General features: G+C 42.5%; 56 protein-coding genes, 1 other RNA gene, 1 pseudogene and 1 other annotated feature (2 of these 59 cut by a window edge). Of the genes and pseudogenes, 53 read left to right on the top strand and 5 right to left on the bottom strand.

Annotation, left to right across the window (positions count from 1 at the left end):
• The 14 genes and pseudogenes from nadC to yajC form a co-directional block, all read left to right on the top strand.
• A protein-coding gene (nadC, locus tag PBF_RS17110) for a carboxylating nicotinate-nucleotide diphosphorylase (protein WP_035331294.1) crosses the window boundary here: on the top strand, positions 1-752 show its 3' portion. 85 nt of this gene lie to the left of the window's left edge; only the last 752 of its 837 coding nucleotides appear in the window; its start codon lies beyond the left edge, outside the window; the stop codon is at positions 750-752.
• A gap of 26 nt (positions 753-778) precedes the next feature.
• Positions 779-1,885, top strand: coding sequence for a quinolinate synthase NadA (nadA, locus tag PBF_RS17105; RefSeq protein WP_035331292.1), 1,107 nt, complete (start codon positions 779-781; stop codon positions 1,883-1,885).
• A 424-nt stretch (positions 1,886-2,309) separates the two neighbouring features.
• A pseudogene (gene safA / locus PBF_RS27220) lies at positions 2,310-2,457 on the top strand (SafA/ExsA family spore coat assembly protein); the annotation flags it as partial.
• Positions 2,458-2,760: 303 nt separating this feature from the next.
• Positions 2,761-4,179, top strand: coding sequence for a hypothetical protein (locus PBF_RS26190; protein WP_160169267.1), 1,419 nt, complete (start codon positions 2,761-2,763; stop codon positions 4,177-4,179).
• Entirely contained in the window at positions 4,163-5,155 is a 993-nt protein-coding gene (locus PBF_RS17090) for a phosphotransferase (protein WP_035331288.1), read from the top strand. Before PBF_RS26190 ends, PBF_RS17090 begins: the two co-directional genes overlap by 17 nt.
• Before the next feature lie 113 nt (positions 5,156-5,268).
• Entirely contained in the window at positions 5,269-6,012 is a 744-nt protein-coding gene (locus PBF_RS17085) for a YhcN/YlaJ family sporulation lipoprotein (protein ID WP_035331286.1), read from the top strand.
• Positions 6,013-6,176: 164 nt separating this feature from the next.
• Entirely contained in the window at positions 6,177-6,725 is a 549-nt protein-coding gene (locus PBF_RS17080) for an intercompartmental signaling factor BofC (protein WP_035331284.1), read from the top strand.
• 498 nt (positions 6,726-7,223) lie between these two features.
• Positions 7,224-7,787: a tyrosine-type recombinase/integrase gene (locus tag PBF_RS17075; RefSeq protein WP_035331282.1), complete on the top strand. Its 564-nt coding sequence runs from the start codon at positions 7,224-7,226 to the stop codon at positions 7,785-7,787.
• A gap of 149 nt (positions 7,788-7,936) precedes the next feature.
• A complete protein-coding gene (gene ruvA, locus PBF_RS17070) occupies positions 7,937-8,548 on the top strand; it encodes a Holliday junction branch migration protein RuvA (RefSeq protein WP_035331280.1) in 612 nt (203 codons plus the stop codon).
• A 312-nt stretch (positions 8,549-8,860) separates the two neighbouring features.
• Positions 8,861-9,862 carry a Holliday junction branch migration DNA helicase RuvB gene (ruvB, locus tag PBF_RS17065; RefSeq protein ID WP_035331278.1) on the top strand — a complete coding sequence of 334 codons (1,002 nt, stop codon included), beginning with the start codon at positions 8,861-8,863 and terminating at the stop codon, positions 9,860-9,862.
• On the top strand, positions 9,859-10,065 hold the full coding sequence (locus PBF_RS17060; RefSeq protein ID WP_035331276.1) for a DUF2905 domain-containing protein: 207 nt from the start codon (positions 9,859-9,861) through the stop codon (positions 10,063-10,065). Before ruvB ends, PBF_RS17060 begins: the two co-directional genes overlap by 4 nt.
• A 32-nt stretch (positions 10,066-10,097) precedes the next feature.
• Positions 10,098-11,126 carry a tRNA preQ1(34) S-adenosylmethionine ribosyltransferase-isomerase QueA gene (gene queA, locus PBF_RS17055; RefSeq protein ID WP_035331274.1) on the top strand — a complete coding sequence of 343 codons (1,029 nt, stop codon included), beginning with the start codon at positions 10,098-10,100 and terminating at the stop codon, positions 11,124-11,126.
• 60 nt (positions 11,127-11,186) lie between these two features.
• Positions 11,187-12,326: a tRNA guanosine(34) transglycosylase Tgt gene (gene tgt, locus PBF_RS17050; protein ID WP_035331272.1), complete on the top strand. Its 1,140-nt coding sequence runs from the start codon at positions 11,187-11,189 to the stop codon at positions 12,324-12,326.
• A 74-nt stretch (positions 12,327-12,400) separates the two neighbouring features.
• On the top strand, positions 12,401-12,685 hold the full coding sequence (yajC, locus tag PBF_RS17045) for a preprotein translocase subunit YajC (protein ID WP_009333093.1): 285 nt from the start codon (positions 12,401-12,403) through the stop codon (positions 12,683-12,685).
• A gap of 38 nt (positions 12,686-12,723) precedes the next feature.
• Here yajC and PBF_RS17040 read toward each other — a convergent pair whose 3' ends face one another.
• Positions 12,724-13,191 carry a TIGR04086 family membrane protein gene (locus PBF_RS17040; RefSeq protein ID WP_081757309.1) on the bottom strand — a complete coding sequence of 156 codons (468 nt, stop codon included), beginning with the start codon at positions 13,189-13,191 and terminating at the stop codon, positions 12,724-12,726.
• Positions 13,192-13,307: 116 nt separating this feature from the next.
• On the opposite strand from PBF_RS17040, the gene PBF_RS17035 reads away from it, so the two are divergent.
• A complete protein-coding gene (locus PBF_RS17035; protein WP_035331271.1) occupies positions 13,308-13,958 on the top strand; it encodes a DUF421 domain-containing protein in 651 nt (216 codons plus the stop codon).
• Between the two features lie 28 nt (positions 13,959-13,986).
• Here the strand turns inward: PBF_RS17035 and spoVB are convergent, their stop codons facing one another.
• Positions 13,987-15,552 carry a stage V sporulation protein B gene (gene spoVB / locus PBF_RS17030; RefSeq protein ID WP_035331269.1) on the bottom strand — a complete coding sequence of 522 codons (1,566 nt, stop codon included), beginning with the start codon at positions 15,550-15,552 and terminating at the stop codon, positions 13,987-13,989.
• Between the two features lie 122 nt (positions 15,553-15,674).
• Here spoVB and PBF_RS17025 point away from each other — a divergent pair, with 122 nt between their 5' ends.
• From PBF_RS17025 to dtd, 8 genes are all read left to right on the top strand, one after another.
• On the top strand, positions 15,675-15,971 hold the full coding sequence (locus PBF_RS17025; RefSeq protein WP_035331267.1) for a post-transcriptional regulator: 297 nt from the start codon (positions 15,675-15,677) through the stop codon (positions 15,969-15,971).
• A 296-nt stretch (positions 15,972-16,267) separates the two neighbouring features.
• Positions 16,268-18,532, top strand: coding sequence for a protein translocase subunit SecDF (gene secDF, locus PBF_RS17020; RefSeq protein ID WP_035331265.1), 2,265 nt, complete (start codon positions 16,268-16,270; stop codon positions 18,530-18,532).
• A gap of 134 nt (positions 18,533-18,666) precedes the next feature.
• On the top strand, positions 18,667-19,569 hold the full coding sequence (locus tag PBF_RS17015) for a cation diffusion facilitator family transporter (protein WP_035331264.1): 903 nt from the start codon (positions 18,667-18,669) through the stop codon (positions 19,567-19,569).
• A gap of 24 nt (positions 19,570-19,593) precedes the next feature.
• A complete protein-coding gene (locus PBF_RS17010; protein WP_035331263.1) occupies positions 19,594-19,911 on the top strand; it encodes a LapA family protein in 318 nt (105 codons plus the stop codon).
• A 159-nt stretch (positions 19,912-20,070) separates the two neighbouring features.
• Entirely contained in the window at positions 20,071-22,440 is a 2,370-nt protein-coding gene (gene recJ, locus PBF_RS17005; protein ID WP_035331261.1) for a single-stranded-DNA-specific exonuclease RecJ, read from the top strand.
• Complete coding sequence (locus PBF_RS17000; protein ID WP_035331259.1) at positions 22,431-22,943, top strand: adenine phosphoribosyltransferase; 513 nt, start codon at positions 22,431-22,433, stop codon at positions 22,941-22,943. Before recJ ends, PBF_RS17000 begins: the two co-directional genes overlap by 10 nt.
• Before the next feature lie 492 nt (positions 22,944-23,435).
• Positions 23,436-25,631, top strand: a complete 2,196-nt coding sequence (locus tag PBF_RS16995) for a RelA/SpoT family protein (RefSeq protein WP_035331257.1) — start codon at positions 23,436-23,438, stop codon at positions 25,629-25,631.
• Positions 25,632-25,645: 14 nt separating this feature from the next.
• A complete protein-coding gene (dtd, locus tag PBF_RS16990; RefSeq protein ID WP_035331255.1) occupies positions 25,646-26,086 on the top strand; it encodes a D-aminoacyl-tRNA deacylase in 441 nt (146 codons plus the stop codon).
• Between the two features lie 48 nt (positions 26,087-26,134).
• Here dtd and PBF_RS16985 read toward each other — a convergent pair whose 3' ends face one another.
• The gene (locus PBF_RS16985; RefSeq protein WP_035331254.1) at positions 26,135-27,880 is read right to left on the bottom strand and encodes an SH3 domain-containing protein; all 1,746 of its coding nucleotides are present in this window, start codon (positions 27,878-27,880) and stop codon (positions 26,135-26,137) included.
• Between the two features lie 229 nt (positions 27,881-28,109).
• Between PBF_RS16985 and PBF_RS26565 the strand changes: the two genes are divergently transcribed.
• From PBF_RS26565 to PBF_RS16965, 5 genes are all read left to right on the top strand, one after another.
• The gene (locus PBF_RS26565) at positions 28,110-28,286 is read left to right on the top strand and encodes a hypothetical protein (protein ID WP_035331252.1); all 177 of its coding nucleotides are present in this window, start codon (positions 28,110-28,112) and stop codon (positions 28,284-28,286) included.
• Positions 28,287-28,397: 111 nt separating this feature from the next.
• Positions 28,398-28,637 (top strand) — a binding site (T-box leader).
• Between the two features lie 97 nt (positions 28,638-28,734).
• Positions 28,735-30,009, top strand: coding sequence for a histidine--tRNA ligase (gene hisS / locus PBF_RS16975; protein WP_035331250.1), 1,275 nt, complete (start codon positions 28,735-28,737; stop codon positions 30,007-30,009).
• Positions 30,010-30,034: 25 nt separating this feature from the next.
• A complete protein-coding gene (aspS, locus tag PBF_RS16970; protein WP_035331249.1) occupies positions 30,035-31,810 on the top strand; it encodes an aspartate--tRNA ligase in 1,776 nt (591 codons plus the stop codon).
• A gap of 187 nt (positions 31,811-31,997) precedes the next feature.
• A non-coding RNA gene (gene ssrS, locus PBF_RS25220) (6S RNA) lies at positions 31,998-32,185 on the top strand.
• A 261-nt stretch (positions 32,186-32,446) separates the two neighbouring features.
• A complete protein-coding gene (locus PBF_RS16965) occupies positions 32,447-33,208 on the top strand; it encodes a tRNA threonylcarbamoyladenosine dehydratase (RefSeq protein WP_035331248.1) in 762 nt (253 codons plus the stop codon).
• Between the two features lie 62 nt (positions 33,209-33,270).
• On the opposite strand, the gene PBF_RS16960 is transcribed toward PBF_RS16965, so the two are convergent.
• Positions 33,271-33,786, bottom strand: a complete 516-nt coding sequence (locus PBF_RS16960) for a hypothetical protein (RefSeq protein WP_035331246.1) — start codon at positions 33,784-33,786, stop codon at positions 33,271-33,273.
• A gap of 179 nt (positions 33,787-33,965) precedes the next feature.
• Between PBF_RS16960 and PBF_RS16955 the strand changes: the two genes are divergently transcribed.
• Both PBF_RS16955 and PBF_RS16950 read left to right on the top strand, forming a co-directional pair.
• Positions 33,966-34,907: an ABC transporter ATP-binding protein gene (locus PBF_RS16955; protein WP_035331326.1), complete on the top strand. Its 942-nt coding sequence runs from the start codon at positions 33,966-33,968 to the stop codon at positions 34,905-34,907.
• Entirely contained in the window at positions 34,885-35,844 is a 960-nt protein-coding gene (locus PBF_RS16950; protein ID WP_035331244.1) for an ABC transporter permease, read from the top strand. Before PBF_RS16955 ends, PBF_RS16950 begins: the two co-directional genes overlap by 23 nt.
• Positions 35,845-35,886: 42 nt before the next feature.
• Here the strand turns inward: PBF_RS16950 and PBF_RS16945 are convergent, their stop codons facing one another.
• Positions 35,887-37,152 (bottom strand): replication-associated recombination protein A, encoded by a 1,266-nt coding sequence (locus PBF_RS16945; protein WP_152539701.1) that lies wholly within the window; start codon positions 37,150-37,152, stop codon positions 35,887-35,889.
• Between the two features lie 253 nt (positions 37,153-37,405).
• Here PBF_RS16945 and PBF_RS16940 point away from each other — a divergent pair, with 253 nt between their 5' ends.
• From PBF_RS16940 to PBF_RS16845, 23 genes are all read left to right on the top strand, one after another.
• Positions 37,406-38,092, top strand: a complete 687-nt coding sequence (locus PBF_RS16940) for a YczE/YyaS/YitT family protein (protein ID WP_035331243.1) — start codon at positions 37,406-37,408, stop codon at positions 38,090-38,092.
• Positions 38,092-38,511 (top strand): cysteine metabolism transcriptional regulator CymR, encoded by a 420-nt coding sequence (gene cymR / locus PBF_RS16935; protein ID WP_009333072.1) that lies wholly within the window; start codon positions 38,092-38,094, stop codon positions 38,509-38,511. The genes PBF_RS16940 and cymR overlap by 1 nt, the downstream gene beginning before the upstream one ends.
• A gap of 66 nt (positions 38,512-38,577) precedes the next feature.
• The gene (locus PBF_RS16930; RefSeq protein WP_035331242.1) at positions 38,578-39,720 is read left to right on the top strand and encodes a cysteine desulfurase family protein; all 1,143 of its coding nucleotides are present in this window, start codon (positions 38,578-38,580) and stop codon (positions 39,718-39,720) included.
• Between the two features lie 59 nt (positions 39,721-39,779).
• Entirely contained in the window at positions 39,780-40,895 is a 1,116-nt protein-coding gene (gene mnmA / locus PBF_RS16925; protein WP_035331241.1) for a tRNA 2-thiouridine(34) synthase MnmA, read from the top strand.
• Positions 40,896-41,011: 116 nt separating this feature from the next.
• Positions 41,012-41,677 carry a tetratricopeptide repeat protein gene (locus PBF_RS16920; RefSeq protein WP_035331239.1) on the top strand — a complete coding sequence of 222 codons (666 nt, stop codon included), beginning with the start codon at positions 41,012-41,014 and terminating at the stop codon, positions 41,675-41,677.
• 26 nt (positions 41,678-41,703) lie between these two features.
• A complete protein-coding gene (gene recD2, locus PBF_RS16915; protein WP_035331238.1) occupies positions 41,704-44,130 on the top strand; it encodes an SF1B family DNA helicase RecD2 in 2,427 nt (808 codons plus the stop codon).
• Between the two features lie 98 nt (positions 44,131-44,228).
• Positions 44,229-44,378 carry a hypothetical protein gene (locus PBF_RS26560; protein WP_200870061.1) on the top strand — a complete coding sequence of 50 codons (150 nt, stop codon included), beginning with the start codon at positions 44,229-44,231 and terminating at the stop codon, positions 44,376-44,378.
• Positions 44,379-44,500: 122 nt separating this feature from the next.
• The gene (locus tag PBF_RS16910) at positions 44,501-44,971 is read left to right on the top strand and encodes a PRC-barrel domain-containing protein (protein WP_035331237.1); all 471 of its coding nucleotides are present in this window, start codon (positions 44,501-44,503) and stop codon (positions 44,969-44,971) included.
• Positions 44,972-44,986: 15 nt separating this feature from the next.
• A complete protein-coding gene (locus PBF_RS16905) occupies positions 44,987-45,178 on the top strand; it encodes a hypothetical protein (protein ID WP_035331236.1) in 192 nt (63 codons plus the stop codon).
• Between the two features lie 25 nt (positions 45,179-45,203).
• The gene (locus PBF_RS25530; protein ID WP_081757307.1) at positions 45,204-45,338 is read left to right on the top strand and encodes a YrzQ family protein; all 135 of its coding nucleotides are present in this window, start codon (positions 45,204-45,206) and stop codon (positions 45,336-45,338) included.
• Between the two features lie 122 nt (positions 45,339-45,460).
• Positions 45,461-46,549 carry an AI-2E family transporter gene (locus PBF_RS16900; protein ID WP_035331235.1) on the top strand — a complete coding sequence of 363 codons (1,089 nt, stop codon included), beginning with the start codon at positions 45,461-45,463 and terminating at the stop codon, positions 46,547-46,549.
• A 386-nt stretch (positions 46,550-46,935) separates the two neighbouring features.
• Positions 46,936-49,569, top strand: a complete 2,634-nt coding sequence (alaS, locus tag PBF_RS16895; protein ID WP_035331234.1) for an alanine--tRNA ligase — start codon at positions 46,936-46,938, stop codon at positions 49,567-49,569.
• 42 nt (positions 49,570-49,611) lie between these two features.
• The gene (locus PBF_RS26185) at positions 49,612-49,755 is read left to right on the top strand and encodes a hypothetical protein (protein ID WP_160169266.1); all 144 of its coding nucleotides are present in this window, start codon (positions 49,612-49,614) and stop codon (positions 49,753-49,755) included.
• Positions 49,756-49,808: 53 nt separating this feature from the next.
• Positions 49,809-50,075: an IreB family regulatory phosphoprotein gene (locus PBF_RS16890; protein WP_009333061.1), complete on the top strand. Its 267-nt coding sequence runs from the start codon at positions 49,809-49,811 to the stop codon at positions 50,073-50,075.
• Between the two features lie 2 nt (positions 50,076-50,077).
• On the top strand, positions 50,078-50,494 hold the full coding sequence (gene ruvX, locus PBF_RS16885) for a Holliday junction resolvase RuvX (RefSeq protein ID WP_035331233.1): 417 nt from the start codon (positions 50,078-50,080) through the stop codon (positions 50,492-50,494).
• 14 nt (positions 50,495-50,508) lie between these two features.
• The gene (locus PBF_RS16880; RefSeq protein WP_035331232.1) at positions 50,509-50,793 is read left to right on the top strand and encodes a DUF1292 domain-containing protein; all 285 of its coding nucleotides are present in this window, start codon (positions 50,509-50,511) and stop codon (positions 50,791-50,793) included.
• 484 nt (positions 50,794-51,277) lie between these two features.
• Positions 51,278-52,411, top strand: coding sequence for an endolytic transglycosylase MltG (mltG, locus tag PBF_RS16875; RefSeq protein ID WP_035331231.1), 1,134 nt, complete (start codon positions 51,278-51,280; stop codon positions 52,409-52,411).
• Positions 52,412-52,685: 274 nt separating this feature from the next.
• A complete protein-coding gene (locus PBF_RS16870; RefSeq protein WP_035331323.1) occupies positions 52,686-53,321 on the top strand; it encodes an O-methyltransferase in 636 nt (211 codons plus the stop codon).
• Positions 53,322-53,326: 5 nt separating this feature from the next.
• Positions 53,327-54,256 (top strand): peptidase U32 family protein, encoded by a 930-nt coding sequence (locus PBF_RS16865; protein ID WP_035331230.1) that lies wholly within the window; start codon positions 53,327-53,329, stop codon positions 54,254-54,256.
• Between the two features lie 35 nt (positions 54,257-54,291).
• Entirely contained in the window at positions 54,292-55,560 is a 1,269-nt protein-coding gene (locus tag PBF_RS16860) for a peptidase U32 family protein (protein ID WP_035331229.1), read from the top strand.
• Positions 55,561-55,563: 3 nt separating this feature from the next.
• Positions 55,564-56,199 carry a uridine kinase gene (gene udk / locus PBF_RS16855; protein ID WP_035331228.1) on the top strand — a complete coding sequence of 212 codons (636 nt, stop codon included), beginning with the start codon at positions 55,564-55,566 and terminating at the stop codon, positions 56,197-56,199.
• A 251-nt stretch (positions 56,200-56,450) separates the two neighbouring features.
• A complete protein-coding gene (greA, locus tag PBF_RS16850) occupies positions 56,451-56,927 on the top strand; it encodes a transcription elongation factor GreA (protein ID WP_009333053.1) in 477 nt (158 codons plus the stop codon).
• A gap of 56 nt (positions 56,928-56,983) precedes the next feature.
• On the top strand, positions 56,984-57,671 hold the 5' portion of the coding sequence (locus tag PBF_RS16845) for a peptidoglycan D,D-transpeptidase FtsI family protein (RefSeq protein WP_035331227.1). 1,106 nt of this gene lie beyond the right edge of the window; 688 of the gene's 1,794 nt are visible here — the first part of the coding sequence; it begins with the start codon at positions 56,984-56,986; its stop codon lies beyond the right edge, outside the window.

Here is a 57,671-nt window from a genome sequence, read left to right as displayed (position 1 = left end):
TTGGAGAGGGCCAGACAGGAAAAGTCATTTTCCTGGCAAAAGACAAAGGGATTTTTTGCGGTGAAGAAATAGTCAGATCAGGATTTAAGATTCTGAATCCGGCAGCTGAAGTCAATATAAAAGTAAAAGACGGAGATTGTATTGAGAAAGGTCAAATCCTTGCTGAAGCCGCAGGGCCGGTAGCGGATTTATTAAAAGGAGAAAGAGTTATTTTGAATCTGCTCCAGAGAATGAGCGGAATTGCAACAAAAACAAGTGAGGCTGTCGGGGTTCTTAACAGTTCACATACAAAAATTTGTGATACTAGAAAAACCACTCCAGGCCTGAGAATGCTTGAAAAATATGCAGTAAGGTCCGGAGGTGGATTTAATCATCGATATGGCCTCTATGATGCAGTCATGATTAAAGACAACCATATTTCTTTTGCCGGCTCAATTGCAAAAGCTGTGGAAGAAGTGCGTTCAAAAATTGGGCATATGGTAAAAGTCGAAGTCGAAACGGAAACAAAAGAACAAGTCCTGGAAGCAGTTGAAGCAGGTGCAGATGTAATTATGTTCGACAACAGGAGTCCGGAAGAGATAAAAGAGTGGATCAGAAGCGTGCCGAATGGGATAGTGACTGAAGCCTCCGGAGGAATAACCCTCGATAACCTGCAGGCTTACAGCGATACAGGAGTTGATTTCATTTCCCTCGGCTTTCTTACCCATTCTGTGAAATCTCTTGATATAAGCGTGAAGGTTATTGTGGAATAAATTGTTGACAAAGGGGTTTGGGGCAAATGAATATTTTTCAGACAGCAGAAAAACAAACAAATATCCTACCGGAAAAATATCGGATGATGACTGTAAAGGAACTGGAGGATCGGGCAAGAGAAATAAAAAATAGGTTTGGGAATAAGCTGTTCATTCCGGGTCATCATTATCAGAAGGATGAGGTCATCCAATTTGCGGACGCTACAGGTGATTCACTCAAGCTTGCACAGCTTTCACAGGAGAATACCGAGGCGGAATATATTGTATTTTGCGGAGTTCACTTTATGGCTGAAACGGCGGATATATTAACATCTTCACGTCAAAAGGTGCTTTTGCCTGATATGCGTGCAGGCTGTTCCATGGCTGATATGGCTGATATAAGTCAAACAGAAAGAGCCTGGACGAGGCTGCAGAATATGTTTGGCGATACTATGCTTCCTCTAACGTATGTAAACTCTACTGCGGCCATAAAGGCTTTTGTTGGCCGTTACGGGGGAGCGACAGTTACTTCTTCGAATGCTGAAAAAATGGTGAGCTGGGCCTTTGAGCAGAAGCCGAGAATTCTTTTTCTGCCTGACCAGCATCTTGGAAGAAATACAGCTTATAACCTGGGAATAGCTCTTGAAGAAATGGCTGTATGGAACCCTATTACAGACCAGTTGGAATATGAAGGGGAGCTTGAGGAAATAAAAGTGATTCTTTGGAAAGGCCATTGTTCTGTTCATGAAAACTTTACTATTGAAAATGTCCAGGAAGTTCGGAAGCAATATCCCGATATGAAAATCATTGTTCATCCCGAATGCAGGAGAGAAGTGGTAGAGTTATCCGATATGGCAGGGTCAACCAATTTTATAATCGATGCAATTGAACACTCAAAGCCTGGATCTTCCTGGGCAATCGGTACAGAGATGAATTTAGTTAAAAGGATTATCGCCCGGCATCAGGATAAGAAAATTATCTCACTTAACCCTCATATGTGTCCTTGCCTGACCATGAACCGAATTGATTTGCCGCACCTGGTTTGGTCTCTTGAAGCAATCGGGGAGGGTAAGAGCCAAAATCTGATTCAGGTTGAAGAGCCAACTGCGGCATATGCTAAACTGGCACTTGACAGGATGCTTGAACGTCCATAAATGTGGCACAAGGCTTTTCAGGCTGTTAAAATTGAAAAATAGCCCGCAGGGTAAAATATACTTAGCGGAAGCTATGCCTAAAAAAAAATTCTCCACTGCTGGAGGATTTTTTTATTGCCTTACTGCCCATTGCTGTGATTGGTATATGAATGAAACGATGAATCATAATTCCCGGAAAAAAAGCATATCTTTTTGTGTAGATTGTTAGCAATTTGCCCAATCCTTCATACACTATATGGACTCATCGAGATTAACGGGCACTAATCTGCACCTTCACATAAATGGATGAAATGCCCGTAAATGCTGATTAGGGCACAAGAAAGCCGCATCTGCGGCAAATTCTGTGTGACCACCCACATCATGTGGACCTAAAGCCAGCCATCACAGATGGAAGCATCACCTTAAGCATAGGAGGGAATTCAGAGTGAAAATCCATATCGTACAGAAAGGGGATACTCTTTGGAAGATTGCCAAAAAGTACGGCGTGAATTTTGAAGAGCTGAAAAAGATGAATACACAGCTCAGCAACCCTGATATGATTATGCCCGGTATGAAAATAAAAGTTCCTGCAAGTGGAGGCTCTATAAAAAAAGAAGCTCCTATTGGAGGAACACCGGCAAAAATAAATTTGGGTGCCAAAAAGGAAATGCCAAAAGCAGAACAGCCTTTTGCCAAAGAGAAACCTATTACCATGCCGAAAGCTGAAGCACCTAAAAAGGAAATGCCAAAAGTAACGGCACCGAAGGTTGAAATTCCGAAAGAGGTGCCTAAGACTGCACCAAAAGCAGAGGCCCCGAAGGAAGTTCCAAAAAAACCTTATAAGCCCAAAATGCCAACACCTATTATGCCGGAAATTGATATAAATATATTATTACATGATGAATATTCAGCAGCCGGCACAGCAGCAAAAGCCGCTGCCGGCAAAAGAGGTTAAACCGCAGCAGCAGAAACCTCTGCCTGCTAAAGAGGTTAAAGCAAAGGAAAAACCAGTGAAGCCTGCAGAAACAAAACCACAGCAAAAACCATTGCCAATTTCCGAATCTAAGCCGCAGCCCCAGCTCCCGCCTAAACCAGTTAATATCCTTCCGCAGGTAAAGCCGTCTTCAAATCAAGAAAGCCCTGAATCGCCGGAAAGCGAATCATCTCTTTATACACATCAAGGAGGTCAATATCAGCCGATGTTTCCTTATAATCCATGTTACCCTCAAATGCCATTCCCTCAAGTGCAGGGAGCAATGATGCCGCAGATGCCGCACCAGATGCCACAGGTGCAGGGAGCAATGATGCCGCAGATGCCGCACCAGATGCCACAGGTGCAGGGAGCAATGATGCCGCAGATGCCGCACCAGATGCCACAGGTGCAGGGAGCGATGATGCCGCAGATGCCGCACCAAATGCCACCGGGTGTGATGGGAGCAGAAGACATGGGAATGCAAATGCCGCATCAGATGCCGCAGGTGCAGGGAGCAACGATGCCTGAGCATCAAATGCCTCATATGGGTATGATGGCCGGAGTGGAAAGTCCGGATTATGATGAATCTTCTCCGTTTATGCCAATGGCTCAAATGCCATCGGATGTGATGGGGGCAGAAGATATGGGACAGCAGATGCCACATCAGGTACAGGGAGCAATGATGCCGCAGATGCCGCACCAGATGCCACAGGTACAGGGAGCAATGATGCCGCAGATGCCGCACCAGATGCCACATCAGGTACAGGGAGCGATGATGCCGCAGATGCCGCACCAGATGCCGCAGGTACAGGGAGCAATGATGCCGCAGATGCCGCACCAGATGCCGCAGGTACAGGGAGCGATGATGCCGCAGATGCCGCACCAGATGCCACATCAGGTACAGGGAGCGATGATGCCGCAGATGCCGCACCAGATGCCGCAGGTACAGGGAGCAATGATGCCGCACCAGATGCCGCAGGTACAGGGAGCAATGATGCCGCAGATGCCGCACCAAATGCCATCGGGTGTAATGGGAGCAGAAGACATGGGAATGCAAATGCCGCATCAGATGCCGCAGGTGCAGGGAATGGAAGAATCCCCAGGCATGTCTCAAAAGCCATTGATGCCTGGATCGGTGATGGGAGCTTCCAATGATTGCGGCTGTGGAGGACCGCAATTTGCTCCTGGAGGATACGGACCAGGATATGGCCCAGGACAGGGGTATGGTCCAGGGTTCGGCTATGGTCCGGGACCAGGTTTTGGTCAGGGTTTTGGCCCAATGGGCGGAGCGCCTTTCGGAATGCCAAGAAACATAGACGAAAGCAGTGAATACGACGGTTAATAATGGAGGAGACGATTTAGTTCAAAATCGTCTCCTCTCCTATTTGCAGGATCAGCTGCCATTTAAAATTGAAGAATTAAAGCAAGTCCGAAAGAAGGTTTATTTACTGAGGACACAGGAAAGGTCCTTTATATTAAAAGGGTTCTCATCCTACCACCGTCTAAAGCTTCAGGAAGCATTCACCTCTTCATTAATGAAGGAAGGATTTTCAAAAACATATATTTTTTACGAAGTTGCCAAGGAACCGCCTTTGTTTTTTGACAGGACTTATTACGGCTGTATGGAGTATTTACCGCCTTCGAAAGAAGTTTTTACTTATTACCTGAAGACAGATCGGTTAGAAGGGCTGGAGCTGCTGAAGAAATTCCACGATACTACAGAGAAGCTGGTCAGCCGTTATCAAAGGGTTGTGCCAGCATATAGGCAGGCGGACAAGTGGAGAGAAAGAGCAACCCTTTTCCTTAATAATCTCCCTGTAGTAAGATATTTTGTCCAAAAAGAAATTATTAATGAGTTATTAGCCTGGGCAGATTGGTCCTTAAAAGGCATTGAAGACGAAGCCTGGCTTTTTCAATCGGGGAAGCAGGTTATTCTGCACGGTGATGTAGCGCATCATAATTTTCTCAGAGCAAAAGATCAATCTTTATACCTGCTTGATTTTGATCTGGTAGCAATAGGGGCTCCTCATTCCGATTATCTGCAGTATGCAAATCGCATCCTTCCTTTTATGAATTGGTCCTTTGAAGATTTGAGAAAATATCCAATCTTAAAATCCAATCTTGAAGAAAAGGGCTTTCTTTATGCATTGGCATTTCCAACTGATATTTTCAGGGAATGGAATCGTGTAATAAGGGATAGATCGTATCTTGATTCTGTAAAAATTCGCCCTGTTTTGGATTTAACTGTAGGCCAGTTTGCTGAAAGACAGCGTTTTATTAAAGCACTTAAATATGCTGCCAATGAGAAAAACAAATAATGCTAATAAAAAAATTGGACGTAAATGGACTGAATGAAAGCCTCTTTTCGCTCACAAGCTAACTAAGAGCAGAAATGCTCATGCTTGTAATATTAGCGAGGGGGGTTTTTCGCTTGCACAAGAAACTGCTTGCAGTGCCGATGGCTGCCATCTTATCAATGGGATTGACAGCATGCGGAACGAATGAAGATGCAACTGGTGAACGGAACAATGAAATGGGTCAGCCCATGGGCTATTACTCCAATGAAAATCACGGAAACCGCGGTGGAAATGTCCGGGTGGAAGATGGTACCGATAATGATGGGCCACTGACAGAAATGATGGATCATACGCTTGGAGGCGAGGGGAAAAATACCCGCTATAACCAAGTTGACAATAATGCCGGGAGAGTCCGGAACGAAAATACCGGAAACCCTACTATTCCTATTGCAGACAGAGATCGCGGCTTTTTCAGGAAAGATAATCGTTTTAGCCATAGCGATGCAAATTATCATGGCCATCTCGATGACAATACACGACAAGCCAAAAATTCTTATTATCAGGCTTATGAAGGTGAGCTTGCTGAAAAAATCGGCGATGTTGCAGCATCTGTTCCAAATGTTGAAGACGTCAGGTCGGTTACCTATGGCAGCAATGTTTTGATTGCTGTAGATCTGACTGATTACGATAAGGAAGAACAGACGAAAGAAGCGATTCATGAAGCTGTGGAGCCATATCTGCGGGGAAGATCTGCAAAGGTGGTAACAGACGAAGGAACATTCAGCCGTTTAAGAAACATTGATAATAATCTTCGTGATGGAGGCCCAAGAGAGCAAATTGACTGGGATTTAAAAAACTTATTCCGCAGGGAAAAATAACGAATTAGCATTAGGGGTAAAGCAGCTGAGCTTTGCCCCTTTTTTACATATAAAATTATTTCAGGATAAACATGAAAATATTGGCCACACTAATCATAAAGATCTGGGAAAAACAGGCTCAGGCAGATAGTGAAGAAGTTACTATTTAATCGAGGTGATCGATCATGAGAACCATATGGGGCTTACTAATAGCAGGAGCTGCTTCCTTTTATCTCTTCTTCCATACGGACACATTCAATTTTTTATCCAACAGCACATCGCTATATGCTATGGCAGCAGAGGAACAAATTGAAGGCCCGCTTAAGATGGAGGTCATTTTGGAAAGGGAGTATCTGGATGGGGAAGTGAGCCAGGAAACGATAGAGGAAACCATATGGACTCTTGAAGATTTCTGGGCTAAATATGATCAATGGCAGCTTGTTGATATGGATATAGATTATATAGTGTTCCGCCGGAAAATGGATGATATATCGCCATTATTAAAAGCAAATGGGTACTTTGGGATAACTGAGGACGGCACTTTAACCATTTTTAATGGCAGACCGCAAAAAACAAATATCATTCAGTCTTTCTTTCAAATCGATTTAGGAAAATTAGAAAGCACAAAATGTGAAGAATTAAAAAAAGGAATACCTATTGTTTCAAAAGATCGATATGTGGAAGTTCTGGAAACCTTTAAAAGCTATACTGCCGGTGAAAAGCAGGCGAATTGAAGAAGCAGTGAAACATGCAAGGGAATGAACTCCCCTTGCATGTTTCTGTTTTTAAAAACAGTGAGATATTTTTATTTTAAACGTTGAAAACTGTCTGGCTCCTGCCCCTTCCTCCTCAAGGTATCAAGGATGAACAAGGCGCTTTTTGTTTTCTTAAAAAGATAAGAAAGTATAAAATTTTGAACGTCGATAACTGTCTAGCGCAAGCAGCCTACCCCCTCGAGGTCACAAGCTTGTCTTGTTTCGGCTCTTAGGGACTCGGGATCATAAGCCGTTTCCTTCTAGAAGGAAATGCGCCTTCTACAGGAACCGTTTTATGCCTGAGGCCCGCAGGATGCGGGTCATGCAGACGTTGCCACAGGACGTGGCGCTTTTAGTCTGCGTTCCTTCGTGGGCAAGGCGCTTGCGCTTTTCTTATAAACAGCATCCAATCATTGTAATGTTACTTATTTTTTGATAGCTTATACTTATGTAACATTAGTTGCAGGAGGGAATCTTGTGGAATATGTTGATCCTATTAAGGACATCAAAAGCATAAATAAAATTAAAGAGATATTAAGGCAGCAGTCACAGCGCGATCTATTACTTTTTGTATTAGGTATTAATACGGGCATAAGAGTCAGTGATTTGCTATCTCTGAAAATCAGTGATGTTTGGGATGGGAAGGAGATCAAAGAGTTTATTTATTTAAACAATATCAATAGCGATGAAAATAAAGCATTTTACCTAAATAACAGCGTGAAAAAAGAACTGAAAAAGTATTTTACTCAGCATGATTTCTCTGAATGTGATTATCTCTTCAAATCGAAAAAGAATAACCAGCCAATTACCCGCCAGCAAGCCTATCGGATCATTAATAATGCTGCAAAGGAAGCTGGAATTCCAGGGAAGATCGGTACGCATACACTTCGAAAAACATTTGGCTATCATGCATATAGAAAAGGGATTGCCATTTCAATCATTATGTCCATCTATAACCATCATTCTTCCGCTGAAACTTTGCGTTATCTCGGTATTGAAAGAGGCGGGAAGCAATTGATAAAAGTTGATGTTAATCTATAGGATGAGTTTAAAGCATTGGCTGTAATAGTTCATAAGGATTTTCGTCAACAGGCAATGTATCTATTCCCAGCCTGTTCAGCATTTTATTCTTCGTGCCAAAATAGTTTATGGTACAATGAGGTACAGTTGAATCAGAGGAGAGAAAGGCATTGTTTGAATTTGTAAGAGGCAGGCTGGATTTTATTGGACCTGAATATGTAGTTGTCGAAAACAATGGAATTGGATACCAGATATTAACGCCTAATCCATTTAGTTATACACCGGAGTTTGGGCAGGAAGTCAGGATATTCACGTATCATTATGTACGGGAAGATATCATGGCTTTGTATGGTTTTCAGACTCGTGAGGAGAAGACCCTGTTTACCAGGCTGCTCAATGTTACCGGCATTGGGCCGAAGGGAGCTCTTGCGATTCTTGCTTCAGGTGAACCGGAACAGGTGGTGCAGGCGATTGAAAATGAAGATGAAGCATTCCTCGTTAAGTTTCCTGGAGTCGGAAAGAAAACAGCCAGACAAATGATTCTTGATCTGAAAGGGAAGCTTCCGGATATTGTACCCGACTTTTTCCCTAATCTGTTTTCAGCGGATAAACTTCAGGCTGAAAGCGGGCCAGCGGGAGACTTGGAGGAAGCCTTGCTTGCATTAAAAGCGCTGGGCTATTCAGATAAGGAACTTAAAAAGATTACGCCGGAACTGAAGAAGGAAAAGCTTACAACGGACCAATACATAAAGAAGGCACTGCAAATGCTTTTAAAACTATAATTTGTCGCAGTCTAACGGGCAGTAAGACCCCCGCTTAAAGACTCAGAGGAATCAAACGAGGATAAGTGGGGGTCAAACTGCCCGTAAAGGCCCGATTGGTGAGATACAGTGAAACTTGCCGACGCGCAGGCAGAGGCTTAGTTGAACCAATCGGGTTCGTAGTGTCGATTGATTGAAGCGCTAGCGGAGATCTTAGGTACACTAGAACGCGACTAACAATCAGTGGGGGATAAGAAACCCCCCACTGATTGAAGTTTCACTTTATTGGAAAAGGCCGTTTCGTTTTATGCTGAATTAAGAAGGTGATTAAGTATGGAAGAGCGGATAATATCCGGTGAAGCTGATCTTCAGGATCTTTCATTTGAACAGAGTCTGCGCCCGCAGACATTAAAGCAGTATATTGGTCAGGATAAAGTAAAGGAGAACCTCGGGATCTTTATCAAAGCCGCCAGAATACGCGAGGAGACCTTGGATCATGTCCTTCTATATGGGCCGCCGGGTTTGGGAAAAACCACTCTGGCTGCTATTATTGCCAATGAAATGGGCGTAAATATAAGAACCACTGCAGGCCCTGCAATTGAAAGGCCAGGTGATTTGGCGGCGATCCTGACTGCATTGGAACCGGGTGACGTCCTGTTTATTGATGAAATTCATCGCTTGCCGCGGTCTATAGAAGAAGTCCTTTATCCTGCAATGGAAGACTTCTGTCTGGATATTGTTATCGGAAAAGGGCCAAGTGCCAGATCAGTAAGGCTGGATTTGCCGCCTTTTACACTTGTTGGCGCGACTACAAGGGCAGGATCGTTATCGGCTCCGTTAAGAGACCGTTTTGGCGTGCTCAGCAGGCTTGAATATTACTCAGAAGAGCAGCTGACGGATATTGTTGTCCGTACAGCTGAGGTGCTAGATACAAGCATAGATCAAAAAGCAGCCATTGAAGTGGCCAGAAGGTCAAGAGGCACGCCTAGAATTGCAAACAGGCTCCTCCGGAGAGTCAGGGATTTTGCGCAGGTCAAAGCAGATGGCCAAATTGATGAAACACTGGCCAGGGAAGCCCTGGAGCTTTTGCAGGTTGACCGTTTAGGCCTTGATCATATTGACCATAAATTATTAAGAGGGATAATAGAAAAATTCCGCGGCGGACCTGTTGGCCTTGAAACCATTGCAGCGACCATAGGGGAAGAATCGCATACGATTGAAGATGTTTATGAACCCTATTTATTGCAGATTGGGTTTCTTCAGCGGACACCAAGAGGAAGAATAGTAACAGACCTGGTGTACCGCCATTTTCAAATGGAGGTGCCTGCTGATTGAGCGGCATATCAAAGTGGCTGATGGTCATTGGTGCGATCATTTTTGCCGCAGGATTTATAAGCCAGTTTATTAATATTGGCAAGCTGCCAGGGGATATAGTGATCAGGAAAGGCAATACGACTTTTTATTTTCCAGTCGTTACGTCGATTTTGCTGAGCATTATCCTATCTGCCATCTTTTATTTTATTGGCAGGTTCCGGTAGTCTATCTATATGAATAACAGAAGGGTGACATCATGAAAGTAGATTGGTTTGATTTTCATTTGCCTGAAGAATTAATTGCACAAACGCCTTTGGCTGATCGGACAAGCAGCAGGCTAATGGTCCTTGATAAAAAAACCGGGGATATTCAGCACAGTGTTTTTAAAGATATTAAGAATTATCTTAAAGCAGGAGATTGCCTTGTATTAAATGACACAAAGGTCCTTCCTGCGAGGCTGTTTGGAGAAAAGACAGGCACTGGTGCGAAAATAGAGGTGCTTCTTCTCAAACAGATTGAAGGGGATTCCTGGGAAACACTTGTTAAACCAGCCAAAAGAGTAAAAGAAGGAACTGAGATAACATTTGGAGACGGCAAATTGACTGCTGTCTGCACTGGAACTTCAGATCATGGCGGCAGGGTACTTGAGTTCAGGTACCAAGGGATATTCTATGAGGTGCTTGAGCAATTGGGAGAAATGCCTTTGCCTCCTTATATTAAAGAGCAGCTTGATGATCGAGATCGTTATCAGACTGTGTTTGCCCGTGAACGCGGTTCTGCTGCAGCTCCGACAGCAGGCCTTCATTTTACTGAACAGCTTCTTGAAGAAATAAAAAAAATGGGTGTGCATATTGCTTTTATTACCCTGCACGTTGGTCTTGGAACTTTCAGGCCTGTTAGTGTAGATGATATAAATGAGCATGAAATGCATGCTGAATTTTACCAGGTAACTGAAGGAACTGCTCGGCTTTTAAATGATGTGCGTGAGCAGGGAGGAAGAATCATCAGTGTGGGGACTACTTCCACGAGGACTTTAGAAACCATTGCTTCTGCGCATAATGGCCATTTTGCGGAAGCAAGCGGCTGGACTGATATTTTCATTTATCCAGGCTATGATTTTAAAGCGATTGATGGCATGATTACAAATTTCCACCTGCCTAAATCAACTTTAATTATGCTTGTTAGTGCACTGGCAGGCCGTGAGAACGTTCTGAATGCCTATAATCAGGCAGTTGAGGAGCGGTACCGGTTCTTCAGCTTTGGAGATGCTATGCTCATTTTGTAATATTATTCTGCCTATCCCGGGCAGGACTAATGTGCTTTTAAATGGAAGGAGAACTGCAACTTGACTGCAATTCGTTATGAATTAATTAAAACATGTAAGCAAACAGGTGCCCGTCTGGGACGGGTCCATACGCCGCATGGTTCTTTTGAAACCCCTGTGTTTATGCCCGTAGGAACACTCGCTACAGTAAAAACCATGTCCCCGGAAGAATTGGTGGAAATGGGAGCGGGCATCATTCTGAGCAATACTTATCATCTCTGGCTTCGGCCGGGTCAGGAAATCGTGGAAGAAGCAGGCGGCTTGCATAAGTTTATGAATTGGGACCGGGCCATTCTGACAGATTCCGGCGGATTTCAGGTGTTCAGCCTGAGTGAATTCCGCAAAATTGAAGAAGAAGGCGTTCATTTCAGGAACCATTTGAATGGTGACAAGCTGTTTTTATCACCTGAAAAAGCAATGGATATTCAAAATTCGCTTGGATCTGACATTATGATGGCATTTGATGAGTGCCCGCCGTATCCAGCTTCTTTTGAGTATATGAAGAAGTCAGTAGAGCGGACTTCCCGATGGGCTGAGCGCTGCTTAAAAGCTCACAAGCGCCCGAATGACCAGGGACTCTTTGGTATAATACAGGGCGGAGAATATGAGGAGCTGCGCAAACAGAGCGCGAGAGACTTAACATCTCTTGATTTCCCTGGGTATGCTGTGGGCGGATTATCGGTAGGCGAGCCGAAGGATGTAATGAACCGTGTGCTAGAATTTACAACTCCGCTAATGCCGTCTAATAAGCCAAGATACCTTATGGGAGTGGGATCCCCGGATTCTTTGATTGATGGTTCGATCAGAGGAATCGATATGTTCGACTGTGTTCTTCCTACCAGGATTGCGAGGAACGGAACATTGATGACAAGTAATGGCCGGCTGGTTGTTAAGAATGCAAAATTTGCAAGAGATTTCGGCCCTATAGATGAGAATTGCGATTGCTACACATGCCGAAACTACAGCCGTGCTTACATCAGGCATTTGATCCGCTGTGATGAAACATTCGGAATCAGGCTTACAACTTACCATAATCTTTATTTTCTGTTAAAATTAATGGAGCAGGTAAGACAGGCAATTAGGGAAGATCGCCTGGGTGATTTTAGAGAAGAGTTTTTCGAAAGGTATGGATTTAATAAGCCTAACGCGAAGAACTTTTAATAATAAAAATTGAGAGTTCATTTAAGGAGCAGCTTTTCCTTGAATCGTGCCGATCTTTGAAAGGGGGGAAAACAATGGAGCTTTTAGGAACATTAGGACCATTATTGCTGATGTTTGTGTTATTCTATTTCCTGTTAATTCGTCCGCAGCAGAAACGCCAAAAGGCAGTTCAGCAAATGCAGAGTGATTTGAAAAAGGGAGATAAGGTTGTTACAATCGGCGGCCTTCATGGATTCGTTGATGCCATCGACGAAGACAAAGTGGTTATTAAATGTGGTGACGGAAGCCGTCTTACATACGATCGTGCAGCGATCCGCGAAGTAACGCAGGCAACTGGCGATGCATTAGCAAAATCTTAATATCAAAAGAAGGTCCCGGAAACTCAGGACCTTCTTTTTTATGCGGTTCTTTTGGTGTTGAGATTCACTCCCAATATACCGCCCATCATGGCCGTAAGTGTGAAACAGGTGTGGTAAATCATTTGCTCCATATTAAATAAACTGTCATGTCCCAAATATTGAAAAAGAAAAATAACGATTGAATAAATAAGGCCGGTTAAGCCTCCGAGCAGCCAGCCTTTTTGCTTACCTTTTCCTCCGGAAATGAACCCGCCTGCGAAAAGAGAAATGAATGAAACACCAGTAATAATATACTGCAAGGAAGACTCCTGCAGTGATGTAAATCTCAATAGCAGTGAAAAAATGAGACTGCCGGCAACGGCAATGGCAAAAATCGCAATAATACCATAAAGTACAGCGCTTCCAACGTTCTTTGATTCTTCTATATGGACCCTCTCCCTTCTTAATAGTGAACAGGAACAGGTTTCGACCCTTGAGGTAACCAGCCTTTTCCTTAGTACAAGCATATTCAGACAATGAAAAAATAGAATCTAAATTGTTCAAAGAAAAAACCTCATATACTCATAAAAGTTCAATAAAGCGGAAGAATATAAAGGATTGCATCAAAAGGAGTGCTGTAGAAGTGGAAGAATATCTAATCATCATTGTAAGAACCTTATTTCTATATGCAGTCATTCTTCTCATCTTTAGACTAATGGGCAAAAGGGAAATTGGTGAGCTAAGCATCCTGGACCTCGTCGTCTATATCATGATTGCAGAACTTGCAGTTGTCGCGATTGAAACTCCGGATTCAAATATTTTGAAAAATGTGCTCCCCATGCTCCTTTTGATGGTTGTACAAATTGTATTAGCCATATTCTCCCTGAAGAGCAAAACATTCAGGGACGTAGTTGATGGAAAGCCGACCATAATTATTAATAAAGGAAAAATAGATGAAAATGCCATGAGGAAGCAGAGGTATAACTTTGATGACCTGCTACTGCAATTAAGAGAAAAAGATATTGCCAAAATCTCCGATGTGGAATTTGCTATCCTTGAATCCTCCGGCACGTTGTCAGTGTTTGAAAGAAATGACAGTAATGAGGGAGGGATAACGATCCCTTTAATTATAGATGGAACGATTCAGAAAACTAATCTTGAAACGATAAATAAAAGTGACTTTTGGCTGCGTCAGGAACTTCGAAAAGAAGGGTATAAAGAAATATCCAATATTTCATTCTGCAGTTATGAAAATGGCCAATTTTATGTGGACCTGCTTGATGAAAGAAAATAAACAAGGACAGTTCAGCAGCCCTTGTTTATTATTTAAATGCAAGCCTGGATATCATTTTGCCGATTCCCGGTATACGAACTAAGTCATTCTTTCTAATCAGCTTTAAGATTAATAAAAGGATAGTATAGACCATTGTGATGACTGTGGATATCAAAATAACCCTTAAGGCTGTATTCATGTCTGAGGCAAGGGTGTTTTTTAGCATCCAGAACCCTAAGCCTCCTGACATTACCATTGCAATAATCGTTTTTATATAATCCCTTACGAAAAAAGTAAACGAAATAGCTTTCAGAACGGTTGCAAAGTGAAGCATTGTCACCAGAACTGTGCCTGTCAAAATCCCCATTGCAACTCCGTTTATCCCGAATGCAGGCTGGCTGGCAAGGAGAAAGATAACGGCCGTCTTTACTACAGCTCCAATCAAACTGTTGATCATGGCAGCACGGGCGAGATTCAATGCCTGCAAAGTTGCCTGAAGAGGTCCCTGATAATAATAAAACAGGAAAAAGGGCGCCATCAGTTTAATAAAATGTGAACCGCTTGAGGAGCCATACATCACTTCCATTAGCTGATCGGAAAGGACGTAAAGAACCACCACTGCAAGGCCCCCGGTAATAAATGCAAATCGAAGCGCCTGCTGAAGCCGATATTCGATCAGACGCATATTATTTTGGGAATTTGCCTCGCTTATAGCCGGAACAAGAGAGGTTGACAGCGAATAAGTAATAAAAGATGGCAGCATCAGAAGAGGCATGGCAAAGCCCGTAAGAGCACCATACTGCTTCGTAGCCGCAGCTGCCGCCACACCTGCAAGTGCCAGACTCTGCGCCACCACAATCGGTTCAAAAAACCACGCTACAGAACCGATCATTCTGCTGCCTGTCGTTGGAAGGGCAACGGTCATCAATTCGTTAAATGTACTTTTCCCGGAAGACACATATTTAAAAAATTGCTTCCTGACTCTGAATTTCTTTTTAAGCTTAAATGTGGTCATTAAATAAAGCAATGATGCAAACTCCCCGATGACTGCTGCCAGCATGGCACCAGCAGCTGCATACTCAATTCCATATGGCAGGAATGCCTTAGTCATTAAAGCGATCAGACTGATTCGGACTACCTGCTCAATCATCTGGGAATAGGCAGCAGGCTTCATGTTCTGCCTGCCCTGGAAATAACCCCGAATGACAGAGGAAACTGCAATGATCGGCACAATTGGAGCGATTGCCATCAAAGGCAAATGGGTCCGGTTATCAGTAAAGAGTGTCTCTGATAATAATGGAGCGAGCAAAATTAAAGCGGGAGTGAAAACAATGGAAAGCGAGATGGTAGTTGCCAAGGAAACAATTAATATTTTCTTGATTTTTGCTGTATCGCCTCTTGCCTCTGCCTCGGCCACATTTTTAGAAATAGCAACCGGCAGCCCAAGCTGTGTAATCGTGACAACAAGAATCATGGTGGGAAAGGCCATCATATAAAGGCCAACACCTTCTTCTCCAATAAATCGGGCAATGACAATTCTGTTAATAAAGCCAAGGACCCGGGTCACCAGCCCTGCAGCGAGCAGGATCATGGTACCTTTCAGAAATTTGGACATTCAACTCCCTGCCTTCTCAAAATGGGTAATATCATATACAATTATCTATATGCAAGATAGAGGACAAAGCATGACAAGCTATCATAATTTCCATGTGATTAATGGCGGGGAGGCGGCTGAAAATGAAAATCGGCCATGAATATGATTATTTTCGCACTACGGTAAAACCTGCATTGGAAAGCAAACTGGATGAATTTCGGCTTCTGGGATATAAAAAAGTAACTGAACAGGATCTCTGGGTATATCTGACAAAGAAAAAATGGAAAAAACCAAAAGAAAATGTCAGGCTATTTGAAATTGTGGAAGAAGTAATGAAGGTAAAGGTGAGTGAATACATTCACTATGCTACCATCGAGTCTTTTAAGGAAGATGAATTTGATTTAAATAATGAAGAAGAAAGAAGAAAACTATTAAGGTAGCCAGTTGTTTCCAATTTTTTCAAGGGTTGACATGAAATAAGACAAATTGACAGGTTTTACAATCTGTTTCATAATGAAAAGCGGAGTAATCGGTCTTTTTCATAGCATTGTTCTACATAGAATGAAATTTAAGAGCGAATGGTAAAAACGGCAATGATTTAATTAACGGTCAGGCTGCATTTAATAGATATGTGGACTGGCCATGCAAGCCTGTAAGGTAAATAATGCATCACACTCGCTGATGCGGTGCCTGTTATATTTAGTAGCGGGCGATAGCTAAGGAGGATTTATTCAGAATGGTAAAGCGCAGCCGTATCGTTGCTTTTTTCCTGATTGTTTTATTATTGGGAAGTCTGGCAGGGGCAACGACAAATAACATTTTAAAAAATATTAAGCTTGGCCTTGATTTGCAGGGCGGATTCGAAGTGCTCTATGATGTGACACCAAAAGATGGGCAGAAGGTAAATAAAGATGTCCTTGCAAGTACTGCTGAAGCACTTGACAGGCGAATCAATGTTCTCGGTGTAAGCGAGCCGAATATCCAAATTGAGGGAGATAAGCGGATCCGTGTTCAGCTTGCTGGTGTAACAGATCAGAATAAGGCAAGGGAAATTCTGTCTACCGAAGCAAATCTTTCATTCAGAGATGTTAATGATCAAATAATGATGGATGGTTCAGACCTTGCAGAAAATGGGGCAAAGCAGACATTTGATGAAAATGGAAAGCCAAGCGTTTCATTGAAACTGAAAAGTGCCGGAAAATTCAAAGATGTAACCGAAAAAATTGTCAACATGGGAACGCCAAATAACCTGCTTGTCATCTGGCTTGATTTTGAAGAAGGCAAGGATTCTTTCAAGGCTGAATCGGCTAAAGAAGATCCCAAATATCTGTCTGCTCCTCAGGTAAGCCAGATCTTTAATCAGGATACCGTGTCCATTGTAGGGAACTTTACGGTTGAAGAAGCACAGACACTGTCAGATTTATTGAATGCAGGATCCCTTCCTGTACAGCTCGATGAAGTTTATTCAACATCAGTAGGTGCTAAATTTGGTGAGCAGGCAATGGAAACGACCATTCTTGCCGGTATTATTGGCATTGCAATTATATTTATTTACATGATTGCCGTATATCGTTTCCCTGGGTTTATAGCGACACTTACATTATCTTTCTATATTTATCTGATTTTACTCGTTTTTGACTGGATGAATGGCGTATTGACGCTGCCTGGTATAGCTGCGCTCATTCTGGGGGTTGGTATGGCTGTTGATGCGAATATCATTACCTATGAGAGAATTCGTGAAGAGATGAAAGTGGGCAGGACAATCAAATCTGCTTTCCAGGCTGGAGAGAAAAACTCACTTTCTACAATCTTTGATGCGAATATCACAACTATTCTAGCGGCAGCCGTATTATTCATGTATGGGACAAGTTCTGTAAAGGGATTTGCAACCATGCTTATAATAAGCATCCTGGCAAGCTTTATTACTGCCGTATACGGTACAAGGCTGCTTATGGGGCTTTGGGTCCATAGTAAAGCTCTTGATAAAAAACCAGGCTGGTTTGGTGTTAAGAAAAGTGAGATCAAAAATATTGCTGAAAATTACGATACCCTTGATTTGCCGACCAAATTCGATAAGTTTGATTTTGTAGGAAACCGCAAGAAGTTTTTCATCCTTTCTGCTGTTCTAATTTCAGCAGGAATCATTGTTGTTTCTATATTCCGCTTAAATCTAGGAATCGATTTTGTCAGTGGTACCCGGATCGAGCAGCGGGCAAGTGAATCTATGACAAAAGAAAATTTCCAAGCTGAATTATCAGCTCTTGGAATCGAGACAGATGATATTGTCATCTCAGGAGATAATAAAGATATTGGAGTTGCTAGATTTAAAGATGTTTTAACTAAAGGCGAAATAGCAGAAGTTAAGACTCATTTTCATGAAAAATTCGGTCAAGATCCGAATGTCAGCACAGTTTCACCAACTGTAGGAAAAGAACTCGCTAAAAATGCACTGAAAGCTCTTGCGATAGCCTCTGTAGGCATTATCATTTATGTATCCATTCGTTTTGAGATCAAGATGGCGATTCCGGCAGTTCTTGCGCTCCTGCATGATGCCTTCTTTATAATCGCTGTATTTAGCTTTACGCGTTTTGAAGTGGATATTACCTTCATTGCGGCAGTCCTGACGGTAGTCGGTTATTCGATCAATGATACCATCGTAACCTTCGACCGGATGCGTGAGAATATGCAGAAAAAGAAAAAGCTCAAGTCATTTGAAGATATAGCGGATGTTGTAAATAAGAGTCTTCGCCAAACGCTTGGCCGCTCTGTGAATACTGTTTTAACGGTTGTATTTACAGTCGTTGCGCTGCTCGTGTTTGGAAGTGAATCAATCAGAAACTTCTCATTTGCACTTCTGATCGGTTTAATCGCAGGTACTTATTCATCCATTTTCCTTGCTGCACAGATATGGGCAGTATGGAAAGGCAAAGAACTGAAAGAAAAAGGCGTTATTCACACTGTTAAAGAAAAACGCAAAGTCAGTGACGAACCTCAAGTGTAATAATTAAAAAAAACTCAGGCGATTGCCTGGGTTTTTTTTAAAAGTCAGGATGCTGTCTATTTTACGAATTTGGTTAATGATTCCGGGAAATAGGATAAACTAATAGCAAGATCAGGGAGGAAGGAAGTATCGCTTTGGAAAATAACGATCGTTTTAAGAAAGCTGAATTTGCAGCTATAATTGGCATCGTGGGCAATATTATTCTAGCCGCCCTCAAATGGGGAATTGGGGTTTATTCAGGAAGTAAAGCGCTGGTGGCGGATGCGGTTCATTCAGCTTCAGATGTTGCCGGATCCTTTGCTGTATATTTGGGTCTGAGGGCTGCGAAACAGCCGCCGGATGATGATCACCCGTATGGCCATGGAAAAGCAGAATTGATAGCAGCCATAATTGTTGCCGTCCTGCTGTTCCTTGTGGGAATTGAAATTGGTAAATCATCATTTGAATCATTCTTTTCGCCAATTGAACCACCAAAAGCAATTGCAATAGCTGCAGTGCTGGTTTCTATTATTGTGAAAGAATCAATGTTTCGGTATAAGTATAATTTGGGAAAGAAACTAAACAGTGATGCTTTAATTGTAAATGCTTATGAACACCGTTCAGATGTTTATTCATCAATTGCAGCTTTAATAGGTATTGGCTGTGCAATTATTGGCGGAAGAATGGGGATTGAATGGCTTGAGTATGCAGATCCGGTGGCTGGCCTCATTGTATCCCTTATGATTCTCAAGATGGCATGGCGGCTTGGGAAAGAATCCATTCATAGCACACTTGATCATGTGCTTCATGAGGAAGATACACTTGAAATGCGCAAAACGGCTGAATCCGTCAACCAGGTTAAAAGGATTGATGAACTGCATGCCAGGGAACACGGACATTATGTAATTGTTGATATTAAAGTCTCGGTGGATCCGAATATGACTGTTGAGGATGGCCACCGGGTCGGCAAAGAAGTAAAACGCAAGCTGCTCCAATTGGAAAATGTGCAAAATGTCTTTGTGCACATTAATCCTTACAGCGAAGAACATATAAATTAGAGAATATATCAGGGAGAGGATAGAATGAAATTTCAATGGACTTTATTATTGGGTTTTTTATTTGCGCTGATCGTGGCTGTTTTTGCAGTGATCAATGTCGATAATGTAACGGTTAACTACTTGTTTGGGGAAAGCCGGTGGCCGCTGATTCTAGTGATTTTAGGATCTGTTCTTATGGGTGGGCTAATTGTAGGTTCTGTCGGCATTGTCCGCATTTACTCACTTCAGAGGCAAGTGAAATTACTAAAAAGGGAAAATGAAAAGCTTAAAGCAGGAAATTCTGTAAAAGATAATGCTGATAAGGAAGAACTTGAAAAAGAGCTGGATAGGGATATACATTGAGTGAACAGGCTTGAGCTTTTGCTCAAGTTTTTCTTTTGGTCTCAAAAAGTAACCTGCAGCACCTGTTTTTCTTTCCAAAATTGTATGGATTAACCCGATTTTAACTTATTGAAACGCACCTTCCCCTCTTGTATAATGAATAAGCTGAGGGGTGAACGTATGTTACATTCAAGAACGCGATGGATTGTTCGGCAAACAGAAGAGGATAAAGTACAGCGGCTTTCACAGGAACTGAATATTTCTCCTCTTGCAGCATCGCTGTTAATTAATCGCGGAATGGATACCGTTGATTCAGCACGGTATTTTCTGATGGATAATGAGCAGGAATTTCATGATCCTTTTTTAATGACAGATATGGCAATTGCTGTTTCCAGAATAAAAGAAGCCATTGAAAAACAGGAACCTATTTTAATTTTTGGTGATTATGATGCGGATGGTGTGACCAGTACTTCTGTCATGATGATGGCGCTTAGAGATCTCGGTGCTGATGTCCAATTCTACATACCGAATCGTTTTACGGAAGGCTATGGGCCAAATATCCCGGCTTTTGAGCATGCAGCCGAAACTGGCATCCGTTTAATTATTACTGTAGATACCGGAATCTCTGCTGTAAATGAAGCAAAAACTGCAAAAGAGCTTGGAATGGATTTGATCATTACAGATCACCATGAGCCCGGCCCTGTGCTTCCTGAAGCATTGGCCATTGTGCATCCTAAGCATCCGGAAAGCAGATACCCATTTCGGGAACTTGCCGGTGTTGGAGTAGCCTTTAAGCTTGCACATGCACTGTATGGTGAAATGCCTGATCACCTTTTGGAAATAGCTGCGATCGGCACAATTGCTGACCTTGTTTCTTTAACAGGAGAAAACAGACTTATTGCCAAGCGCGGGATTCAAAAACTGAAATCAACTAAAAATACAGGTTTGAATGCTTTGTTTAAAGCGGCACGAATCGAGCTTCCATCCATTAGTGAGGAAACGATCGGTTTTACAATCGGCCCTCGTCTCAATGCAGCCGGAAGGCTTGAAAGCGCGAATCCTGCTGTGGATTTGCTTCTGACAAATGATCCTTATGAAGCACAGGCCATTGCCGAAGAAATTGAAATGCTGAATAAAGAGAGGCAAGCTATTGTCAATGACATTGCAGCACAAGCGGTTCATGAGGTTGAAACAAATTTCCCAATCAGTGAGCATTCAGTTATTGTTGTTGGGAAAGAAGGCTGGAACGCCGGGGTAATCGGAATAGTAGCTTCGAAGCTTGTTGAAAAGTTTTACCGCCCGGCCATTGTCCTTAGTTATGACAGTGAAAAAGGGCTGGCGAAGGGTTCAGCAAGAAGTATAGAAGGTTTTGATCTGTTCAAAAATCTATCTGAATGCCGGGACATTCTGCCCCACTTTGGAGGGCACCCGATGGCAGCGGGTATGACTTTATCCATTGATTCGGTTGATGATCTGAGAAGCAGACTAAAAGCTCTTGCAAATGAACAGCTGACTGAGGAAGATTTTATTCCTGTAACCTCCATTGACGGGGTTTTCCATATAAAAGATATCAATCTTTCTTCTATTGCAGAGATGCAGCTGCTTGCCCCATTTGGGATGGGGAATGCAAAACCGAAAGTAATGATAAAAGATGCTAATATTGCAGCTATGAGAAAGATCGGATCTGAACAGAACCATATTAAAGTCACAATCGAGAATGATGGATCTTCACTTGATGGGATCGGTTTTGGGCTTGGGCATTTGCATGAGCATATTTCACCATACTCCAAGCTGTCCGTTATTGGTGAATTATCCATTAATGAATGGAATAATATTAAAAAACCGCAAATTTTCCTGCAGGATATGGCAGTAAACTCCTGGCAGCTGTTTGATATCCGGAGTTTAAAACGGCTTGAAAGGCTTCAAGGTGTCATTCCTGAGGCAAACACAACCTGGATATTTTTTAATGAGGAATATATTTCTAAATATAAGACATTTGCAGGTGAAAACATGGTGAAAATAACATCTGCAGAAGATGCAGAAGCCTTAAAACTAGAAGGCTCAAACGTTGTACTGGCTGATTTGCCGCCTTCAAAGGAAATCCTTGCACATGTTTTCTCCGGCAAAAAACCTGCCAGAATCTATGCTCATTTCTATAAAGAAGACAGTGACTATTTCAGCACACTGCCCACAAGAGACCATTTTAAATGGTATTTTGCCCTGATTGCTAAAAAAGGTTCAATTGATATCAGGCGTCATGGGAATGATATAGCCAAGCATAAGGGTTGGAGCAGGGAGACGGTAGATTTTATGTCTCAAGTGTTTTTTGAATTGGAATTTGTTAAAATAAATAATGGTGTCATTTCGTTAAACAATACATCCACTAAACGGGATTTAGCTGATTCACGAACTTATCAGCTTAAACAGGCACAATACACTCTTGAGAGCGATTTGCTCTATTCATCCTTTCAGCAGCTCAAAGACTGGTTTGATGAAGTTATGCAAGGGGCTGTAAAACATGAGGAGGCAAAGGAAGAAAAATGGACTTAAAACAGTATATAACAATTGTAGAAGATTGGCCGAAGCCAGGCATTAAATTTAAAGATATTACAACACTTATGGACAATGGTGAAGCGTATAAATATGCTACTGATCAAATTGTTGAATATGCACGCGAAAAGAAGATTGACCTGGTAGTTGGCCCTGAAGCCCGCGGATTCATCATTGGCTGCCCTGTAGCTTATTCTCTAGGTGTAGGCTTTGCACCAGTCCGCAAAGAAGGGAAACTTCCACGTGAAACAGTCAAGGTTAATTATGGCCTTGAATATGGCAAAGATGTATTAACTATTCATAAAGATGCCATCAAACCAGGGCAAAGAGTCCTGATCACTGATGACCTCCTTGCAACAGGCGGAACAATCGATGCAACCATCCAGCTGGTTGAAGAACTTGGCGGAGTAGTGGCAGGCATTGCATTCCTTATCGAGTTAACATACCTTGATGGGCGTAAAAAGCTGGATAACTATGACATTCTGACATTGATGCAGTATTAATTTTTTATACAAAGAGAGCGCCAGAAGAAATGGCGCTCTTTTTAATTGGCTGTTTTCTCAAGGTTTGGTGCATTCTGTATTATATATACTGAGCTGATTGTAGCGGAACAGGTGAGACCCCGCATACGAGGATCGTCGTGGAGACTCAACGCCTGCCCCGCGGAAGGGGAGCAGCCTGGAGCGTAAATCACGGACAATATGGATAAGCGAAAAACAATAATTTATACGAAAAAAGCCCTTTAATTTATATTTTAAAATAGTCTATAAAGTGCTTCCAAATCCATTTATGGAAAAACAATAAAGGAATTCGGACAAAATACGACAAAATTTTTGTTATTCCCATAAAAATAACAGACTATCCCTTTACATCTTCACTTTTTTTTTCGATAATAGTAGCAATATCAATTTTTTTAATAACTTGTTATTCATTATCAATTTTAAAATTATTACATTATGCAACTGCATAAAATTCAGGGAGATAAAGGTGATTCCATGGCGAACGATCAAGTTCTGACCGCCGAGCAAGTCATCAACAGGGCAAAAGAATATTTAAACGATGAGCATGCAGAGCTTGTTAAAAAAGCATACGAGTTTGCCAAGCATGCCCACCGTGAACAATATAGAAAATCCGGTGAACCATACATCATCCATCCGATCCAGGTAGCAGGCATCCTTGCTGATCTGGAGATGGATCCGTCTACGGTTGCAGCCGGCTTTCTTCACGATGTGGTTGAAGACACCGAAGTCTCATTGGAGAATATCGAAGAAGCCTTCAATTCTGAAGTGGCCATGCTTGTCGATGGTGTAACGAAGCTGGGGAAAATAAAATATAAATCACAGGAAGAGCAGCAGGCTGAAAACCACCGGAAAATGTTTGTGGCTATGGCCCAGGACATCCGTGTGATTTTGATTAAGCTTGCTGACCGCCTTCATAATATGCGGACACTTAAGCATCTGCCGGCTGAAAAGCAGCGCCGCATTTCAAATGAAACACTTGAAATTTTTGCACCTCTTGCCCATAGGCTTGGAATTTCCAAAATTAAGTGGGAGCTTGAAGATACAGCCTTAAGGTACCTAAATCCGCAACAGTATTACCGGATTGTAAACCTGATGAAGAAAAAAAGGGCAGAGCGGGAAGAGTATCTAGATGATGTAATAAATGTTATGAGAAGCAGAATGTCAGAGGTCTCAATTAAATCAGAAATCTCCGGGCGCCCTAAGCATATTTACAGCATCTACCGTAAAATGGCGCTGCAAAATAAGCAATTCAATGAGATATATGACTTGCTGGCTGTACGCATTGTGGTTAACAGCATTAAGGATTGCTATGCGGTTCTCGGGATTATTCATACATGCTGGAAGCCAATGCCCGGCCGCTTCAAAGATTATATTGCCATGCCTAAACAGAATATGTATCAGTCACTTCATACTACGGTGATCGGACCAAAGGGCGACCCTCTGGAAGTCCAGATCCGCACCATGGATATGCACAGAATTGCAGAGTTTGGTATTGCTGCCCATTGGGCTTATAAAGAAGGAAAAAGAGTGAATGAAGGCTCTTCTTTTGAGGAGAAGCTGACCTGGTTCCGTGAAATCCTGGAATTCCAGGATGATGCGGCAAATGCCGAAGAATTCATGGAATCATTGAAAATTGATTTGTTTTCCGATATGGTGTTTGTTTTTACTCCTAAAGGGGACGTCATCGAGCTTCCTTCCGGATCAGTCCCAATTGACTTTGCTTACCGGATACACTCGGAAATAGGAAACAAGACAATCGGCGCCAAAGTGAATGGGAAAATGGTGACCCTGGATTATAAGCTGAAAACCGGAGATATCATTGAAATTCTGACATCCAAGCATTCCTATGGGCCAAGTAAAGACTGGCTGAAGCTGGCCCAGACTTCACAGGCTAAAAATAGAATTCGGACTTTCTTCAAAAAGCAGAGAAAAGAAGAAAATGTGGAAAAAGGGAAAGAGCTTGTTGAGCGGGAGATCCGCAATATGGATTTCGAGTTGAAGGAAATCCTGACCCCTGATAATGTCAAAAGAATTGCAGAGAAATTCAATTTCGCCACCGAGGAAGATATGTATGCAGCTGTTGGCTATAATGGGGTAACAGCCCTTCAGGTTGCCAACAGGCTTACTGAAAAATGGCGCAAGAAGCGCGACCTTGAACAAACCTCGGATATTACAAATGCTGTTTCGGAACTGAAGACATTTACTTCAGCTAAAAAACGCGAATCAGGTGTCCGGGTGTCCGGCATTGATAACCTGCTCATTCGCCTTTCCCGCTGCTGTAATCCTGTCCCCGGTGATGAAATCGTCGGTTTTATTACAAAGGGCAGAGGTGTCTCTGTACACCGGGATGATTGCCCTAATATCGACACGGATGATGCAAAACAGAGGCTCATCCCTGTAGAGTGGGAAACAGCATTAAATGACCGGAAAGAATACAATGTTGAAATTGAAATTACCGGATATGATCGCAGAGGTTTATTGAACGAGGTTCTTCAGGCTGTTAATGAAACGAAAACCAACATCTCAGCCGTATCAGGCCGTTCGGACCGAAACAAATCAGCAACGATTAATATGTCCATTGCTATACACAATGTAAGCCACCTGCAAAGGGTTGTGGAGCGGATAAAGCAAATCCCAGATATATATGCAGTAAGAAGGATCATGAACTAAAGGGAGCAGATAGAATGCGTGTTGTAGTGCAGCGAAGCAAAGAAGCCAGCGTAACGGTGGACGGAGAAACCGTCGGAAGCATCAATAAGGGGTTTGTTTTGCTCGTTGGAGTCACCCACGAAGATAATGAAGAGGACGCAGCTTTTCTGGCTGATAAGATTGCCAATCTTCGCGTCTTTGAAGATGACACAGGCAAAATGAATTTATCACTGCTCGACCAGGAAGGTGAAATTCTTTCGGTCTCTCAATTTACATTATATGGAGATTGTCGAAAAGGCAGACGTCCCAATTTCATGGAAGCGGCAAAGCCTGCACATGCCGTTAAAATATATGATGCTTTCAACCGGTTTCTGGAAGCAAAAGGCCTTAAAGTGGAAACAGGTGAATTCGGCGCCATGATGGATGTTCAGTTAACTAACGATGGGCCTGTTACCTTAATATTAGAAAGCAAATAATGAATGCAAAAAGCCCCGGCATCTCAATGTGAGTGCCGGGGCTTTCTGCTAATTCTTAAAATATCGTGCAAGCCCCTGATAAATTCCTGCTGCTGCAGATTGCTGATACTGTGCAGAAGCTATCAGGGCTTCTTCTGCCGGATTGCTCAGGTATCCGAGTTCGATCAGAACTGCATTTCGTTTGTTCTCTCTGATTACATGATAATCACCGACTCTATAGCCCCGATCTCTCAGGTTTGTCATTGCTGTTATATTGGAGTGGATATTGGCTGCAATTTCCTTTTGGAAAGGATGGTAGTAATAGGTAGTCGCTCCTCTTGCAGTCCGGTCCGAAGTGCTGTCATAATGAATGCTGATAAAAGCATCTGCATTATGATGATGTGAGATCCCTACTCTCGAAGGAAGCGGCAAGTAGGTATCCCCGCTCCTGGTCAGAATGACATTAGCCCCGGCAGCCCTTAATTTTTCGGCGAGCAATTGAGCAGTCCTGATTGTAATATCCTTTTCACGTGTTCCTCTTGCGCCTGTTGTACCGTTATCACGGCCGCCATGACCTGGATCAAGGACAATTGTTTTATTTTTTAAATGTTTTTCTGCTCCCGGCTTTGTTACTGCAGGTGCAGATCCTTCAACCGTGACGATCCAGCCGGCTACAAAACCCTTTCCGCCGTTTGGCAGGCGAATTTCATACCAATCATTATTTAGACTGATAATTTCAAAGTTGTCTCCTTTGTTTGCCCTGTGAACGACATCTGACTGGGTACTCGCTTTTTTTCTAATATTTGATCCGTTATGTAAGATAATTGCAGAACTGCCGTTTACATTTTGCTGAGAAGATCCGGAATTTTTTTCTGCTGTTATGTCTATGAACCAGCTTGCCGCCCAGCCATAAAAACCAGGCCGAAATTCAATCTTTACCCAATTATCAGCTTCTTCAAGAATGGAGAAAGTTTGGCCTTTGGCAACTGAACCAATTGGTTTCCCATTTAACGATGCGTTGTTTCTTACGGTTAAAGAGGTTGCAGTTACAGTGCCGGTTTTCCCGGATGATGACTGTTTTGGTTTGCTTTCTGATTGTGAGGATTGAACCGTAATATATTGGCTGCTGATCCATCCTTTATTTCCCGAGAAAGAGATTTCTGTCCAGCTGTCATTTTGAGAAAGAACGGCAACTGTTTCCCCCGAATTAAGTTTGCCTATGATGTCACTTTGAAGAGAAGGCTTGTTTCTCACATTTAGAGAGTTTGCTGTGATCTTCCCGGTTTGGCTGCTGCTGGATGAACTTTTCTTTTGTGTGCCGCTGAATTTGACAAATTCATTTGCCACCCATCCATCTCCATAAGGAGTTTGAATTTTAACCCAGCTTCCTTCTGTGCTCTTGACCTTATAGGCTGTTCCTTTTTGGATAGTCCCCAGAACTCCGTAACTTGTCCCAGGTCCCTTTCTCACCCTAAGGCCATCTGTTGTGATAACCGCCTGGGAATTTTTCCCCGCAGTTTTTTCACCTGTCTGATTTGAAGTCGAATTGAAAACAAGCCAGCTTGCAACATATCCAGTTTCCCCCTGGAAATTAATTTTTATCCATTCCCCTTCACGGGAAAGGGTGTTAAATTGATCTCCTTTCTGGGCTTGTCCCAGAATGGGGTAGCTTAAACCTGGCCCTTGTCGGACGTTAAGATTATTGGTGGTGATTGTTACAGAACTGTTTTCAGCTTTAACCTGTGTTTCCGTCTGTGTTATGCCAGCTAAAAGCATAAGGCATATGACGAGAATAATCGGCTTTCTTTTCTTCAACAGGCAGCCTCCTTTCATAATAGAAATCCTTATTAAAAGAAAAACAAACAAGGTGCACGCAGTCAAGATAACTTTGGTCCTAAAATAATTCTCCATCTTGTGCAATATCCCTTCTAATATCGGATTAGCAGCCATCAATTTTAGCTGGGGAATTTAATTTGTCCGTTATGAAACATTTCATCTGAAAATGGCAAGAATAGTACAGACTACATAAAAAAGGGTGAGCACAATGAGATTTGGAGAAAATGGGATGTCTGCACAATCTGGTGAAAATCAGCTGTTCGGGGTAGATTTTCATGATTTTATACAAAAAGAACAGAACTCAAACATGATTGAACTCGCGTCAGAGTTTGGACTATCTCTCAGGGATGTAAGAAAACTGAAAAAAAGACTGGAACGATCATAACGTTTTTAGTCTTGACATTGACGGAAATGCTCCGTATTATAATATAAATAAAATGACAAAACAATTTAATGTCTAGCTGCAGCGCTGACCTAGGCGTTTCTGCTTTTCGATAATAAACCATTGATGGAGAAGAGTAGTTAAACCCCACATGAAAAGAGAGAGAATGCCGCCCGGCTGAAAGCATTCTCACATGATGATTTAACGAAAGAACACTTCGTAGGTTTCTCTCTGAAAAAGGCCTGATCTTTAGTAGGAGCTGAACGTTAACAGGCGTTAACTGTAAAAGAGGAAGTCTATTTATAGGCTTCAACTAGGGTGGCACCACGGGAAAAACAGACTCTCGTCCCTTGTATTTAATATACAAGGAGGCGGGGGTTTTTTTATTTTTCCGATTGCAAATCCAAAATTTCATACATACTTATCATTTTGTATTAGGAGGTAATTTTCCATGTCAATTCGAATACCCAGGGGAACGCAGGACATTCTGCCGGGAGAAGTTGAGAAATGGCAATTGATTGAAGAAAAAGCAAGGGAGCTTTGTGAGAAGTTTCAATATCGTGAGATCAGAACACCTATATTTGAACATACTGAATTATTCCTGCGCAGTGTAGGAGACACAACGGATATTGTTCAAAAAGAAATGTATACGTTTGAAGACCGTGGCGGCCGCAGTCTGACCCTTCGCCCTGAAGGAACAGCTTCAACTGTAAGATCATTTGTTGAGCATAAAATGCATGGCGATGCAAGCCAGCCTGTAAAGCTTTATTATATGGGGCCTATGTTCCGTTATGAACGCCCACAAGCTGGTCGCTTCCGCCAGTTTGTCCAGTTCGGCGTCGAAGCAATCGGCAGTGCTGATCCTGCAATTGATGCAGAAGTAATTGCACTGGCAATGTCACTTTATAAAAGCATGGGCCTGCAAAAGCTTAAATTGATTGTGAACAGCCTGGGAGATAAAGAAAGCCGAACTGCTCACAGAGAGGCCCTGGTCAACCACTTTAAGCCGCGGATCGGTGAGTTTTGCCAGGATTGCCAGAACCGTCTTGAGAAAAATCCAATGCGCATCCTGGACTGTAAACAAGACCGTGAACATGAACTGATGAAATCTGCTCCATCCATTATTGATTACTTAAATGATTATTCAAAAGCATACTTCGAGAAGGTTCAAAAGTATTTAAAGAACCTGGATATTGACTTTACGGTCGATCCAAATCTTGTTCGCGGCCTGGATTATTATAATCATACGGCTTTTGAAATTATGAGTGATTCCGAAGGTTTTGGAGCTATAACTACTCTATGCGGCGGCGGACGATACAATGGCCTCACTGAGGAAATTGGCGGTCCTGAAGCGCCGGGAATTGGGTTTGCTTTAAGTATCGAGCGATTCATTGCTGCTCTTGAAGCAGAAAAGGTCGATCTGCCTCTTGCTAAGAGCATTGATTGCTACCTTGTATCCCTTGGAGAGGAAGCAAAGGATTATACAGTGGGACTTCTTCAAAAACTGCGGATGGCAGGATATTCTGCTGAAAGAGATTATCTTGACAGAAAAATTAAAGCACAGTTTAAAGCAGCAGACCGTTCAAATGCGAAATTTGTTGCTGTCCTGGGCGAAGATGAGCTTAAAGCGAATAAAATTAATGTTAAATCGATGGAATCAGGGGAGCAAACAGAGGTTGAACTTGATTCGTTTATAGAGAAATTCACAGCACTTTATCAATCATAAACTTGTGTTTACAGGAGGAATTAGTATGTTTGGGCGAACGTATTTTTGCGGGGAAGTAACCGAAAAAGCTATAGGAGAAAAAGTAAGGTTAAAAGGCTGGGTGCAAAAGCGCCGGGATTTGGGCGGCCTGATCTTTGTAGATCTTCGTGACCGCACTGGCATAGTTCAGGTTGTATTCAATCCGGAAGTTTCCCCGGAAGCTCTTGCAGCGGCTGAAAAAATCCGCAATGAATTTGTGCTTGATATAGAGGGAGAAGTAATTGCGCGCGAAGAAGGCACTATCAATGAGAACTTGAAAACAGGGCGGATTGAGATTAAAGCAGAGAAAGTGAAGATCATCAATGAAGCAAAAACACCTCCTTTTGTCATTGATGATAAAACGGATGTTTCCGAAGATGTCCGCTTAAAATACCGTTATCTGGATTTGAGACGTCCAGTTATGTTTGATACCTTTAAAATGCGTCATCAAGTAACAAAAGCTATGAGGGATTTTCTTGACAGCGAAGGGTTTCTTGATGTAGAAACACCGATCTTAACGAAGAGCACCCCTGAAGGAGCCCGTGATTATTTAGTTCCAAGCCGCGTGCATCCAGGTGAGTTCTATGCTCTTCCGCAATCCCCTCAAATCTTTAAGCAGCTATTAATGGTCGGCGGATTTGAACGCTATTACCAAATTGCCCGATGCTTCCGTGATGAAGACCTGCGGGCAGACCGCCAGCCTGAATTTACTCAGGTCGACATCGAAATGAGTTTTATGAGCCAGGAAGAAATCATCGGCCTGATGGAAAACATGATGGAAAAGGTCATGAATGAAGTGAAAGGCCATGATGTCCAGCTTCCATTCCCGCGCATGACCTATCAGGAGGCGATGGACCGCTTTGGTTCTGATAAGCCGGATACACGCTTTGGGATGGAATTAACGGATCTGTCGGAAATAGTGAAAGAGTCAAGCTTCAAAGTGTTTGCCGGAGCAGTAGCTTCCGGGGGGCAGGTTAAGGCCATTAATGTGAAAAATGGCGCCGGAAAGTATTCCCGAAAAGATATTGATGCTCTAACAGAGTTTGCAGCTGTATATGGTGCAAAAGGACTTGCGTGGTTAAAAGCTGAAGAGGACGGATTAAAAGGCCCGATTGCCAAGTTTGTGACTGAGGAAGAGCAAAAATCATTCTATTCCGCTTTAGCGGCAGAACCAGGAGACTTGCTCCTCTTTGTTGCTGATAAGAAGAATGTTGTCGCTGATGCACTGGGCGCTCTGCGATTAAAGCTTGGAAAAGAGCTAGAGCTGATTGATCAAAGCAAATTTAATTTCCTTTGGGTTACAGACTGGCCGCTTTTGGAGTACGATGAAGAAGAAGGCCGATATTATGCAGCCCATCATCCATTTACAATGCCTGCCAGAGAAGATTTAGATCTTCTTGATAAAGATCCTGCCGGGGTCCGTGCACAAGCATATGACCTTGTATTAAATGGCTACGAGCTTGGCGGCGGATCATTGCGTATTTTCGAAAGAGATGTTCAGGAGAAAATGTTCAGTGTGCTTGGCTTCTCAAAAGAGGAAGCCGTAGAACAGTTTGGTTTCCTTCTTGAAGCATTTGAATATGGCACTCCTCCGCATGGCGGTATTGCCCTTGGGTTGGACAGACTCGTGATGCTATTGGCCGGCAGAACAAACCTGAGGGATACAATTGCTTTTCCTAAAACAGCCAGTGCGAGCTGTGTGCTTACAGAAGCTCCAGGGGAAGTCAGCCAGTCACAGCTTAATGATTTGCATTTAGCGCTTAATTTGAAAAAAAGTGAGTAATTTCCTATTTAATGGTTAATCGGGAGAAAAAATTCATTTTTCAGAAATATAAACCGGGAAGTTACTCCTGATTTTTAGGCATACTTTCTAATTTCAAGGAATAAAATGGATATATTTGTCCCTGTTATCTCCACTTTATCAGCTTGAAAAAGACGAAATCGTGTGATATGATCATATCAATAAATAAAGAGTCCTGATGTGTTCGTTGTAAAACCTGAAATTTTGACCAACATTATTCCTTCGGGAGTCCGGAGTTTTCCAGCAGCGTAAATGCCTCATGGATGAGGACTTACAAACGCAGGAAACAGGACACCCACCTGCTGAGTGCGGGTTCAAAACGAGGGCATCAACAGCGACGGCACGATTGGGACTCTTTAGTACATACGATATTTATAATCCATGCCAGCGGGCATGGGTTTTTTATTTGTCCTGTTTAGTATGATCACTGATAAGAAGATAAGTTTAAATAAGATAATGCTGTGAACACTATTGGAGAGAAGTTTGAATTTAAGCTTAAATGTTAATATCATTAATCCCATAGAACTACTTGCTTTAAAATTCAAGTATGATATATTCATTATCGGGTATAAGAAAATACATGCTTATTAAATAACATCTGATGGAGTTGATATAAATATGCTTCACCAATTTTCCAGGAATGAATTGGCTATTGGCAAAGAAGGCCTCGAAAAAATGAAAAATAGCACCGTTGCAGTACTAGGCATCGGCGGAGTTGGTTCTTTTGCAGCGGAAGCATTGGCGCGTTCCGGCGTTGGCCGGCTTGTGCTGGTTGATAAAGACGATGTAGATATTACAAATGTGAACAGACAGGTCATCGCTTTATTATCCACTGTCGGGAAACCAAAGGTGGATTTAATGAAAGAAAGAATTAAGGATATCAATCCTGACTGTGAAGTGATTGCTTTGAAAATGTTTTATACAGAAGAAACCTATGAGCAATTCTTTGATTACGGTCTCGACTTTGTAGTTGATGCTTCCGATACAATTGCCTATAAAATTCATCTAATAAAAGAATGCTTGAATAGAGGGATTCCAATGATCTCAAGCATGGGTGCTGCAAATAAGATGGATCCAACCAGGTTCCAGATTGCTGATATCTTCAAAACTCATACTGACCCGATTGCTAAGGTTATCCGCACACGCCTGAGAAAAGAAGGCATCAGAAAAGGTGTTCCCGTTGTATTTTCCGATGAAAGCCCGATTGTTATCCGGGAAGATGTCAGAAAAACAGTTGGAAAAGATGATGCAGAAATCAGAAAGGCCAAAATGCCGCCATCTTCTAACGCTTTTGTTCCTTCTGTTGCAGGTTTAATTATGGCCAGCTATGTGACCAGAGAACTTTTAAGCGATATAAAAATTGCCCGTGTAAATGACTGAAAAGAGACCGGCTTTCTGAAGGCCGGTCTTTGCGCATGTTAATTTTCTTCAATCGGCTGCAATTAATGAACAGCTCTTTTCTCTTCTATGCTGTCATTCTTGAGCAGCTGGTCTGCTTCTTTTAGGATGCTTGCCATTTCCTCATATTGCAAAAGCTGATTTTTATATTCCGCTTCTTTTTCCTTCAACCTTTTAATTAACTGCTCATTTTGAAGTTTTAATTGCATTTGTTCTTCGTGCAGACATTTATTTTCTTTCATTTGATCAGGATCAGGCTGTGTTTTGGCGAAATTTCTTAAGAAGTGTATGATTTGAGCCAAATTGGAGGGCGGAACATTGTCAGGAGTTTCATGTGTTAGAGAGCCTGCAGTATTCCTTAACTCTTCGGATCCATAATCTTTCCTTTTGGTTATGACCATGTTCCAGCGATATTGGCAGGCTGAAACTGTACGGCCAAGCTCGGTACTTGCCTTCTTAAAGGCTGATGCTTTTGAATCGCCATTTGCTGTGTATTCAAGTACTGTCTCTTCGAGTAATTGATCCTCTTCCGGCTTCCATATGTCTTTCCGTTCCTTCATTTCTTTGATCACCTCGAGAATACGATTGTTAGGCTTATCGTCACCTTAATAGATGAAAATATTCCATTCTCAGCCCGTGAAAGGTAAAATAGCAAGGAGCAAATCTAATTTTGATCCCTGCATTAAAGACGTCTGCAAAAAATGGACAAAGCATTACCAGCTGGGAGGAGGATGAATACATGGACACTCTTGTAGAAATACAGGATGTTACAAAAGTGATTAAAGGAAGAACGATTATTGATTCTGTCAGCTTTGACGTGAAAAAGGGTGAGGTATTCGGTTTCCTTGGCCCAAACGGTGCAGGTAAAACCACCACTATTCGAATGCTGGTGGGCTTGATAGGCATTACTTCCGGGGACATAAAAATTCTCGGCAGCAGCATTAAAACAGATTTTGAAAAAGCGGTTTCCCATATTGGAGCCATTGTAGAAAATCCTGAGATGTATAAGTTTTTGTCAGGTTATCAAAATCTAATCCATTATGCACGAATGTCAAAAGGTGTGACAAAGGAGAAAATTGATGAGACTGTCGAGCTGATAGGCCTGACAGATCGGATACATGATAAAGTGAGGACATACTCACTTGGAATGAGGCAGAGACTTGGTCTGGCGCAGTGTCTTTTGCATGATCCCCAAATCCTGGTTCTGGATGAGCCTACGAATGGGCTAGATCCGGCGGGTATCAGAGAGATTCGGGATCACCTGAGGATGCTTGCGAGAGACAGAGATATGGCTGTTATTGTATCCAGCCACTTATTATCTGAAATGGAAATGATGTGCGACAGAATCGGCATTATTCAAAACGGGAAGTTGATTGATGTTCAGCACATCAATGATTTTGTACAGGGAAATGAAAAGGTTTATGAAGTGGAAGTGGATGACCCTGATAAAGCACAAAGAATGTTAAAGAGTATATACCCTGAATTGCCGATACAGGTCACTGAAAACAGCGTGTTTCTTCCACTTGTCCGTGATGGAATACCTGAGATGATAAAGGAGTTTGTACGTACAGATGTTAAAATATTTGCTGTCCGTGAAGTAACCAAAACCTTGGAAGATCGCTTCCTGGAAGTTACTGAATTCAAAGGAGGTGCCGGACATGCCCGGACTGATTCAAAATGAATGGATGAAGATTTTTAGGCGTCCGGGGACTTATGTCATGATTGGACTGCTTTTAATCATGACGACTGTTGCAGGCGCCTTTATAAAATATCAGGAAAGCGGGGGAACAGTCCCTGATAATACAGAATGGAAAAGGGGTTTGCAGACTCAAAACGAAAGCTATCAAAAACAGCTTGAAGAAATGGGGGAAATGGTTCCCAGAGACATGAAGGAACAGTATCAGAGAGAGATTGCCCTTAATAAATACCGAATTCAACATGATATTTCACCTAATGAGGAATACTCTATCTGGGGATTTGTGTCCGATACCTCTCAGCTGATTGAATTTGCCGGCCTGTTTACCATCATCATTGCCGGGGGGATCGTGGCGAGTGAGTTTACATGGGGAACCATCAAACTTCTTTTGATTAGGCCTATCAAAAGAGTAAAAATCCTGGGAGCAAAGTATATTACCGTGATTTTGTTCGGTCTGATGCTGCTGGCCGTCCTCTTCGGATATTCAGCACTTCTTGGCGGTCTCCTCTTTGGATTCCCTGAAAAAGCAATTCCTTATTTATATTATTACAATGGGACAGTGCAAGAACAAAGCATGGGACTTCATCTGATAGCTTATTATGGCCTTAAATCCATTAATATGCTTATGCTTGCAACCATGGCTTTTATGATTTCAGCGGTTTTCAGGAATAGCTCTCTGGCAATAGGACTTTCTCTGTTTCTGATGTTTATGGGAGGGCAGGTCACAAGGCTGATTGCCATGAAGTATGATTGGGCCAAGTACAGCCTTTTTGCCAATACAGATCTTCTTCAATATTATGAAGGAGTTCCAATGGTTCAGGGAATGACGCTTGGATTTTCAATCATGAATATATTAATCTACTTCCTGCTTTTCCAGGTGCTTGCATTTTATGTATTTAATAAAAGAGATGTTTCTGCTTAGAAGTAAATAAGAAAAGGTCCGGCATCGCAGCCAGACCTTTTGCTATTTAAGGAGTTTTTCATAAATTGAAGCCAATGCCTGTTCAAATTTGCCCGTTTTCTTAGGCTGATAATATACCTTGTTTTTTATTCTGTCCGGCAGGTATTGCTGTTTGACCCAGCCCGTTTCATAATCGTGAGGGTACAGATAGCCGATGCCTCTTCCAAGCTCTTTTGCACCTTTGTAGTGGGCGTCCTTCAGATGATCGGGGACTTCACCGCTTTTGCCTGCGCGAATATCTGCAATTGCAGAATCCAAGGCTTTGTATGCCGAATTGGACTTTGGAGATAAGCAAAGCTCTATGACCGCATTTGCAAGCGGTATCCTTGCTTCCGGGAATCCAATTCTTTCCGCTGTTTCGATGGCTGCAAGAGTCCTGGCTCCGGCTTGCGGTGATGCCAGTCCAATATCTTCATAGGCGATAACCAGCAGTCTTCTGCTTATGCTCTGCAGATCGCCTGCTTCAATTAATCTTCCCAAATAGTGCAGTGCAGCATTTACATCGCTTCCGCGGATAGACTTTTGAAAACCGGATAATACATCGTAATGGGCATCCCCATCTTTATCGTGTGTAAAGCTTTTTCGCTGAATGCATTCCTCTGCAACAGACAAGTCAATCTTAATGGTGCCTTCTTCATCCTCTTTTGTTGAAAGCACAGCCAGTTCCAAGGCATTAAGTGAGCTTCTGACATCGCCATTTGAAGCAGTTGCCAGGTGTGTTAGAGCTTCATCGGTAACATCGGTATGTTTATTGCCAAGGCCCCGTTCCTTATCCTGCAATGCCCTTGCCAGTGCTTTTTTTATTTCATCTGCTGACAGCGGCTTCAGTTCAAAAATTTGACATCGGCTTCTGATCGCAGGATTTATTGCATGATATGGATTGCTGGTTGTGGCACCAATTAAAGTGATGCTGCCATTTTCCAGATAGGGAAGCAGAAAATCCTGTTTTCCTTTATCCAGCCTATGGACTTCATCCAGCAGCAGAATGACCTTTCCCGACATTTTTGCCTCTGCTGCTACCACTTCCATATCTTTTTTATTATTAGTCACTGCATTTAAAGTGCGGAAAGCATATTTGGTGCTTCCAGCAATGGCACTTGCAATCGACGTCTTCCCTATACCTGGAGGCCCGTACAGAATCATCGATGAGAGCTGCTTAGCCTGCACCATGCGATAAATAATTTTTCCTTCTGAAACAAGATGTTCCTGGCCGATGATTTCATCTATCGTTCTCGGCCTCATCCGGAATGCAAGAGGTTTAATGGTCAAAGTTATCACTCCAGCCTTTTGCCGGCAGCCTGCAGTCTGCCAATCAATTTTCAGCAAAGCTTTCGCTTTCTATTTAAGATACCATAACATTTCCTGCTGTGGAATCAATTAAACCGCCATTGCCAGTTGTCCGGGGTTCAATCCCTCGGGCCCCTTTTCTCCCTAAAATATGCTATAATGTCAAAAGTCTATAATCTTACTAAGGATTAAAATTTTATATAATTTTGCAGGTCATATGGGGAGCGTTGTGCACATGTTACTGAAAAATAAAGGGCAAATCGGTCCCAGGTTTTTGGTTTATTTAATAGGGCTGCTTGTCATGAGCCTGGGGATTGTTTTGTTAATAGTAGCTGATATAGGGGCAACCCCTTGGGATGTTCTGCATGTTGGGCTGTACTACCGGCTTGGACTGACGATAGGCAGCTGGTCCATCATTGTCGGGATCTTCATATTAGCTGCTGCAGCACTGATTTCAAAGGAGTTTCCACAGGCCGGTGCATTCTTGAATATGATACTGATTGGTCTTTTTATTGACGCCTATTTGCTTTTGCCTTTTATGCAGACACCAATTGGGCTGGCGGGGAAAATGGCCATGTTTGGTTTTGGTATAGTTGTTTATTGCTATGGGATGGGGCTGTATATTTCGGCTCAGCTCGGAGCCGGGCCGAGGGATAGCCTGATGATTGCATTGACAGCAAAAACCGGCTGGAAGGTTAGAAATGTCAGAGCCTTAATGGAAATTGCTGTGCTGACAGTTGGTTGGCAGCTGGGAGGACCTGTTTTTTGGGGCACCATTGTACTCAGTTTGGCAGTCGGGCCGATTGTAGGAGCAGCTTTGCCGCAGTGCCAGGCTTTAACTGACCGATTTTTGGCAAAGCTTAAAGAAAAGGATACTTATTCGAATCAAATGCTTAAAGAAAAGGATAGAGGTGCAAGCTGATGAAAATATCTACTAAAGGCCGTTATGGTTTAACTATAATGATTGAATTAGCTAAAAAGCATGGGGAAGGTCCTACATCGTTAAAGTCGATTGCCCAGACGAATGATCTGTCTGAGCACTATCTGGAGCAGCTTATTGCTCCGCTTCGGAACGCAGGTCTTGTTAAGAGCATCCGCGGTGCATACGGCGGATATATTTTAGGCAAAGAGCCGACAAAAATTACCGCCGGGGATATCATCAGAGTTCTGGAAGGACCGATCAGTCCAGTGGAAGGAATTGAAGATGAGGAGCCTGCAAAGAGAGAACTGTGGATGAGAATTCGTGATGCTGTGAAAGATGTGCTTGATAACACAACTCTTGAAGATCTTGCCAGCCATACAGATACCGGAGAATCGGATGCTTATATGTTTTATATTTAGGCCATAATCAGGGAATAATTCGTGGAAAATACAAACAGCAGGACGAAATGAAGTAGGTGAAATAATTTGGAAAGAATATACCTTGACCATGCGGCAACTTCGCCAATGCATCCTGAAGTGATTGACAGGATGACTGAAGTCATGAAATCTGAATATGGAAATCCCTCAAGCATTCATCATTTCGGGCGGAGTGCACGCCATATTGTCGATGAAGCAAGATCTGCTTTAGCAAACAGTATTGGTGCAAAAGCCAATGACATTATTTTTACAGGCGGCGGAACAGAAGCTGATAATCATGCGATTTTTGGAACGGCTGAATCCTGCCGCCATAGGGGCAAACACATTATTACAACCCAAATTGAACATCATGCGGTTTTGCATGCGTGTGAAGAGCTTGAAAGACAGGGCTTTGAGGTAACGTATTTGCCTGTTGATCAAAATGGGCGTGTTTCCGTAAAGGACGTAGAAAATGCTTTGCGGGAGGATACCGTCCTTGTAACAATCATGTACGGAAATAATGAAATAGGGACTCTTCAGCCTATCAAGGAAATCGGCGAGTTATTGGCAGAACATCCTGCCAAATTCCATACCGATGCTGTTCAGGCTTATGGGCTTGAAAAAATTAATGTGCAGGAATTGAGAGTGGATTTGCTTTCCGTCTCCGCCCATAAAATCAATGGCCCAAAAGGGATCGGCTTTTTATTCGCTCATCCTGATGTGAAGCTCTCTTCACGGCTATTTGGCGGTGAACAAGAAAGGAAACGCCGGGCAGGAACAGAAAATGTTCCATCTATTGCAGGCTTCCAGGAGGCTGTCCGGATCACTCAGAAGGAGATGGAAGCTAAGCGGGAAGAGCTGCATTCTTTTAAAATGCTGTTCATGGATAAACTGAAGCAGGAAGATGCTGTTTATGAACTGAACGGATCGCTTGATTATTCCCTGCCTCATGTTTTAAACTTAAGCTTTCCTGGAACAAATGTTGAAGCCATGCTGGTGAATCTTGATTTGGCTGGAATAGCAGCATCAAGCGGGTCGGCTTGTACTGCAGGCTCCATCGATCCGTCCCATGTGCTTGTCAGCATGTTTGGAAAAGGATCAGACAAACTGCAAAATTCCATCCGTTTCAGCTTCGGCCTTTTTAACACGAATGAACAAGTCGAAAAAGCAGCTGTACAAACAGCCAAAATTGTGAAGCGGCTGGCTAAATAGATAAGGTAATGGAAACATGCACGTCTAAGTGTGGTTTCTGAAGATTTGAGGTGAAAGAGATGAACAAAGATCCAAAGGATACCCGTGTAGTGGTTGGAATGTCCGGAGGCGTTGATTCTTCTGTGGCGGCCCTGCTTTTGAAGGAACAGGGGTATGATGTAATCGGCATCTTCATGAAAAACTGGGATGATACAGACGAAAATGGTGTTTGTACCGCGACAGAGGACTACAATGATGTCATCAGGGTATGCAACCAAATTGGTATCCCATATTATGCAGTCAACTTTGAAAAGCAATATTGGGATAAAGTATTTACCTACTTCCTTGAAGAATATAAGGCAGGACGGACACCCAATCCGGATGTTATGTGCAATAAAGAAATTAAATTTAAGGCATTCCTTGAACATGCTATGAGCCTTGGCGCCGACTATCTGGCGACTGGCCACTATGCACGTGTGGAATTCAGGGATGGCGAATACAAAATGCTGAGAGGTCTTGATGATAATAAGGACCAAACGTATTTCCTGAACCAGTTGACACAGGAACAGCTTGAGAAAGTGATGTTCCCGATTGGCGATATTGAAAAATCCAAAGTTCGTGAACTGGCGAAGGAAGCCGGATTGGCAACTGCAGCAAAGAAAGACAGTACGGGAATCTGCTTTATTGGTGAGCGCAACTTCAAGGAGTTCCTTGGGAATTACCTTCCGGCTCAGCCAGGAAACATGGAAACCATGGACGGAAAAGTTGTCGGCAAGCATGATGGTCTTATGTATTATACCATTGGACAGCGTCATGGACTTGGCATTGGCGGAGCAGGTGAACCGTGGTTTGCAATCGGTAAAGACCTAAAAAGAAATGTATTGTTTGTTGGACAAGGCTTCCACAATGAAATGCTCTATTCAGACTCCATTATTGCTGTTAATGCCAGCTGGGTAACAAATTCAGAACAGCCGCAGGAATTTGAATGTACGGCTAAGTTCAGATATCGGCAGGCTGACAGCAGGGTAAAGGTTCAAATAATTGGAGATGGCAAGGTCAAAGTTATTTTTGAAGAGCCAATCCGGGCTGTTACCCCTGGTCAGGCGGTTGTCTTTTATAATGGAGACGAGTGCCTTGGCGGCGGAACAATTGATGAAATTTTCAAGGATGGCAAACCGCTGGATTATGTCGGTTAAGAAAAGACTGGACCCCGATTCTTATCAAAGGATCGGGGTTTTATTACGGGAATAGAAGACAGCGGAAAAGGTGAATTCAAATATGCTATACTTTGATTTGAATGGAGTGATGGATAATGGATAAAAACCAAATGGGTATTCAATATATGCAAGAAGGAAAATGGGAAGAAGCAGCGAAGATTTTTATGGAAGCAATTGAAGAGAATCCTTCAGATCCTGTTTCTTATATTAACTTTGGAAATGTGTTATCTGCTGTAGGAGAAAACGAGAAAGCGCTCAAGTTCTATGAGAAAGCAATAGGACTTGATGAAAATGCCGGTGCTGCTTACTACAGTGCGGGAAATTTATATTATGAATTACAGCAGTTTGACGAAGCTAAAAAGATGTTTGAAACAGCACTGCAAAAAGGCCTGGAAACTTCAGATAATTTCTTCATGCTTGGCATGTCCCTTACAGCCCTTGACCAGGGCAGACTGGCTTTGCCTTATTTGCAGCGAAGTGCGGAGCTGAATGAAAATGATGCCGAAGCATATTTCCAATATGGATTATGCCTGGCACAGCTGGATTACATTGATGAAGCGATCGGGCAGATGAAAAAGTGCATAGAAATTGAGCCGGAGCATGCAGATGCTTATTACAATCTTGGAGTAGCATATGGATTTAAGGAAGACGAAAATGAAGCACTTGCTTACTTTAATAAGGCACTGGAAATTCAGCCGGACCATATGCTTGCGGGCTACGGAAAAAAGCTGATTGAAAAGGGCGGCAGTGAATTGAATTAAAGTTGTTTTAAGGGGAGGGAAAGACAATGGAAAAACAGGATTCCATGGATCTTTTTGCCGAACAGGGGAAGTTCATAAAGGGCAGACATCTGGTAACAATCTTTCATAATGAGCAAAACTTATATACGGTTGTGCGCATTAGGGTTGATGAAACGAATGACTCTTATGATGAAAAAGAAGCGGTCATTACCGGCTATCTTCCAAAGATGCATGAGCATGAAACCTATATTTTTTATGGTGAATTCAAAGACCACCCTAAGTTCGGCATCCAATTCCATGCAAGCCATTACAGGAAAGATCTTCCCCAGACGAAACAAGGCGTAGCCAATTATTTATCAAGTGAATTATTTAAAGGGATTGGCAAGAAAACAGCCGAGCAAATCGTGGAGACACTTGGAGAAGATGCGATTACTCGTATTCTAAACCAGCCGTCCCTCCTCGATAATGTTCCCAAGCTGTCACCTGAAAAAGCTAAATTGCTTTACGATACGCTAATGGAACACCAGGGCCTTGAGCAAGCCATGATCGCTCTTAATCAATATGGGTTTGGACCGCAGCTTTCCATGAAAATTTATCAGGTGTATAAAGAAATGACGATTGAAGTCGTTCAAAATAACCCTTATAAGCTGGTTGAGGATATAGAAGGGGTCGGCTTTGGCCGTGCTGATGAGCTGGGATATCAAATTGGCATATCAGGCAGTCATCCTGACCGTATTAAAGCTGCCTGCCTCTACATACTGGAAACGGAGAGTATGCAGGCAGGCCATGTTTATATTGAAGCAAAGCCTCTTCTGCAAAGTGTGAAGAAGCTGCTGGAAGAAAATAAACGTGATTTGATTGAATTCAGGGATATATCCAATGAACTGATTAAGCTTGAAGAGGAAGGGAAGATCATGGCTGAAGGCCAGAGAATTTTTCTTCCATCTCTTTATTTTTCCGAAAAAGGACTGGTAACCAATATTAAGCGGATCCTCAAGCAAACCCAGTATGACGAACAGTTTCCGGAGTCGGAATTTCTTTTGGCGCTTGGAAATTTGGAGGAGCGCCTGGGTGTCCAATATGCCCCAACTCAAAAGGAAGCTATTCAAACAGCTCTTATGTCTCCCATGCTGATATTGACCGGCGGGCCGGGGACAGGTAAAACAACCGTTATTAAGGGGATTGTTGAGTTATATGCCGAGCTGCATGGCTGCTCCCTGGAACTGAAAGATTATAAAAAGGAAGAGCCCTTTCCCTTCCTGCTGGCAGCCCCTACAGGAAGGGCTGCAAAACGGATGGCAGAATCAACAGGGCTGCCAGCTGTAACGATTCACCGTCTTCTTGGATGGAATGGGTCTGAAGGATTTGACCGGCACGAGGAGAGTCCGCTGGAAGGCAGGATTTTAATTGTAGATGAAACATCAATGGTTGATGTTTGGCTTGCAAATCAGCTTTTCAAGGCTCTTCCTGAAAATATGCAAGTAATACTGGTTGGTGACGAAGACCAGCTGCCTTCAGTGGGTCCCGGCCAGGTTTTGAAGGATCTTTTGCGCTCAGAACGCATTCCAACTGTCCGTTTAACAGATATATACAGGCAGGCTGAAGGGTCTTCAATTATTGAACTGGCACATGAAATGAAAAAAGGCAAGCTTCCTGAGAACATCACTGCGCAGCAATCGGACCGTTCATTTATCAAATGCCAGCCGGGCCAAATTGCTGATGTTGTTGAAAAGGTTGTCCTTAATGCCAAAAAGAAAGGTTATTCTTCTAAAGATATTCAGGTGCTTGCCCCAATGTATCGCGGACCTGCAGGCATCGACAGACTAAACGAAATACTGCAGGAAATATTGAATCCAAATCCCGATGGATCGAGGAAAGAGCTGTCCTTTGGTGATGTGAAATACAGAATTGGCGATAAGGTCCTTCAACTTGTCAACCAGCCTGAGAACAATGTTTTTAACGGGGATATGGGTGAAATTGTTTCTATTTTTTACGCAAAGGAAAATACGGAAAAACAGGATATGATTGTCGTATCCTTTGATGGTGCGGAAGCTACATACACAAGGCAGGATTTGAACCAGATCACTCATGCTTACTGCTGCTCTGTCCATAAATCGCAGGGAAGTGAATTTCCGATTGTCATAATGCCTGTTGTTAAAAGCTATTACAGGATGCTGAGAAGGAATCTCCTTTATACCGCCATTACCCGCAGCAGACAATTTTTGATATTGTGCGGTGAAGAAGATGCATTAAAAATGGGTGTGGAACGTGCGGATGAACAGGCCCGATTGACCACTCTTTCTGAAAAGCTGAGAGATGCAATCCTGTTTAATGATGAAACAGTGCTTGAAGATACAGCTGAGTCTTCTCTTACGGAAACACTTTCTCTCGAAGAAAAGCTTCTCCAAGCCGATCCAATGATAGGAATGGGAAATATAACACCGTATGATTTTTTGGAAAAAGAATATAGCTAAGAAGAGCAGTCTACAATAAAAGACTGTTCTTTTTGTATATCTAAGCAATAGACATGCAATTTGGCGGTTTTATCTAAATATATAAAGGAGAGATTAATGTGGAAAAGAAAAGCAGAACTTCTCTTCTCAATCTCCATGGAGTAAAACGACGCAGACAGCCACGGCAGGACTATGAGTTTTCAGAGGAACTGTCAGACGGCGGGGAGCGCAACGAGCGTTTTAATAAGCCAAGGTACAGCGGAAAGTAGGCTTATGCAGGCTTTCTAATCCGTTCTTAACAATACTTTTTGGCTCCCATGGGAATGGTTTTCCGTTATGTTTTTTTTCGGGACAGTGAAAACTATAAATGTTCGGGAAGGCGGGATTCTCTTTGCGGACATTTTCTTTATTAAAAGGCTTGCCGGTTTTTGAGTTGAAAACCGGCAATAAAGCAGGCGATATCTGTGATTTATCCATTTCAGGAACCGGAAAAGTTCAGGGATTACTGCTGCGAAAGGGCGCATTTCTGAAAAAGACCTATATCATCAATATTGAAGACGTGGCATCTTTCGGCTGGGATGGAGTTATGATTGAAGATACCTCTGTTCTGCAGGCAATTCCTAAACATGAGGATTATACATGTGAGACCCATAACCGGTTAACCGGCAAAATGATTATGAGCCGGGAAGGAGAACGGCTGGGTTTGCTAGAGGATGTATACTTTAAGGAAGAATTGGGCACGATTGTAGGGTACGAACTGTCGGATGGCTTCTTTTCAGATGTGCTGGAAGGAAAACGTGTCATAAAAACCGATGACCCGCCTGCAATTGGAAAAGACGCCATTATTGTAAATGTAAAATAGTGAGGTGTCTTTTTCGTGCTGAAATGTCCAAATTGCCAGAGCAAAGATATTGGTAAAATCGGGATTAACCAATATTATTGCTGGAATTGCTTTATTGAACTTTCCTTGTCCAAAGGGATCATTAACACCCATCAAGTAGAGGAAGATGGTACGCTCAGCTCCCTTGATGATTTATTTGAAGAAGAAGAGCGCCGGTTTCTTTCGTAAGAATTAACGGAAGAGGTGAACCAGTTTGAACAAAATACTAACCTCTGCAATGATGCTTGGGGCAGGCATGGCTGCTTATAATTATGCACAAAAGAATAATATGATATCAGGCCGAAAAATGAAACGCATCCAGAAAAGAATAACCAAAGCTTTATTTTAAATGATCAAGGCTGGTTCTTAAAAAGGGCCAGCCTTTTTTGCGCAGCTTCAGGCTAATCTTACTAAGTAAGATGCATAAATCCCAGGGAAGCTATCACAATAAAAACAAGGAGGCGGGCCATATTGAATATTCAAATGAAATGGTACTACCGGCTTGGATTTCTGCTTCTCTTGTTTATTGTGATCTTAGTTTTCCTTAAGCTCCAGGCACTATGGATGCCCGTTCTGGAAATTGTATTTGCCGTATTCATTCCTTTTGTCATTGGTGCATTTATTACATATCTTCTTCACCCAATCGTGGAGAAATTGCATGAAACGGGCCTTCACAGGGGGCTAGCCGTTTTTATTATTTATTTTTTATTTTTCGGGGGGATTGGCCTTACCCTGTATAAAGGGATTCCGGCTTTTATTCATCAATTGCGTGATCTGGCGGAAAATGCTCCTCATTTTGCAAATCAGTATCGCGGATGGATCGACACGATACAGAGTAAAACATCAACATGGCCTGATGGCCTGCAGACCAGGATAGATGATTTCATTGCAGCGGTGGAGAAACGGTTAAATAATCTTTTATCAAAGGTAATCACATTTTTTCTTAATGTGTTGAATTATGCTGTGATTATAGCTGTTATTCCCTTCATTTCTTTTTATCTGCTTAAAGACTTTTCGATTATGAAAAAGACTGCCTGGTATTTGACGCCAAGGAAATGGAGAAAGGAAGGTGTTTTATTCTTAAGGGATGTAGATAAGTCCCTGGGAAGCTATATTCGAGGCCAGCTTTTGGTATGTGCTGCCATCGGGGCCATTTCTTCTCTGCTTTTCTGGATCTTTGACATGCGATACCCTCTATTGCTTGGCACTATAATAGGGGTTACTAATGTCATCCCTTATTTTGGCCCAATTATCGGAGCGGTACCTGCTGTCATCATTGCCTCTGCTTTATCGGTCAAGATGATCGTGATTACGGTAGGCATCATTATTGTTCTTCAGTTTCTTGAGGGAAATATCCTATCACCCCTCATTGTTGGAAAAAGCCTTCATATGCATCCACTTCTCATTATGCTGGCCTTGCTTGCTGGCGGGGAAGCAGCAGGGATATTGGGCTTAATCATTGCAGTTCCAATTTTAGCTGTCATTAAAGTAAGCATCATACATGCGAAAAAACACTTTTCAAAAAATAAACAGCCAAAAATCACTGGAACATCATCATGATGTTGACAACAATAAAGATAAATCGCTATAATTCGTCTATAAAGCTATATTAAAAATGTTGAAGGAATAAGTATGTTATAGGCCATCTGCGTGAAATGCTGGTATTGCATTCATATAAGAGAGGGAGTTCCAAGGCTGAAAGAACTCCTAGATGAAGGATAACAGAAAGCTAATCCCGAGTGCAGCTAATCCCTGCCGTTTATCCGCGTTAAGGATCTGAGAGATGGGAAATTTCCTAATGAACTGGATAAAAAGGTCTGGTCATTGGTTTATATACTTCCATAATCAGGGTGGTACCGCGAGCAAGCTCTCGTCCCTGTCCAGGGATGAGGGCTTTTTTTGTTGTTTTTAAAATGTTTTTTACATATTTTAGGAGGTTGATTAGAATGAAACAATTATCAGGTGCTGAAATACGCCGAATGTTCCTGGATTTCTTTAAGGAGAAAGGACACGCTGTTGAACCGAGCGCATCTCTCGTTCCGCATGAAGATCCTTCCCTGCTCTGGATTAATAGTGGTGTCGCCACTCTGAAGAAATATTTTGACGGCCGTGTCATCCCTGAGAACCCAAGGATTACAAATGCCCAAAAATCCATCCGCACCAACGATATTGAAAATGTAGGCAAAACAGCAAGGCACCATACATTTTTTGAAATGCTGGGCAACTTCTCAATTGGTGATTATTTTAAAGAAGAAGCAATCGTTTGGGCTTGGGAGTTTTTGACTGATGAAAAATGGATTGGTTTTGCAGAAGAAAAACTTTCTGTTACGATTCACCCAGAAGATGATGAAGCTTTTAACATCTGGCGGGAAAAAGTAGGAGTGCCTGAAGACAGAATTATCCGCCTTGAAGGAAACTTCTGGGATATCGGAGAAGGCCCAAGCGGTCCAAATACAGAAATCTTCTATGATCGCGGACCTGAATATGGAAATGACACAGAAGATCCTGAACTTTATCCAGGCGGTGAAAACGAACGCTATTTGGAAGTCTGGAACCTTGTGTTTTCTGAATTCAACCATAATCCTGATGGCACTTATACGCCGCTTCCTAAGAAAAATATTGATACCGGGATGGGGCTTGAGCGGATGGCATCTGTCGTTCAAAATGTGCCTACCAACTTTGATACAGACTTATTTATGCCGATTATCCGGGGAACAGAAGAAATCTCAGGCAGGAAATATGGAGCTTCAAAAGAAACGGATGTTGCATTTAAAGTTATTGCTGACCATATCCGCACAGTGGCATTTGCAGTGGGTGACGGTGCGCTGCCTTCTAATGAAGGACGGGGCTATGTATTAAGAAGGTTGCTTCGCCGTGCTGTCAGATATGCTAAACAAATTAATATAAACGAGCCATTTATGTATGAATTGGTGCCTGTGGTAGGAGAAATTATGCATGACTTCTATCCGGAAGTAAAAGAAAAAACAGAGTTTATCCAAAAGGTCATTAAGAACGAGGAAGAACGTTTCCATGAAACACTACATGAAGGTCTTGCCATTCTTTCATCTGTTATCAAGAAAGAAAAGGAAAAAAGCAGCGATACGATTCAGGGTGAAGACGTTTTCCGTCTTTACGATACGTACGGGTTCCCTGTTGAGTTAACAGAGGAATATGCTGAAGAAGAAGGTATGAAAGTGGACCATGCCGGATTTGAAAAGGAAATGGAAGGACAGCGTGAGCGTGCACGTTCAGCACGTCAGGATGTAGATTCCATGCAGGTCCAGGGCGGTGTATTAGGAGAGCTGAAAACCGAAAGCAAATTTGTCGGATATGATAAGCTTCAGACAGAAGCCATAATAGCTGCAATTGTGAAGGATGGGCAATTAATTGAAGAAGCTCATGCTGGTGATGAGATTCAGCTGATCCTGAATGAGACACCATTTTACGCAGAGAGCGGCGGACAGATTGCTGATCAGGGAACTCTTGAAGCAGAAGGATTAATGGTTTCAATTAAGGATGTTCAAAAAGCTCCGAATGGACAAAACCTTCATAGAGCTGTCGTTGAAAAAGGAACGCTGAAGGCTGAAGCATCTGTATTGGCTGCGGTAAATGAGCAAATCCGTTCAAAGGTAATCAAAAATCATACTGCAACTCACCTGCTGCATCAGGCTTTAAAGGATGTTCTGGGAGGCCATGTTAACCAGGCTGGTTCTTTGGTAGGGCCTGATCGCCTGCGTTTTGACTTCTCTCATTTCGGGCAAATTACCTCTGAAGAGCTTGAGAAAATTGAAGCGATTGTCAACGAACAAATTTGGCAAAGCCTTGAAGTTGAGATCAATTACAAGGATATTGACGAGGCAAAGGCAATGGGTGCTATGGCTCTATTTGGTGAGAAATATGGCAAGATTGTCCGTGTTGTTCAGGTTGGGGATTACAGTCTTGAGCTTTGCGGCGGGTGTCATGTTCCGAATACTGCTTCCATCGGATTGTTCAAGATCCAATCGGAAAGCGGAATTGGGGCTGGAACTCGCAGAATAGAAGCAGTAACTGGCGAATCAGCGTACAAGCTGATGAATGACCAGATAACTGTATTAAAAGAAGCTTCAGGCAAATTAAAGACCAATCCAAAAGATTTATCCGCAAGAATTGATGTGCTGCTTGGAGAAATGAAGCAGCTGCAGCGTGAGAACGAATCTTTAGCAGCGAAATTGGGCAATATTGAAGCAGGGAGCCTGGTATCAAAAGCAAAAGAAGTCAATGGCATTACTGTTCTTGCTGAGAAGGTCCAGGCATCAGACATGAATAACCTGCGCAATATGGCTGACGATTTAAAACAAAAACTCGGATCTGCAGTTGTTGTATTAGGCAGTGTAAACGAGGGTAAAGTGAATATTATTGCCGGAGTGACAGATGATCTGATCAAAAAAGGCTTCCATGCGGGCAAAGCGGTCAAAGAAGTTGCTGCAAAATGCGGCGGCGGAGGCGGAGGCCGTCCGGATATGGCTCAGGCTGGCGGAAAAGACCCGGAAAAACTTGAAAGTGCTCTGCAATTTGTGGAAGAATGGGTTAAATCCGTTTGATATCCCTGTAAAGTAGTGTAAAATGGAGGTAACCAAGAGAGATTGTTCATCATCAGGAAGATACAGCTTGTTCTTCACCATGTTTTCCTGTCAGGAACAAGATCATTTATTGATCGCTCTGTTTATTCAGGCGGCAGGCCAAACAGTTATGAAGAGGGGGACAAGCTGGCTATGAACCGGATTTAATCCGGCAAATATAGGCTATCCTATCCTTCATACAGAAAAGCGAGGTGTAAGATATGAGCTCATTTGACAAAACAATGAGGTTTAATTTTCCTGAAGAACCAATCGAACAAGATGTTAATGAAGTTCTGTTTCAAGTTTATGGTGCCCTTCAGGAAAAAGGGTATAACCCTATAAACCAAATTGTCGGTTATCTGCTGTCCGGGGATCCGGCTTACATTCCCCGCCATAAGGATGCACGCAATATCATCCGTAAACTTGAACGGGATGAGATCATCGAAGAATTGGTTAAATCGTACTTAAAACAGCAGCGTGAGGGGTAAACATGCGGACTATGGGATTGGATGTCGGCTCTAAGACAGTCGGCGTCGCTCTAAGCGATGCGCTCGGATGGACGGCGCAGGGCCTGGAAACCATCAAAATCAGCGAGGAAGAAAAAGAGTTTGGTTTTGAAAGAATTGGTGAAATAATAAAAGAGCATGAAGTCAGTAAGATTGTTGTCGGCTTGCCTAAAAATATGAATGGAACCATTGGCCCCCGCGGTGAAGCCAGCCAGTTCTTTGCTTCAGAACTGGAAAAGCTATTTGGCCTTCCGGTCGTATTATGGGACGAGCGTCTCTCAACAATGGCAGCTGAAAGAGTTTTGCTTGAAGCGGATGTCAGCCGCAAGAAACGGAAAAAAGTCATTGATAAAATGGCAGCCGTCATGATTTTACAAGGCTTTTTAAATAGCCAAATTTAATGAGGTGAACAGAAATGAACCATGGAGATAACAACATTACTGTAATTGACGAGGAAGGCAACGAGCAGCTTTGCGAAGTATTGTTCACGTTTGACTCGGATGAATTCGGCAAGTCATATGTCCTTTACTATCCAGTGGGGGCAGATGAAAATGATGATGAAGAAATTGAAATTCACGCATCAGCATTCAGTCCAAGCGAAGACAGCAAGGATGGCGAACTGCAGCCGATCGAGACAGAAGAGGAATGGGATCTAATTGAAGAAATGCTAAACACATTCCTTGATGAGCAGGAAGATTAATAAAACTGGCCCCCGGGCCAGTTTTTTATTTGCTTCTTTTTCCGACGGAGTTAATTAAACCGACAGCGCAAAATATGGAAATAATTGGCGGATCTTTTTGGTTTTTGTAATATCCTGCGACTTCCAAAAGAAAATATAGTATAATAAGCCCGTGATGTATGAGGAAACAATAAGAAAATATGAAGTTTTTTCTTAGGCAATTGGATGAAACATGCAGTTATACAAGGCTGTTTTTGCAAGGTTTGTTGCTTTTTTAATATTATCCACTGAGTTGATTGTAGCGGAAGGTGCGAGACTCCAGCGGGAATAGCGGGACAGGTGAGACCCCGCAGACTCGAAGCGTTGAGGAGGCTCACCGCCTGCCCCGCGGAAAGCGAGCATCCTGGAGCGGAAATCAACGGGCAAACATTAAAAGGCGACAACAATAATTTGTACGAAAAGAGCCATTTACAAAGCCAATGTCTTTGGAACGGGGGGATATGTGATGTCTGCAGACGATCAAAAAGGAAAAAAAGAAATAATACGCGAAAAAATGATTGAGCGCCAGGGCGAAGCAAAAGTAGTCCGAAAAATTGTACTGATAGTTGCAATCATATTATTAATCTTAGCTGCTGCAGTGATCGGCGGGGGATATTTTTATATTAATTCAGCTTTAAAGCCTGTTGATCCTGATAATAATAAGCCGAAAAAAGTAGAGATACCAATCGGGTCATCTGTAACAGGAATTGGCACTGTCCTTGAAGAAAATGGAATTATCAGGGATGCACGTGTTTTTAAATATTATGTGAAATTTAAAAATGAAGCTGGATTCATGGCAGGAGAATATGAATTGAAGCCTTCCATGAATATGAAGGAAATCCTTGATAGCTTAAAAACAGGTAAGGTAATGGAAGAAGCGGCTTTCAAGATCACCATTCCAGAGGGAAAACAGCTTGAGCAGATAGCGGGGATCATTGCAGAAAAAACGGATAAAAAACCTGAAGATGTTTTGAAAAAACTTAATGAGAAAGCTTTTATTAAGTCGTTAATGGCAGAATATCCTGAATTGCTGACAAAGGAAGTCCTGGCTGAGAATATTAAATATCCTCTTGAGGGATATTTATTCCCGGCAACCTATCCTTTTTACAAAGAAGACCCGACTATAGAGGAAATTGTCGAAGTTATGCTTGATAAAACGGCATCAGTTATTCAAGAGTATAGCGGTGAGATGGAGAAGCGGGAATACACCCCGCACAAATTATTGACAATGGCATCGCTCATAGAGGAAGAAGCAACGGCGAAAGTAGACCGTGATCAGATTGCGAGTGTTTTCTACAATCGGATTGACACAGGAATGCCTCTGCAGACAGATCCAACTGTCCTGTATGCACATGGTGAACATAAATCAAGGGTCCTATATAAAGACTTAGAGATCGACTCTCCATACAACACCTATAAGTACCCTGGACTGACGCCGGGGCCAATTGCAAATGCCGGGGTTACCTCAATTAAAGCAGCATTGGTGCCTGCAGAAACAGATTACCTGTACTTCCTGGCTACATCAACAGGAGAAGTCCTTTTTTCAAAGACACTGGATGAGCATAATCAAAAAAAAGCACAGCATATATCAAATAATTAAATAAGTAAAAGGGGAATGTGCAGATATAGCATTCCCCTTTTACTTATGGTAAAATAGATCAGGTGTTTTAATACAAGCTTTGCGATAGCGTAAATCACGGACAAGCATGGATACAGGCTCATCTCTAAGCCGGAATGCAGCACAGCGCATTTTCACATCCTATCTGTGAACGCTATTTTTTCATGTCTAAATGGAAAAGCCGCTGAAAACCGTGAGTCTCTTACAGCCGCAGCTTGACAATAAAAATCCGTCTGATCGAGGTGATGCCAGCTTGATGAACGATAAGCTGCATGCATATATAGAGGAAATAATACCTGAAAGGCCCCAGTTACTGGACAAAATGGAGCAATACGCCAAAGAGTACAATGTTCCGATCATGGAGCTGGCAGGAATTGAGGCAATGCTTCAGCTTTTGCGCATCCAAAAACCTAAAATGATTCTCGAAGTTGGCACGGCAATCGGCTATTCAGCACTCAGAATGGCATTCGCTGTTCCTGAGTCGAAAATCGTTACAATAGAACGCGATTCGGAACGTTACCAGCTTGCCGAACAGTATATAGATGAAGCCGGGAAAAAGGAGCAAATCCTCATCATAAAGGGAGATGCCCTGGAAGTCGGGGAAGACGTTGAAAAGCAAGGACCCTATGATGCTATATTTATCGATGCAGCAAAGGGCCAGTATCAGCGATTCTTTGAAATATATTCCCGATTTCTCTCCGATGGCGGCGTGATTATTACAGACAATGTCCTTTTTAAAGGCCTTGTGTGTGAATCAGATATAGAAAATAAACGTATCCGGAATATGGTTCGAAAAATTGATGTTTTTAATAAATGGTTAATGAGTCATCCTGAATACCATACAGTTATTTTGCCTGTTGGGGATGGCGTGGCAATTAGTAAAAAGAGGTGATTATAATGAAAAAACCTGAACTGTTAGTGACACCAACAAGTGTTGAAGATATCGGGCCCCTAGTGTCTGCAGGCGCAGATGCTTTTGTCGTAGGGGAACAGCGATATGGACTGAGGCTTGCAGGGGAATTCACAAGAGAAGATGTGAAAGAAGCGGTTGAACTTGCACACAAGCATGGGAAAAAAGTGTATGTGGCGATGAACGCTTTATTTCATAATGATAAAGTGCCTGAACTTGAAGGTTATATCAGTTTCCTGAAAGAAATAAATGCTGATGCAATCATTTTTGGGGATCCGGCTGTATTAATGGCCGCCCGCTCGGCTGCACCGGACATGAAGCTCCATTGGAATACAGAAACAACTGCAACAAACTGGTATACATGCAACTACTGGGGCAGAAAAGGTGCAAAACGCGCAGTCCTTGCAAGAGAGATTAATATGGATGCCATCCTTGAAATAAAAGAAAATGCCGAAGTGGAAATTGAAGTGCAGGTTCATGGCATGACTGCCATGTTCCAATCAAAGCGCTCCCTGCTTGGTAATTATTATGAATACCAGGGGAAAGCCCTGGAGGTTGAAAACCGCAAACAGGAAAAGAATATGTTCCTTCACGATAAGGAACGGGAAAATAAATACCCGATCTTCGAAGATGAAAATGGCACTCATATCATGAGCCCTAATGACATCTGCATTATAGATGAACTGCAGGAAATGATTGAAGCAGGCATTGATTCATTTAAAATTGACGGGATATTAAAAACTCCTGAATATATTATTGAAGTGACTAAGCTCTACAGAAAAGCTATTGATCTATGTGTCGAAGACCCGGACCAATACGATGAAATAAAAGATGGCCTTCTCACTGAAGTTGAAGAAATCCAGCCGGCGAATCGTCCCCTTGATACTGGATTCTTCTTTAAAGAAACTGTCTACTGATTTAACTATATTAAAAAGAAAGAGGAGGAAGCTCTATGGCAGCGGTAAAAGAAAAAATTTCCGAAATTGTCAACGGCAAACGGGTTATTGTAAAAAAGCCTGAATTGCTTGCTCCGGCAGGAAACCTTGAAAAGCTGAAGATTGCCGTCCACTATGGTGCCGACGCTGTGTTTATCGGCGGACAGGAATACGGCCTTCGTTCAAACGCAGGAAACTTCACTTTTGAAGAAATGAAAGAAGGCGTTGAATTCGCCAAAAAATACGGAGCCAAGATTTATGTCACAACCAATATTTTCGCACATAACGAAAATATTGATGGTCTTGAGGAGTATTTGCTGGGCCTTAAAGAAGCAGGAGTAGCAGGAATCATTGTGGCAGATCCGCTTATCATTGAAACCTGCCGCCGTGTAGCACCTGAAATAGAAGTGCATTTAAGCACGCAGCAATCGCTTTCCAACTGGAAGGCAGTCGAGTTCTGGAAGGAAGAAGGATTGGAGCGTGTCGTTCTTGCGCGTGAAACAAGTGCGGAGGAAATTAAGGAAATGAAGGAGAAGGTTGATATTGAAATTGAAACCTTCATTCATGGGGCGATGTGCATTGCCTACTCCGGGCGCTGCACACTCAGCAATCATATGACTGCCCGTGATTCCAACAGGGGCGGCTGCTGCCAGTCCTGCCGCTGGGATTATGATTTATATCAGCTTGATGGAGAAAATGAAGTTCCTTTATACAGCGAAGGAGATGCTCCATTTGCGATGAGCCCTAAAGACCTTAAGCTGATTGAATCAATTCCGCGTATGATCGAATTGGGGATTGACAGTTTAAAAATCGAAGGACGCATGAAATCCATCCATTACATTGCAACAGTAGTAAGTGTGTATCGTAAAGTGATTGATGCTTATTGTGCAGATCCCGACAACTTCCAGATTAAGCAGGAATGGCTTGAAGAGCTTGATAAATGTGCGAACCGTGAAACAGCGCCGGCTTTCTTTGAAGGGGTTCCTGGGTATAAAGAGCAAATGTTTGGAAATCATAGCAAAAAGACGAATATCGATTTCGTCGGGCTTGTGCTGGATTACAATCCGGAAACACAAATTGTTACCCTTCAGCAGAGAAACAAATTTATGCCTGGAGAGGAAGTCGAGTTCTTCGGCCCTGAAATTGAAAACTTTACACAAGTCATCGATAAAATATGGGATGAAAAAGGCAATGAACTGGATGCTGCGCGCCATCCGCTTCAAATTGTTCAATTTAGAGTTGATAAGCCGGTATACCCTGACAACATGATGCGAAAGGAGCTCTAATCAATGAAACGCAAACCCGTTGTAATTGGGGTGGCCGGCGGTTCCGGCTCAGGAAAAACGAGCGTAACCAAAGCGATCTATGACCGTTTCAAAGGGCATTCAATCCTTATGATCGAACAGGACTATTATTATAAGGATCAGACTCATCTGCCTTTTGAAGAAAGACTGAAGACAAATTATGACCATCCGCTTGCATTTGATAACGACCTGCTTATTGAACATATTGAAAGCCTGCTGAGATATGAGCCGATAAGAAAGCCTGTATATGATTATGCCATGCATACAAGGTCTGAAGAAGTAATTGAAGTCGAACCAAAGGATGTCATCATCTTAGAAGGCATACTGATTCTTGAGGATGAGAGGCTCCGTAATCTGATGGACATGAAATTATATGTAGATACAGATGCCGACCTGCGGATCATCCGACGCTTATTCAGGGATATAAAAGAGCGTGGACGCACCATGGATTCAGTCATTGAGCAATATGTAAATGTAGTGCGGCCAATGCATAATCAATTTATTGAGCCGACGAAAAGATATGCTGACATCATTATTCCTGAAGGCGGGCATAATTACGTTGCCATCGATTTAATGGTCACAAAAATTCAAACAATTCTTGAACAAAAGTCATTTTTATGAAACAATAGCAATGAAAATGTTCTATAGGACTTATCCTTTTACCGAGTGGCTGTGTAAGATCTATTGCTTATCCCGGTTCATTATAACCGTCAGCTAAATCTTTTAGAGCCAGTCAATATAAAAAGATGATCTGCGCGCCCTTTAACAAAGGACGCGCTCCTGTTCATTTTCTTGAAAATATGATAAAAAGAAGTACATACATTATAGAACACATACTTTTGAAGGATGTGTAATTCGAAGGAGTGAAGGTTTTGGCTACAGAAAAGGTTTTCCCAATGACACAGGCAGGTAAAGAAAAACTTGAGCAGGAACTTGAATATTTAAAATCGGTTAAACGCAAAGAAGTGGTTGAACGTATAAAAATCGCAAGAAGCTTCGGAGACCTTTCCGAGAACTCAGAATATGATTCAGCAAAAGAAGAGCAGGCTTTTGTTGAGGGCCGGATTACCACTCTTGAAAATATGATCCGCAATGCAAAGATCATTCAAGAGGAAGAAATGGCCGGAGATATTGTTGGACTTGGCCGTTCCGTTACGTTCGTAGAGCTTCCGGATGGAGACGAAGAAACTTACACTATCGTTGGAAGCGCTGAGGCGGATCCTTTTGAAGGAAAAATCTCAAACGATTCTCCAATTGCCAAGAGCCTGATTGGGCGTACAGTCGGAGACGAAGTTACCGTTCAGACTCCAGGAGGAGAAATGAACGTACGTATTGTTTCCATTAAATAAGAATAGCTGGTTTGAAATCAGAAAACCTCGTCAAGACTTTTGACGAGGTGTTTTTTATGTGGAGAAACAGAGCAGTTGGCTGGCTAATCGTCAGTTTCATTGTACTTAGTTTACTTATGGGAAGGCTGATACAGCTGCAGCTTATTTCAACAGAGCATTTTACAGGCAGGGAAATCAATCTTTTGGAAGCGAGTGTCCGTCAGCGCTCCCAGGAAATGATTATCGATGCCGGGAGAGGGGATTTTCTTGATCGCAGCGGTAATCCCATGACCTTTGAAAATAAATCTGTTCTTATATTATTCCCCTTCCTCGCAAAAATGGATTGGAATATAAAAAAGATATCTGAAATTACGGGTGCTTCGGAGTATTCTTTGCGGCATTCAGTTGAGAATGCAAAAGAACCTTTTGCATTTGGAAGCCCTGAGCCCATTCAGCTGTCTTACGATCAAATGGAGAAAATCAATGACTTGAAAATTCCGGGTGTCTTTGCTGTTGAGAAGAAGTACAGCCGTTCCGAGAAACCTGCATCCCAGCTAATTGGAATTACCGGCCAAAATCAGGCCGTCCTTAATGAAAGATACCCGGATAAAGATCTGTCTCCCGACACAATGATCGGCATTACTGGCATGGAGAAGAGCTTTGATGAATTTCTGCTTCCTGAAGGGGCATCAAAACTTGTCTATCATGTGGATGGAACAGGCGGACCGCTGTTTGGCATCGATGTAAAATATGTTGAGCCGGCAA

Source organism: Cytobacillus firmus DS1, assembly GCF_000565285.1.
Lineage (GTDB): Bacteria > Bacillota > Bacilli > Bacillales > Cytobacillaceae > Cytobacillus > Cytobacillus firmus_A.
The sequence above is the reverse complement of the archived record's forward strand: the minus strand, read 5'-3'. Positions and strand labels throughout refer to the sequence as shown.

What these genes read in the sequence shown, in the direction of transcription:
- nadA (WP_035331292.1), top strand. Translation starts at nt 779, where the DNA reads ATGAATATTTTTCAGACAGCAGAAAAACAAACAAATATCCTACCGGAA.
- PBF_RS26190 (WP_160169267.1), top strand. Translation starts at nt 2,761, where the DNA reads ATGATGAATATTCAGCAGCCGGCACAGCAGCAAAAGCCGCTGCCGGCA.
- PBF_RS17080 (WP_035331284.1), top strand. Translation starts at nt 6,177, where the DNA reads ATGAGAACCATATGGGGCTTACTAATAGCAGGAGCTGCTTCCTTTTAT.
- ruvB (WP_035331278.1), top strand. Translation starts at nt 8,861, where the DNA reads ATGGAAGAGCGGATAATATCCGGTGAAGCTGATCTTCAGGATCTTTCA.
- queA (WP_035331274.1), top strand. Translation starts at nt 10,098, where the DNA reads ATGAAAGTAGATTGGTTTGATTTTCATTTGCCTGAAGAATTAATTGCA.
- yajC (WP_009333093.1), top strand. Translation starts at nt 12,401, where the DNA reads ATGGAGCTTTTAGGAACATTAGGACCATTATTGCTGATGTTTGTGTTA.
- PBF_RS17040 (WP_081757309.1), bottom strand. Translation starts at nt 13,191, where the DNA reads ATGCTTGTACTAAGGAAAAGGCTGGTTACCTCAAGGGTCGAAACCTGT.
- spoVB (WP_035331269.1), bottom strand. Translation starts at nt 15,552, where the DNA reads ATGTCCAAATTTCTGAAAGGTACCATGATCCTGCTCGCTGCAGGGCTG.
- PBF_RS17025 (WP_035331267.1), top strand. Translation starts at nt 15,675, where the DNA reads ATGAAAATCGGCCATGAATATGATTATTTTCGCACTACGGTAAAACCT.
- secDF (WP_035331265.1), top strand. Translation starts at nt 16,268, where the DNA reads ATGGTAAAGCGCAGCCGTATCGTTGCTTTTTTCCTGATTGTTTTATTA.
- PBF_RS17010 (WP_035331263.1), top strand. Translation starts at nt 19,594, where the DNA reads ATGAAATTTCAATGGACTTTATTATTGGGTTTTTTATTTGCGCTGATC.
- recJ (WP_035331261.1), top strand. Translation starts at nt 20,071, where the DNA reads ATGTTACATTCAAGAACGCGATGGATTGTTCGGCAAACAGAAGAGGAT.
- PBF_RS17000 (WP_035331259.1), top strand. Translation starts at nt 22,431, where the DNA reads ATGGACTTAAAACAGTATATAACAATTGTAGAAGATTGGCCGAAGCCA.
- PBF_RS16995 (WP_035331257.1), top strand. Translation starts at nt 23,436, where the DNA reads ATGGCGAACGATCAAGTTCTGACCGCCGAGCAAGTCATCAACAGGGCA.
- dtd (WP_035331255.1), top strand. Translation starts at nt 25,646, where the DNA reads ATGCGTGTTGTAGTGCAGCGAAGCAAAGAAGCCAGCGTAACGGTGGAC.
- PBF_RS26565 (WP_035331252.1), top strand. Translation starts at nt 28,110, where the DNA reads ATGAGATTTGGAGAAAATGGGATGTCTGCACAATCTGGTGAAAATCAG.
- hisS (WP_035331250.1), top strand. Translation starts at nt 28,735, where the DNA reads ATGTCAATTCGAATACCCAGGGGAACGCAGGACATTCTGCCGGGAGAA.
- aspS (WP_035331249.1), top strand. Translation starts at nt 30,035, where the DNA reads ATGTTTGGGCGAACGTATTTTTGCGGGGAAGTAACCGAAAAAGCTATA.
- PBF_RS16965 (WP_035331248.1), top strand. Translation starts at nt 32,447, where the DNA reads ATGCTTCACCAATTTTCCAGGAATGAATTGGCTATTGGCAAAGAAGGC.
- PBF_RS16960 (WP_035331246.1), bottom strand. Translation starts at nt 33,786, where the DNA reads ATGAAGGAACGGAAAGACATATGGAAGCCGGAAGAGGATCAATTACTC.
- PBF_RS16955 (WP_035331326.1), top strand. Translation starts at nt 33,966, where the DNA reads ATGGACACTCTTGTAGAAATACAGGATGTTACAAAAGTGATTAAAGGA.
- PBF_RS16950 (WP_035331244.1), top strand. Translation starts at nt 34,885, where the DNA reads ATGCCCGGACTGATTCAAAATGAATGGATGAAGATTTTTAGGCGTCCG.
- PBF_RS16940 (WP_035331243.1), top strand. Translation starts at nt 37,406, where the DNA reads ATGTTACTGAAAAATAAAGGGCAAATCGGTCCCAGGTTTTTGGTTTAT.
- cymR (WP_009333072.1), top strand. Translation starts at nt 38,092, where the DNA reads ATGAAAATATCTACTAAAGGCCGTTATGGTTTAACTATAATGATTGAA.
- mnmA (WP_035331241.1), top strand. Translation starts at nt 39,780, where the DNA reads ATGAACAAAGATCCAAAGGATACCCGTGTAGTGGTTGGAATGTCCGGA.
- PBF_RS16920 (WP_035331239.1), top strand. Translation starts at nt 41,012, where the DNA reads ATGGATAAAAACCAAATGGGTATTCAATATATGCAAGAAGGAAAATGG.
- recD2 (WP_035331238.1), top strand. Translation starts at nt 41,704, where the DNA reads ATGGAAAAACAGGATTCCATGGATCTTTTTGCCGAACAGGGGAAGTTC.
- alaS (WP_035331234.1), top strand. Translation starts at nt 46,936, where the DNA reads ATGAAACAATTATCAGGTGCTGAAATACGCCGAATGTTCCTGGATTTC.
- PBF_RS16890 (WP_009333061.1), top strand. Translation starts at nt 49,809, where the DNA reads ATGAGCTCATTTGACAAAACAATGAGGTTTAATTTTCCTGAAGAACCA.
- ruvX (WP_035331233.1), top strand. Translation starts at nt 50,078, where the DNA reads ATGCGGACTATGGGATTGGATGTCGGCTCTAAGACAGTCGGCGTCGCT.
- PBF_RS16880 (WP_035331232.1), top strand. Translation starts at nt 50,509, where the DNA reads ATGAACCATGGAGATAACAACATTACTGTAATTGACGAGGAAGGCAAC.
- mltG (WP_035331231.1), top strand. Translation starts at nt 51,278, where the DNA reads ATGTCTGCAGACGATCAAAAAGGAAAAAAAGAAATAATACGCGAAAAA.
- PBF_RS16870 (WP_035331323.1), top strand. Translation starts at nt 52,686, where the DNA reads ATGAACGATAAGCTGCATGCATATATAGAGGAAATAATACCTGAAAGG.
- PBF_RS16865 (WP_035331230.1), top strand. Translation starts at nt 53,327, where the DNA reads ATGAAAAAACCTGAACTGTTAGTGACACCAACAAGTGTTGAAGATATC.
- PBF_RS16860 (WP_035331229.1), top strand. Translation starts at nt 54,292, where the DNA reads ATGGCAGCGGTAAAAGAAAAAATTTCCGAAATTGTCAACGGCAAACGG.
- udk (WP_035331228.1), top strand. Translation starts at nt 55,564, where the DNA reads ATGAAACGCAAACCCGTTGTAATTGGGGTGGCCGGCGGTTCCGGCTCA.